60 protein-coding genes (2 of these 60 running past the window's edge) are annotated in these 57,671 nt (G+C 27.9%); 52 read left to right on the forward strand and 8 right to left on the reverse strand.

Annotated elements, in window-relative coordinates:
• From xseA to IC213_RS09350, 8 genes are all read left to right on the forward strand, one after another.
• Positions 1–749, forward strand: the 3' portion of a protein-coding gene (xseA, locus tag IC213_RS09315) for an exodeoxyribonuclease VII large subunit (protein WP_227863026.1). Its footprint begins 457 nt before the window's first position; 749 of the gene's 1,206 nt are visible here — the last part of the coding sequence; its start codon lies off the left edge, out of view; its stop codon occupies positions 747–749.
• Between the two features lies 1 nt (position 750).
• On the forward strand, positions 751–966 hold the full coding sequence (xseB, locus tag IC213_RS09320; protein ID WP_227434125.1) for an exodeoxyribonuclease VII small subunit: 216 nt from the start codon (positions 751–753) through the stop codon (positions 964–966).
• A 2-nt stretch (positions 967–968) separates the two neighbouring features.
• Positions 969–1,856 carry a polyprenyl synthetase family protein gene (locus tag IC213_RS09325; RefSeq protein ID WP_227434126.1) on the forward strand — a complete coding sequence of 296 codons (888 nt, stop codon included), beginning with the start codon at positions 969–971 and terminating at the stop codon, positions 1,854–1,856.
• Positions 1,857–1,885: 29 nt separating this feature from the next.
• Complete coding sequence (locus IC213_RS09330; protein WP_227434127.1) at positions 1,886–2,323, forward strand: divergent PAP2 family protein; 438 nt, start codon at positions 1,886–1,888, stop codon at positions 2,321–2,323.
• A 34-nt stretch (positions 2,324–2,357) separates the two neighbouring features.
• Positions 2,358–4,217 (forward strand): 1-deoxy-D-xylulose-5-phosphate synthase, encoded by a 1,860-nt coding sequence (dxs, locus tag IC213_RS09335; RefSeq protein WP_227434128.1) that lies wholly within the window; start codon positions 2,358–2,360, stop codon positions 4,215–4,217.
• Positions 4,218–4,336: 119 nt separating this feature from the next.
• Positions 4,337–5,149, forward strand: a complete 813-nt coding sequence (locus IC213_RS09340) for a TlyA family RNA methyltransferase (RefSeq protein WP_227434129.1) — start codon at positions 4,337–4,339, stop codon at positions 5,147–5,149.
• A gap of 19 nt (positions 5,150–5,168) precedes the next feature.
• The gene (gene recN / locus IC213_RS09345) at positions 5,169–6,848 is read left to right on the forward strand and encodes a DNA repair protein RecN (RefSeq protein ID WP_227434130.1); all 1,680 of its coding nucleotides are present in this window, start codon (positions 5,169–5,171) and stop codon (positions 6,846–6,848) included.
• Between the two features lie 214 nt (positions 6,849–7,062).
• Positions 7,063–7,929 carry a hypothetical protein gene (locus tag IC213_RS09350; protein ID WP_227482206.1) on the forward strand — a complete coding sequence of 289 codons (867 nt, stop codon included), beginning with the start codon at positions 7,063–7,065 and terminating at the stop codon, positions 7,927–7,929.
• Between the two features lie 79 nt (positions 7,930–8,008).
• Here the strand turns inward: IC213_RS09350 and IC213_RS09355 are convergent, their stop codons facing one another.
• Complete coding sequence (locus IC213_RS09355) at positions 8,009–8,500, reverse strand: GNAT family N-acetyltransferase (RefSeq protein WP_227849778.1); 492 nt, start codon at positions 8,498–8,500, stop codon at positions 8,009–8,011.
• A gap of 60 nt (positions 8,501–8,560) precedes the next feature.
• Complete coding sequence (locus IC213_RS09360; protein WP_227434133.1) at positions 8,561–9,001, reverse strand: GNAT family N-acetyltransferase; 441 nt, start codon at positions 8,999–9,001, stop codon at positions 8,561–8,563.
• A 160-nt stretch (positions 9,002–9,161) separates the two neighbouring features.
• On the opposite strand from IC213_RS09360, the gene IC213_RS09365 reads away from it, so the two are divergent.
• The 17 genes from IC213_RS09365 (at position 9,162) to IC213_RS09445 (ending at position 27,091) form a co-directional block, all read left to right on the forward strand.
• A complete protein-coding gene (locus IC213_RS09365) occupies positions 9,162–10,223 on the forward strand; it encodes a SpoIVB peptidase S55 domain-containing protein (RefSeq protein ID WP_227863027.1) in 1,062 nt (353 codons plus the stop codon).
• A 141-nt stretch (positions 10,224–10,364) separates the two neighbouring features.
• Positions 10,365–11,189, forward strand: coding sequence for a sporulation transcription factor Spo0A (spo0A, locus tag IC213_RS09370; RefSeq protein ID WP_003424711.1), 825 nt, complete (start codon positions 10,365–10,367; stop codon positions 11,187–11,189).
• 408 nt (positions 11,190–11,597) lie between these two features.
• A complete protein-coding gene (gene steA, locus IC213_RS09375; protein ID WP_227434135.1) occupies positions 11,598–12,719 on the forward strand; it encodes a putative cytokinetic ring protein SteA in 1,122 nt (373 codons plus the stop codon).
• A gap of 17 nt (positions 12,720–12,736) precedes the next feature.
• Positions 12,737–13,612, forward strand: a complete 876-nt coding sequence (locus tag IC213_RS09380) for a copper transporter (RefSeq protein WP_227434136.1) — start codon at positions 12,737–12,739, stop codon at positions 13,610–13,612.
• 23 nt (positions 13,613–13,635) lie between these two features.
• Positions 13,636–14,328: a glycosyltransferase family 2 protein gene (locus IC213_RS09385; protein ID WP_227434137.1), complete on the forward strand. Its 693-nt coding sequence runs from the start codon at positions 13,636–13,638 to the stop codon at positions 14,326–14,328.
• A 7-nt stretch (positions 14,329–14,335) separates the two neighbouring features.
• Positions 14,336–15,160, forward strand: a complete 825-nt coding sequence (locus tag IC213_RS09390) for a glycosyl transferase (RefSeq protein WP_227434138.1) — start codon at positions 14,336–14,338, stop codon at positions 15,158–15,160.
• Positions 15,161–15,164: 4 nt separating this feature from the next.
• Positions 15,165–16,232 (forward strand): DUF3866 family protein, encoded by a 1,068-nt coding sequence (locus IC213_RS09395; RefSeq protein ID WP_227434139.1) that lies wholly within the window; start codon positions 15,165–15,167, stop codon positions 16,230–16,232.
• A 1-nt stretch (position 16,233) separates the two neighbouring features.
• Positions 16,234–16,770 carry an NUDIX hydrolase gene (locus IC213_RS09400; RefSeq protein WP_227434140.1) on the forward strand — a complete coding sequence of 179 codons (537 nt, stop codon included), beginning with the start codon at positions 16,234–16,236 and terminating at the stop codon, positions 16,768–16,770.
• 68 nt (positions 16,771–16,838) lie between these two features.
• Complete coding sequence (locus IC213_RS09405; RefSeq protein WP_227434141.1) at positions 16,839–17,444, forward strand: stage II sporulation protein M; 606 nt, start codon at positions 16,839–16,841, stop codon at positions 17,442–17,444.
• Positions 17,445–17,455: 11 nt separating this feature from the next.
• A complete protein-coding gene (locus IC213_RS09410; RefSeq protein WP_227831233.1) occupies positions 17,456–18,370 on the forward strand; it encodes a tyrosine-type recombinase/integrase in 915 nt (304 codons plus the stop codon).
• 41 nt (positions 18,371–18,411) lie between these two features.
• Complete coding sequence (locus tag IC213_RS09415; protein WP_227434143.1) at positions 18,412–19,584, forward strand: phosphopentomutase; 1,173 nt, start codon at positions 18,412–18,414, stop codon at positions 19,582–19,584.
• Positions 19,585–19,652: 68 nt separating this feature from the next.
• Positions 19,653–20,465 carry a purine-nucleoside phosphorylase gene (locus IC213_RS09420; RefSeq protein WP_227434144.1) on the forward strand — a complete coding sequence of 271 codons (813 nt, stop codon included), beginning with the start codon at positions 19,653–19,655 and terminating at the stop codon, positions 20,463–20,465.
• Positions 20,466–20,643: 178 nt separating this feature from the next.
• A complete protein-coding gene (locus tag IC213_RS09425) occupies positions 20,644–21,969 on the forward strand; it encodes a pyrimidine-nucleoside phosphorylase (RefSeq protein WP_227863028.1) in 1,326 nt (441 codons plus the stop codon).
• A 226-nt stretch (positions 21,970–22,195) separates the two neighbouring features.
• On the forward strand, positions 22,196–23,275 hold the full coding sequence (gene mltG / locus IC213_RS09430; protein ID WP_227482211.1) for an endolytic transglycosylase MltG: 1,080 nt from the start codon (positions 22,196–22,198) through the stop codon (positions 23,273–23,275).
• Between the two features lie 171 nt (positions 23,276–23,446).
• Positions 23,447–24,121, forward strand: coding sequence for an O-methyltransferase (locus tag IC213_RS09435; RefSeq protein ID WP_227434147.1), 675 nt, complete (start codon positions 23,447–23,449; stop codon positions 24,119–24,121).
• Positions 24,108–25,355, forward strand: coding sequence for a peptidase U32 family protein (locus IC213_RS09440; protein ID WP_227482212.1), 1,248 nt, complete (start codon positions 24,108–24,110; stop codon positions 25,353–25,355). The genes IC213_RS09435 and IC213_RS09440 overlap by 14 nt, the downstream gene beginning before the upstream one ends.
• Positions 25,356–25,426: 71 nt before the next feature.
• Positions 25,427–27,091, forward strand: coding sequence for a peptidoglycan D,D-transpeptidase FtsI family protein (locus IC213_RS09445; RefSeq protein ID WP_227482213.1), 1,665 nt, complete (start codon positions 25,427–25,429; stop codon positions 27,089–27,091).
• Between the two features lie 99 nt (positions 27,092–27,190).
• Here the strand turns inward: IC213_RS09445 and IC213_RS09450 are convergent, their stop codons facing one another.
• Complete coding sequence (locus tag IC213_RS09450; protein ID WP_413927177.1) at positions 27,191–27,454, reverse strand: sigma-70 family RNA polymerase sigma factor; 264 nt, start codon at positions 27,452–27,454, stop codon at positions 27,191–27,193.
• A gap of 43 nt (positions 27,455–27,497) precedes the next feature.
• Entirely contained in the window at positions 27,498–29,015 is a 1,518-nt protein-coding gene (locus tag IC213_RS09455) for a recombinase family protein (protein ID WP_227437633.1), read from the reverse strand.
• A gap of 180 nt (positions 29,016–29,195) precedes the next feature.
• Between IC213_RS09455 and IC213_RS09460 the strand changes: the two genes are divergently transcribed.
• The 4 genes from IC213_RS09460 to IC213_RS09475 all read left to right on the forward strand — a co-directional run bounded on the left by IC213_RS09460 (position 29,196) and on the right by IC213_RS09475 (position 32,495).
• Entirely contained in the window at positions 29,196–30,008 is an 813-nt protein-coding gene (locus IC213_RS09460; RefSeq protein WP_227863029.1) for an FxLYD domain-containing protein, read from the forward strand.
• A 242-nt stretch (positions 30,009–30,250) separates the two neighbouring features.
• Positions 30,251–31,678 carry a cell wall-binding repeat-containing protein gene (locus tag IC213_RS09465; protein ID WP_227863030.1) on the forward strand — a complete coding sequence of 476 codons (1,428 nt, stop codon included), beginning with the start codon at positions 30,251–30,253 and terminating at the stop codon, positions 31,676–31,678.
• Positions 31,679–31,832: 154 nt separating this feature from the next.
• Entirely contained in the window at positions 31,833–31,991 is a 159-nt protein-coding gene (locus tag IC213_RS09470) for a type I toxin-antitoxin system toxin (protein ID WP_227437628.1), read from the forward strand.
• A 285-nt stretch (positions 31,992–32,276) separates the two neighbouring features.
• Positions 32,277–32,495, forward strand: coding sequence for a hypothetical protein (locus IC213_RS09475; RefSeq protein WP_227437625.1), 219 nt, complete (start codon positions 32,277–32,279; stop codon positions 32,493–32,495).
• 301 nt (positions 32,496–32,796) lie between these two features.
• Here the strand turns inward: IC213_RS09475 and IC213_RS09480 are convergent, their stop codons facing one another.
• Complete coding sequence (locus IC213_RS09480; protein WP_227482217.1) at positions 32,797–33,348, reverse strand: XRE family transcriptional regulator; 552 nt, start codon at positions 33,346–33,348, stop codon at positions 32,797–32,799.
• Between the two features lie 190 nt (positions 33,349–33,538).
• Between IC213_RS09480 and IC213_RS09485 the strand changes: the two genes are divergently transcribed.
• Positions 33,539–34,501 (forward strand): cysteine synthase family protein, encoded by a 963-nt coding sequence (locus tag IC213_RS09485; RefSeq protein ID WP_227836553.1) that lies wholly within the window; start codon positions 33,539–33,541, stop codon positions 34,499–34,501.
• A 449-nt stretch (positions 34,502–34,950) separates the two neighbouring features.
• Here the strand turns inward: IC213_RS09485 and IC213_RS09490 are convergent, their stop codons facing one another.
• Positions 34,951–36,468, reverse strand: a complete 1,518-nt coding sequence (locus tag IC213_RS09490) for a recombinase family protein (RefSeq protein ID WP_227437633.1) — start codon at positions 36,466–36,468, stop codon at positions 34,951–34,953.
• Between the two features lie 180 nt (positions 36,469–36,648).
• Between IC213_RS09490 and IC213_RS09495 the strand changes: the two genes are divergently transcribed.
• The 4 genes from IC213_RS09495 (at position 36,649) to IC213_RS09510 (ending at position 39,948) form a co-directional block, all read left to right on the forward strand.
• Positions 36,649–37,461: an FxLYD domain-containing protein gene (locus IC213_RS09495; RefSeq protein WP_227863029.1), complete on the forward strand. Its 813-nt coding sequence runs from the start codon at positions 36,649–36,651 to the stop codon at positions 37,459–37,461.
• A 242-nt stretch (positions 37,462–37,703) separates the two neighbouring features.
• On the forward strand, positions 37,704–39,131 hold the full coding sequence (locus tag IC213_RS09500; protein WP_227863030.1) for a cell wall-binding repeat-containing protein: 1,428 nt from the start codon (positions 37,704–37,706) through the stop codon (positions 39,129–39,131).
• Positions 39,132–39,285: 154 nt separating this feature from the next.
• The gene (locus IC213_RS09505) at positions 39,286–39,444 is read left to right on the forward strand and encodes a type I toxin-antitoxin system toxin (RefSeq protein WP_227437628.1); all 159 of its coding nucleotides are present in this window, start codon (positions 39,286–39,288) and stop codon (positions 39,442–39,444) included.
• Positions 39,445–39,729: 285 nt separating this feature from the next.
• A complete protein-coding gene (locus IC213_RS09510; RefSeq protein ID WP_227437625.1) occupies positions 39,730–39,948 on the forward strand; it encodes a hypothetical protein in 219 nt (72 codons plus the stop codon).
• Between the two features lie 301 nt (positions 39,949–40,249).
• On the opposite strand, the gene IC213_RS09515 is transcribed toward IC213_RS09510, so the two are convergent.
• Complete coding sequence (locus tag IC213_RS09515; RefSeq protein WP_227482217.1) at positions 40,250–40,801, reverse strand: XRE family transcriptional regulator; 552 nt, start codon at positions 40,799–40,801, stop codon at positions 40,250–40,252.
• A 190-nt stretch (positions 40,802–40,991) separates the two neighbouring features.
• Here IC213_RS09515 and IC213_RS09520 point away from each other — a divergent pair, with 190 nt between their 5' ends.
• The gene (locus IC213_RS09520) at positions 40,992–41,954 is read left to right on the forward strand and encodes a cysteine synthase family protein (protein WP_227836553.1); all 963 of its coding nucleotides are present in this window, start codon (positions 40,992–40,994) and stop codon (positions 41,952–41,954) included.
• Between the two features lie 391 nt (positions 41,955–42,345).
• Here the strand turns inward: IC213_RS09520 and IC213_RS09525 are convergent, their stop codons facing one another.
• Positions 42,346–42,738, reverse strand: coding sequence for a sigma-70 family RNA polymerase sigma factor (locus IC213_RS09525; protein ID WP_227482219.1), 393 nt, complete (start codon positions 42,736–42,738; stop codon positions 42,346–42,348).
• 258 nt (positions 42,739–42,996) lie between these two features.
• Here IC213_RS09525 and aroE point away from each other — a divergent pair, with 258 nt between their 5' ends.
• The 17 genes from aroE to trmD form a co-directional block, all read left to right on the forward strand.
• Complete coding sequence (gene aroE / locus IC213_RS09530) at positions 42,997–43,848, forward strand: shikimate dehydrogenase (RefSeq protein WP_227434151.1); 852 nt, start codon at positions 42,997–42,999, stop codon at positions 43,846–43,848.
• 57 nt (positions 43,849–43,905) lie between these two features.
• Positions 43,906–44,265 (forward strand): hypothetical protein, encoded by a 360-nt coding sequence (locus IC213_RS09535; RefSeq protein WP_227823637.1) that lies wholly within the window; start codon positions 43,906–43,908, stop codon positions 44,263–44,265.
• Positions 44,252–44,944 carry a hypothetical protein gene (locus IC213_RS09540; RefSeq protein WP_227831229.1) on the forward strand — a complete coding sequence of 231 codons (693 nt, stop codon included), beginning with the start codon at positions 44,252–44,254 and terminating at the stop codon, positions 44,942–44,944. Before IC213_RS09535 ends, IC213_RS09540 begins: the two co-directional genes overlap by 14 nt.
• Complete coding sequence (locus IC213_RS09545; RefSeq protein WP_227845269.1) at positions 44,937–45,383, forward strand: hypothetical protein; 447 nt, start codon at positions 44,937–44,939, stop codon at positions 45,381–45,383. The genes IC213_RS09540 and IC213_RS09545 overlap by 8 nt, the downstream gene beginning before the upstream one ends.
• A complete protein-coding gene (locus IC213_RS09550; protein WP_227434155.1) occupies positions 45,373–45,903 on the forward strand; it encodes a hypothetical protein in 531 nt (176 codons plus the stop codon). Before IC213_RS09545 ends, IC213_RS09550 begins: the two co-directional genes overlap by 11 nt.
• Positions 45,904–46,282: 379 nt before the next feature.
• Entirely contained in the window at positions 46,283–46,840 is a 558-nt protein-coding gene (gene efp, locus IC213_RS09555) for an elongation factor P (RefSeq protein WP_227434156.1), read from the forward strand.
• 91 nt (positions 46,841–46,931) lie between these two features.
• Positions 46,932–47,393: a CD1247 N-terminal domain-containing protein gene (locus IC213_RS09560; RefSeq protein ID WP_227434157.1), complete on the forward strand. Its 462-nt coding sequence runs from the start codon at positions 46,932–46,934 to the stop codon at positions 47,391–47,393.
• Positions 47,394–47,555: 162 nt separating this feature from the next.
• Positions 47,556–48,266: a ribonuclease III gene (rnc, locus tag IC213_RS09565; protein ID WP_227863031.1), complete on the forward strand. Its 711-nt coding sequence runs from the start codon at positions 47,556–47,558 to the stop codon at positions 48,264–48,266.
• Between the two features lie 53 nt (positions 48,267–48,319).
• Positions 48,320–49,390, forward strand: a complete 1,071-nt coding sequence (locus IC213_RS09570) for an elongator complex protein 3 (RefSeq protein ID WP_227434159.1) — start codon at positions 48,320–48,322, stop codon at positions 49,388–49,390.
• A gap of 27 nt (positions 49,391–49,417) precedes the next feature.
• Positions 49,418–52,972 carry a chromosome segregation protein SMC gene (gene smc, locus IC213_RS09575; RefSeq protein ID WP_227863032.1) on the forward strand — a complete coding sequence of 1,185 codons (3,555 nt, stop codon included), beginning with the start codon at positions 49,418–49,420 and terminating at the stop codon, positions 52,970–52,972.
• Positions 52,973–52,998: 26 nt separating this feature from the next.
• On the forward strand, positions 52,999–54,291 hold the full coding sequence (gene ftsY, locus IC213_RS09580) for a signal recognition particle-docking protein FtsY (RefSeq protein ID WP_227823642.1): 1,293 nt from the start codon (positions 52,999–53,001) through the stop codon (positions 54,289–54,291).
• A gap of 102 nt (positions 54,292–54,393) precedes the next feature.
• Positions 54,394–54,762: a YlxM family DNA-binding protein gene (ylxM, locus tag IC213_RS09585; protein WP_227482226.1), complete on the forward strand. Its 369-nt coding sequence runs from the start codon at positions 54,394–54,396 to the stop codon at positions 54,760–54,762.
• Positions 54,759–56,111: a signal recognition particle protein gene (gene ffh / locus IC213_RS09590; RefSeq protein ID WP_227434163.1), complete on the forward strand. Its 1,353-nt coding sequence runs from the start codon at positions 54,759–54,761 to the stop codon at positions 56,109–56,111. Before ylxM ends, ffh begins: the two co-directional genes overlap by 4 nt.
• Positions 56,112–56,150: 39 nt before the next feature.
• On the forward strand, positions 56,151–56,423 hold the full coding sequence (gene rpsP / locus IC213_RS09595; RefSeq protein WP_003419338.1) for a 30S ribosomal protein S16: 273 nt from the start codon (positions 56,151–56,153) through the stop codon (positions 56,421–56,423).
• A gap of 64 nt (positions 56,424–56,487) precedes the next feature.
• Positions 56,488–56,715: a KH domain-containing protein gene (locus tag IC213_RS09600; RefSeq protein WP_227434164.1), complete on the forward strand. Its 228-nt coding sequence runs from the start codon at positions 56,488–56,490 to the stop codon at positions 56,713–56,715.
• A gap of 110 nt (positions 56,716–56,825) precedes the next feature.
• The gene (gene rimM, locus IC213_RS09605; RefSeq protein WP_227831227.1) at positions 56,826–57,341 is read left to right on the forward strand and encodes a ribosome maturation factor RimM; all 516 of its coding nucleotides are present in this window, start codon (positions 56,826–56,828) and stop codon (positions 57,339–57,341) included.
• Between the two features lie 8 nt (positions 57,342–57,349).
• Positions 57,350–57,671, forward strand: partial view of a tRNA (guanosine(37)-N1)-methyltransferase TrmD gene (trmD, locus tag IC213_RS09610; RefSeq protein ID WP_227434166.1) — the start only. 374 nt of this gene lie beyond the right edge of the window; only the first 322 of its 696 coding nucleotides appear in the window; the start codon lies at positions 57,350–57,352; its stop codon lies beyond the right edge, outside the window.

The following is a 57,671-nucleotide window of genomic DNA, read 5'->3' on the forward strand; positions in this document are numbered from 1 at the left end:
TAATAAATGTAATAAAAAGAAGATATCCAAAGGTCAATATAAAGCTTTATCCAGTAACTGTTCAAGGAGATAGGTCAGCAGAAGAAATATGTGAAGCAATTAGATTTTTTAATCATATGAAGAATGTGGATACAATTATAGTTGGTAGAGGTGGGGGTTCAATAGAAGAACTTTGGTCTTTTAATGATGAAATGGTAGCAAGAGAAGTTTTTAACTCTCAAATTCCAATAATATCAGCAGTTGGTCATGAAACTGATTTTACTATTTGTGATTTTGTGTCTGATATGAGAGCACCAACACCATCAACAGCAGCTGAGATTGCAACTCCATCATTAGATGACATAAAATATAAACTTGGGAATATAAAAAGCAGACTTAACAAGTCTCTTATAAACCAAGTTGAATTAGACCAATACAAGTTAGAATCAGTGTTTAATAAAATAAATAACTATTTAGATTCTTACATAATAAAAGATAAAGTTATACAATTGGATAAAATATATGATAAAATAATTTTTGGAATAGAAAATAATTTAAAATTAGAAGATGAAAAATTAATAAAGGTTGGAGCATTACTTCATAACCTAAGTCCATTAGCTACTATGGACAGAGGTTATAGTATAGTTCAAAAAAACGGAAAAGTAATAAATAGTATAAAAAGATTGAAAACTGAAGATAACATAGATATAGTATTAAAAGATGGAAATTTAGAATGTATAATAGATAAAATTGAAAATAAAGAGGTATAATATGAACTTAACCTATGAAGAAGCTTACAAAAGATTGGAGAGCATTTTAAATGAGTTAGAATCTAAAAATGCTAGCTTAGATGAATCTTTAAGCTTATATGAAGAAGGAATTAGTCTTTATAAACATTGTAATAAGCTTTTGGATGATGCAAAATTAAAAATAAGTAAATTTAATCAATTAGGAATAGAAGAGGATTTTAGAATAGAGGAGGAATAAAAGTGGAATTTAAACAACATTTAAAAGAAAAAGCAAGTTTTATAGAAGATATACTTAAAGAATATATGCCAAAAGAAGAAGGTTATCAAAAAACTGTTATTGAGGCTATGAACTACAGCTTGAGCGCTGGAGGTAAGAGATTAAGACCAATACTTACACTAGAAGCCTGTAAGGTAGTTGGAGGAAATGAAGAAGAAGCTATACCTTTTGCTATTGCAATTGAAATGATACATACATACTCACTTATACATGATGACTTACCAGCTCTTGACAATGATGATTTAAGAAGAGGAAGACCAACAAACCATAAAGTATATGGAGAGGCAATGGGAATTTTAGCAGGAGATGCTTTACTGAACTATGCTTTTGAAGTTATGCTTGCAGGTTCAATAAATAAAGAAAATCCAGAAAAATATCTAAAAGCTATAAATGAAATTGCTAAAGGTGCTGGAATATATGGAATGATAGGTGGGCAAGTGGTAGATGTAGAAAGTGAAAATAAACAAATTGAAAAAGAAAAATTAGATTATATACATATGAATAAAACTGCTGCAATGATGGTTGGATGTATGAGAGCAGGAGCAACTATAGGTGGAGCAAATTCAGAACAAATGGAAGAAATAACTAAATATGCAAAAAATATCGGATTATCATTCCAGATAGTAGATGATATACTAGATATAGTGGGAGATGAAATAAAATTAGGGAAAAAAGTTGGCAGTGATATAGAGAATCATAAATCAACATATCCATCTCTTTTAGGATTAGATAAATCTAAAGAAATTGCACATAATTTAATAGATGAGGCAAAGAAGAGTATAGAAAAATTATCTGACAATGTAGATTTTTTAAAGGGATTGGCTGAATATATAATAGATAGAGAATATTAAAATATACAGCTAAAATCGAGGAGGGAAAAATGAACTTTTTTTCGGAGATTTTTAACAATGGGGCTTTGGGAATAAGTCTTATTGCTTGTTTCTTAGCACAATTTATAAAGATATTTACTGGGAAGGGAAAGAGAATTGAGTTTTCAAGAATACTCATTTCAGGAGGTATGCCTAGTTCTCATAGTTCTTTTGTTACAAGTTTAGCTACAGTGGTAGGCATTGAAAAAGGGTTTAATTCTACTGATTTTGCTATAATTACTGTGCTTGCACTGATTATAATGTATGATGCAGCAGGTGTTAGACGTGCTGTTGGGAAACAAGCTACTATATTGAATCAGATGGTAGCAGACCTTCAACATGGAAAGCATATAGAGCAGAAGAAATTAAAAGAATTAATAGGTCACACACCACTAGAGGTTTGGTTTGGAGCTTTACTTGGTATAGTAACAGCTTTAATATTGATGTAAATTTAAAATTTACAAAATAAAAGGTGAGGATAATATGTATAAATATTTAGATAAAGTAAATTCTCCAAAAGATATAAAAAATATGAGCATAGAAGAAATGGATTTACTTGCAAAGGATATAAGAAAGTTTTTAGTAAAATCTGTTTCCAAGACAGGAGGACACTTAGCTTCTAACTTAGGTGTAGTTGAGTTAACATTAGCACTTCATAAAGTGTTTGACAGCCCTAAAGATAAATTTGTATGGGATGTAGGACATCAGTCTTATGTTCACAAAATGGTTACTGGAAGAAAAGATTGTTTTGTATCTTTAAGACAATTCAACGGACTAAGTGGTTTTCCAAAGGAGAGTGAAAGTCCTCATGATATTTTCGACACAGGACATAGCAGTACATCTATTTCTGTGGCAACAGGTATTGCCTGTGCTAGAGATATAAAAAAAGAAAGCTATAGTGTTATATCTGTAATTGGAGATGGTTCTATAACTGGAGGTATGGCACTTGAAGCTTTAAATCAATTGGGATATATAAATACTAATATGATAGTAATTCTTAATGATAATGAGATGTCTATAGATAAAAATGTTGGCGGAATGTCTAAATATCTATCAAGTATTATAAGAAATTCAACAGTTGTTAAAATGACAGATGAAGTTGATAAGATTTTAAATGTTACATCAACAGGTGAAATTTTATCTAAGACTGCACATAGATTTAAGGACAAATTAATATATAGTTTTTCTCCTCAAGATTGTTCATTTTTTGATTCATTAGGTATAAAATATTATGGTCCTATAGATGGTCATAATACTAAAGAATTAATAGAAACACTTAGAAAAGCTAAACATAAAAAAGGACCTGTGCTTTTACATGTTATTACAAAAAAAGGAAAAGGATATAAATTTGCAGAGGAACAACCTGATAAATATCATGGAGTATCAAAGTTTGATATAAAGACAGGCGTAACATCTTCTAAAGTTAAGTCTATGTCGGTTAGTGTTGGTGAAAAATTGGTTGAGATGGCTAGCAAAAACGAAGAAATAGTAGCTATAACAGCTGCAATGCCATCTGGAACAGGATTAAACTTATTTGAAAGTGCTTATCCAAAAAGATATTATGATGTTGGTATAGCTGAACAACATGCAACAGGGTTTGCGGCAGGTCTTGCAAAAAATGGTATGAAGCCTTATTTTGCTGTATATTCATCATTTTTACAAAGAGCATATGACCAAGTTATTCATGATGTATGTATAACAAAAAAACCAGTTACTTTTCTTATAGATAGAGCTGGTCTAGTTGGAAATGATGGTGAAACTCATCATGGTATGTTTGATTTAAGTTACTTAAATTCTATTCCAAATATTGTAGTGATGGCTCCAAAAGATACAAGAGAAATGGAACTTATGATGGATTTATCATTAAAATTGGATTCTCCATTGGCAATTAGATATCCAAGAGGAAATAGTTATTACCTAAATAAAGGAGAATACAAAGAAATTAAGTTAGGAAAATATGAGATATTAGATGATGGACAAGATACAGTCATACTTTCTATTGGGAATATGGTGAAACATGCTCTAGAAGCTAAAGAAATATTGTTAGAAGAAGGTATAAATCCAACAATAGTTAATGCTAGATTTTTAAAGCCTATGGATGAAGATATGTTGCATACTTTATTTAAGAATCATAAAAATGTAGTTACAGTAGAAGATAATGTTATTACTGGCGGATTTGGAAGTAGAATAAGTAAATTTATTATAGATAATGGATATAAAGTAAATATACTTAATATAGCAATACCAGAAGAGTTTATAAAACATGGCAATGCAGATGAACTATATAATTTTGTAGGATTATCGCCAAAGTGCATTGCTGATAAAGTAAGAGAGTTAATATAAATAATATGGATTAAATTTAATATAAAATTTAAAATTTGTCACTTAGAATAAATATCGAGTGTGTTACTTCAAGCTACTTTAGTCAATATTAAAGTAGCTTTTAACAGAAAGGTAATTTTATGAAGAAAAGAATAGATTTATTGTTAGTAGAGCAAGGGCATTTTGAAAGTAGAGAAAGAGCTAAAAAAGCAATAATGGCTGGATTAGTTTTTGTTGATAATCAAAGATGTGATAAGGCAGGTACAGAAGTAAAAGAGGATTGTGCTATAGAAGTAAAAGGAAACCCAATACCATATGTTAGTAGGGGTGGATTAAAGCTTGAAAAAGCAATGAAGAACTTCGACTTAACTATTGATGGAAAAGTATGTATGGATATAGGAGCATCTACGGGTGGTTTTACAGACTGTATGCTAAAAAATGGAGCTATAAAAGTATTTTCCATAGATGTTGGTTATGGTCAGCTTGCGTGGAAATTGAGACAAGATGATAGAGTTGTGTGTATGGAAAGAACAAACATAAGGAATGTAACAATAGAAGATACAAAGCAATTTGCAGATTTTGCATCAATTGATGTATCTTTTATATCATTGAAACTAGTACTTCCAAAAGCAAAAGAATTAGTTATTAATAATGGAGAAATTGTAGCCTTGATAAAACCTCAATTTGAAGCAGGAAGAGAAAAGGTAGGTAAAAAAGGTGTAGTTAGAGAAAAATCTACACATATAGAAGTTATAAAAATGATTTCTGATTTTTCAGTACAAAATGGATTTGAAATTTTAGGATTAGATTTTTCTCCAATTAAGGGTCCAGAAGGAAATATAGAATATCTAATTCATTTAAAGAATGGAAATGAAGGATATGAATTTGATAGTGATATGTATGACAAAAAAATAGTGGAAGTCGTTGAGGCTTCTCATAATTTAGATAAATAGAATAAAAGGGGGCTTAGACTTGATCCTCGAATTATATATGAAAAATTGTGCCTTAGTTGAAGAACTAAGGCTGGGTATTGATAAAAACTTAAATATACTTACGGGAGAAACTGGTTCAGGAAAATCTATAATAATAGATGCGCTTGGACTTTGTCTAGGTGAGAAATATGACAGGTCTTTTCTAAGAAAAGGTACAGATAAGGGACTTGTTGAAGCTATATTTTTCTCAGATAACGTGTATCTAAAAAAGATATTAGATGAAAATGATATAAGTATAGAAGATGATAATTTATTGGTTATAACTAGATTGATATATTCAGATGGGAAAAGTACTGCTAGAGTAAATGGAAGGACTGTTAAAGTATCTTTTCTAAAGGAAATTGCATCTACACTTATAGATATACATGGTCAACATCAAAATCAAGCTTTATTCAATAAGGATACACACTTAAAATTTTTAGACTTATTTGGAGAAAATGAACTAGATAAGTTTAAAGATGATTATAGAAAAATTTATTACAAATACAGCGAAGTAAAGAGAGCTTTGAACTCTTTAACAGAAAATAAAGATGATATGCAGATTCAACGAGAAATAGATTTATTAAGGTTTCAAATAAATGAAATTGAGGCTGCAAATTTAAATAAAAATGAATATGAAGATTTATTAAAACAAAGAGATGTCTATAGAAATAGTGAAAAGATATATAATAATTTAAACTTAAGTTACAGTAAATTACATAATGGTGAATATAATGTTATTGACTTGATAGGTATTGCATCTAAAGAGCTTAATGATATATCTAAATATGACAGTGTTTTAAGTGAATATAGTGAAACTATAGAAAGAATAATGTATGAACTACAAGATATATCTAGTGATATAAGAAATTACAAAGATAATATAGATTTTGAACCTTATGAATTAGAACAGATTGAACTTAGAATTGATGAGATTAATAACTTAAGAAGAAAATATGGAGATAGTATAGAAGCTATATTTGAATATTATGAAAAGACAAAAGATAGACTAGATGAGATATTAAATAGAGATGAAAGAGTTGAACAATTAAAAAATCAATTAATAAAAATAGAAGAAGAGCTAAAAGTAAAAGCTAGCAAACTGACTAAAGCAAGAAATAAAGTGGCAATTCAATTAGAGGAAGTACTTCTTGATGAATTAAAGAGTCTAAATATGAAAAATGTAATGTTCAAAGTCAATTTTGAAGAAAGTTCATTTACTTTAAATGGAATAGATGATATTGAATTTATGATATCTTTTAATTTAGGAGAAGATATCAAACCTATATATAAAGTTGCATCAGGTGGTGAAATGTCTAGATTTATGTTGGCATTTAAGACTATATTAGCTGATATAGATGATATAGATACTTTAGTATTTGATGAAATAGATACAGGGATAAGTGGCATAGCTGCACAAATTGTTGGTGAGAAATTGAGTGATATAGCAAAGAAAAAACAAATAATATGTATAACTCATTTACCTCAAATTGCTGCAAATGCAGATACCCATTATTGTATAGAAAAAGATACTTCAAATAATAGAACATTTACAAATGTTAAGAAATTAAATCAATCTCAAAGAAAAAATGAAATTGCAAGACTTATAGCAGGTAATAATATAACAGAAAAAACTATAGAACATGCAAGCGAAATTATTGAAATGGCTAAAAAGTGTTAGTGAAAGAGCTTATTTTAAATAGATGTAGAGAATATTTAATCTAGATACTTTACATCTATTTTTTATGATGAAAATATTTTAAAATATTTTATCTGGATATCAAAAATAAATAAAAATTATAATTTAAATAAATCTTGTATAGACTTGTAACTGTAAAAATTTTAAGTTTTTGAGTATAATATTATGTATTAAAGTAGTAGTGGGGGGGTATTAAATGAATAAAAAAAATACTATGTACTTAATTTTTATAATCATAGTTATTATAGTATTAGGGTATATTTTATTAACTATTAACAGTATCAAGAATAATCTTGACACTTCTAATGATAAATTAGATTATTTATCACAAGAAATTATGAATACTAAGTCAGATATTAGCAATATAATTAATGAAGAAATGTCAAAAAGTTATATAACAAAAAGTATTGATTTAAAAGTTAAAAAATTAGAAAAAGACGAATGTGTAATTGATGTAGATACACAATTGAGCAAACTTGGCAAGGATGGAAAAGTAATCTTTATGTATAAAGCAGATAGTGATAAATGGAATGAGATTGAGATGACAAAGCATGGGGAATTATCATATACTTGTGAAATAAAAATAACTACAGGTAGTGAATATGATTATAAAGTAGTTACAAGTGGTACAATATCTGAAAGTTCAGATGTTCAAAAATTGACTAAGTCTGATTATATGCCTGAACCACCTGTATTTAATTATGGAATAAGGGACAATAAGGAATACTTTATTGAAATATTGGAAAACAGCAATTTATTTAATCATGAAAGTGAAAAATCAAAAAATAAAGTTTATGATGATATAAAGTTAGAAAATGTAGATATTATTGTAAATGAAGGTAAAGGTGATACTGTATATAAAGCTAAGTCTGCTAAATTATCAAATGGTAGTAAAGATGATAATATAGATAGAGAGCAAGTAAATTATGAGGCTAATTTTCCTAAAAAGGATATTAATGATATAATTTATATTAAAGCAAAGCTTACATACAATAATGGAATAGAATATATAAAAGATATAACTGAAGATATAAGTGTTGGTTTGGAAGATTTAGAGAAATAAATATATTTAAAATAATTTAATCAATAAAATAGAGTATAAATAAAACATCTATAATTTTATTTATACTCTATTTTTTTATTTATAATTTTAGCTCCATATATCTAGCCCCTTCAATTGGATTATAAGTATAAGGATTTATATCATAAAAACCAATTTTTTCGTATAAACCTTGAGCGCTTTTCATGCTTGGAAGAGTATCTAGTCTCATATATGTATATCCAATCTTTTTGGCTTCTTTTACGATTTCTTCTAATAATATTTTTCCTATTTTAAGTCCTCTAAATTTATCTCTTACATATAACCTTTTTAATTCACATACATCATCTTCAAGTTTTTTTAATGCAACACAACCTGCTAAATTTTCATCAACAAATGCTAGTATTAATGAGCCTGAAGGTTTTTTATACTTTCCTGGAAGTGTTTTTAATTCATTATTAAAGTCCTGGAAACACAAATCTATATTCAATGAATTTGAGTATTCAGTGAATAAAATCTTTACATTTTCAAGATTTTCTAAATCATTTGCTTCAACAAATTTTAAAATTACATTTTGAGTCATTTTATTTATCATTATATAAATATATTTATATAATGATTTCACCTCCTTGATAGATATATATTTTTATTAATATCAATTAGATTTTAATACCATGACCTTTTCTCCACCATAGTCAAGTTCTCCATTAAACTCAAATCCAAAGCTTTTGTAAAGTCCAATAGCCATTTTGTTGTTATCGAATATACTAAGGTATAACTCATTGCAATTATATTCATTTTTAAGATGATTTATAAGGAAATCTAAGGATGCTTTTCCATATCCTTTACCTTGATACTTTGAGTCAATCATGAATCTATCAAGCCAAACTCTGTCATCTTCTAGGCGACCGTACATAGCAAATCCTATCAGTATATTGTCATCATATATTCCAACAGGTATCCAAGCTGTTATAAACTTAGACTCAGCAATAGAAAGTGCATTGCTTTCTATATAATCTAATTGATTCTTATCTACAGACAAATTAACTAAATCATGCCAATTATTTATATCTGCAATTCTTACATTTAATTTCAAAATATTACCGCCCTTCAAACTTTTTACCACAATATAATACTACCATATTATAGGATAAAAAGCACTTAGTAAGATATACAACGAGGTTTTTAAATGAATAAATTTTTACGAAAAAGGAATTATAAATACATAATAATACAGCATAGGAGTAGATGAATATATGAACAAAATAAATAAGAATTTCAAAAATATTTGGATAATATTAGGAGCTGTATCGATTTTTATGATGGTTATAATTTTTCAAAATAAAAATTGTAATACGAATAAGGAGACCCCAATAGAAACTTTTACAATTAAGAATCATAATAAAAAATATGTATATCCACTTGGAAATATAATTGGAGTGAAAGCAAATACAGATGGTGTATTGGTTTTAGGATATGAGGAAGAGGATGTAGATTATATTGGAGGCATACAGATTGGCGACAATATAGTAAAAATAGATAATAAAAAAATAAAAGATAGTCAGGATGTATCAAAGATTTTAAATGAAGCTAAAAAAAGTAAAGTAGAAGTGACTTTTGAAAGAAAAAATAAATATAAAACAGAGACAATAGAAACTAAAAAAGAAAATGGTAATTATAAACTTGGATTATGGGTGAGAGATAAGATATCTGGAATTGGAACTATGACTTTTTATGACCCTAATATGGAAAAATTTAAAGCAATTGGTCATGCTATAAAAGATTCGGACACTAATGAACTATTAAAGATTAAGCAAGGGTATATATATAAACCAGAAAAACTAAAAATATTAAAAGCTAGTAATGAAAAAGTAGGCAGAATAAAAGGTGATTTTAATGATAGTAATCTGATGGGAAATTTTTCGAATAACTCAAAATTAGGTATAAGTGGTAATATTACAGAAAAACAAAATAAAGAATTTAATTTAGCAAATAAAGAATTACAATTAATCGAAGTTGGAAGACCTCAAGATGTAAAAATAGGGGATGCAATAATTCTTTTTGAAGACAAAAACAAAAATATAACAAGCTATGATATAAAAATAGAAAGTATAGTATATGATAAAGGAAATTATAGAGATATGGTAATAAAAGTTGTAGATGATAAGTTATTGGAATACACAGGGGGGATTGTACAAGGGATGAGTGGGGCTCCAATAATACAAAATAATAAAATTATTGGTGCAATAACTCATGTTTTTAGAGATAATCCGAAAAAAGGATATGGTATTTTTATAGATGAAATGATAAAATTGTAGGTGAGGCATTAAAAAAATTTATTATTTTATCACTTATCTAGGAGGAATATAATTTTGAAGTGTCGAATATGCTTTAGAGTAGATAATTAGGAACAATTTGTGTAAAAAGTTTAGTTTTCTGTAATAAGAAGATGTTTTTTAATGGGGGGATTTTTAGTGGAAAAAATCAAAATAGTTTTAGCAGACGACAATAAGGATTTTTGTCAGGTATTAAAAGAGTATTTGTCTAATGAGGATGATATCGATATATTAGGCATAGCTAAAGATGGGATTGAAGCATTAGATTTAGTAAAAAAGACACAACCAGATTTATTAATATTAGACGTAATAATGCCACATCTGGATGGATTAGGTGTAATTGAAAAATTAAATACTATGGATATACCTAAAATGCCAAAAATAATAGTACTATCAGCAGTAGGTCAAGATAAGATAACTCAAAGCGCAATAAATCTAGGAGCAGATTACTACATAGTAAAGCCGTTTGATTTTGTTGTGTTTATAAACAGAATTAGAGAACTAGTTTCTAATAGAGTTACTCAAGTAGAGCCAAAGCCTAGACCAGTTCAAGAAACTCAAATGACAAGAAGTGATTTCGTTAAAAATGTAGGTAATATAGAAACAGAAATCACAAATATAATACACGAAATAGGAGTACCAGCTCATATAAAAGGGTATTTATATCTAAGAGAAGCTATAAAAATGGTCATTGATAATGTTGAACTTTTAGGTGCAGTAACAAAAGAGTTATATCCAAGTATAGCTAAAAAATTCAATACAACACCAAGTAGAGTTGAGAGAGCAATAAGACATGCCATAGAAGTTGCATGGAGTAGAGGCAAAGTTGACACAATAAATCAATTATTTGGATATACGGTACACAATACTAAAGGAAAACCAACTAATTCAGAATTTATAGCAATGATTGCTGATAAATTAAGATTAGAACATAGTATGGTTAAATAAATAGACAGAAAAAGTAAGACCTTTTAATGAAGGTATTGGCAATAAATATGCATTACAAACAGCAAAACGGTATAACCAATAGGGTTATACCGTTTTGCTGTTTTAATATATAATAAAAGCTTTATTTTTTCTTTATTATTTATTTAATATAATTTTATTATAATATGGCCATATTATGTACCTTTGTCAGTTGTAGATTAATGTTGATTTGTTTTTTAATATAAAAATATACTTTAACAAGTCGAAACATTAATTTTTAAAGTATATTACAAAAAGTATTAAATAAAAAAATCATAAAATATAGTGTTATAATGATTAAAGATGTAAGACCAACTTAAAACATTTATTTTATTCTTAAGTAATGCTATAATATAATGTGATTTTAATAATGATAGTGGAGGTTTAAAAATGAGAGTCGAGGCCCCTATAAAAGTAGATCGAAAAACTAAAAAGCTTGCTAAAAGAGTTGAAAGTGGGGAAATAGCAGTTATAAATCATATAGACATAGATGAAGTTGCTGCAAACTCTTTGGTAGAAGCCAAAATAAAACTTGTCATAAATGCGGCTCCTTCTATAAGTGGTAGATATCCTAATAAAGGTCCAGGAATATTGACTGAGAATAATATCTTGATAATTGATAATATTGGAGAAGAATTATTTGAAGAATTAAAAGAAGGACAGACTATAGAAGTTATAGATGGAAAGATATATAGAGAAGGAGAATTTTTAGGTGCAGGTGAAGTTTTAGATAAGTATGAAGTTTCATATCAAATAAAGGCTGCTTATGAAAACTTAGCCGTAGAATTAGATAGATTTATAGACAATACTATAGATTATGCTAAAAAAGAAAAAGGATTTATACTTGGTGAAGTAGAAATTCCAAAAGTACAAACTAATTATGCAAATAAGCATGTATTAATAGTTGTAAGAGGTCAGGACTATAAAGAGGATTTAAGTACAATGCTTTCATACATAGAAGAGGTAAAACCTGTTCTAGTTGGTGTTGATGGAGGCGCAGATGCTTTAATTGAGTTTGGATATACTCCAGATGTAATTGTGGGAGATATGGATAGTGTAAGCGATGAAGCTTTAAAAAAAGCTAGTGAAATAGTAGTACATGCTTATACAGATGGTAGAGCACCAGGTCTTAAGAGAGTTCAAGAACTAGGTTTGGATGCAGTTGTATTTCCTGCACCAGGAACTAGTGAAGATATAGCTATGCTTATTGCGTATGAGTATAAAGCAGAGTTAATAGTAGCAGTGGGGACACATTCAAATATGATTGATTTCCTTGAAAAAGGAAGAAAGGGAATGGCAAGTACTTTTTTAGTTAGACTAAAGATAGGTTCTAAGCTTATAGATGCTAAAGGAGTTAACTTGTTATATAGAAGTAAGCTAAAGATAAAGTACATATGGGCGTTAATAGCAACAGCATTATTTCCTGTGTTGGTAGTTGCATCATTGTCACCAGGAGTTCAACAATTTATACAGTTAATGCAATTGAAATTTAAGGTATTATTACAGATGTAAATTTTAGGAGGATAAATATGCATATTAATATGAAATATTATATAGTCACTATTGGGGCTATATTTATAGCTTTGGGTATAGGCATGTTAGTAGGATTTAATTTAAATAATAATCAACAATTAAGCGAGCAGCAAGCAAATATAATAAATGACTTGGATGATAAATTTAATATTTTAAAAGAAAAAAATGATAAACTTGATGTAGATTTAGCAAAGGTAAATAAAGATTATGAAGAAGCAATTAATTTTATAAATAAAAATGTGGACAAGGTTTTAATTGGTTCATTAAGTGGAAAAAGTATAGGAATAATATCAGCTAATGAAAATGATGATTATACAAAAAATATAGAAGATATAATAAACAAATCTAATGGTAGTGTTGCATTTAACATAGTGTTAAAAGAAAATATAACAAATCCAGAAAAATTAAAAGAAATCTCAAGTAAATTAGGTACAGAAATTAAAAATACAAATGATGCAGTTAATTATATAATTGATACCTTGAAAAAGGAAGATGCAAGTGACATTTTGACATATCTTCAAGAACTAGATGTAATAAAATTTAACTCTATTGGTGACACATATCTAAAATATGAATCTGTTGTAATAGCTGGTGGAAATGATGCAAAAGATAATACAAAACAATTTGACAAAATAGAAAAATTTGTAGTTTCAAAAATAAAATCAGAAAATAAATATTTAGTAGAAGTTCAAAATACAGGAGTTAAAACTTCTTATGTAGAATTATATTCTAAAAATAAAGTTGCAACTATAGATAATATTGATGAAGGTGTAGGAAGTGTATCTCTAGCTATGCTTTTACAACAAGGTAATATAGTTGGTAATTTTGGTAGATTAGATACTGCAACTTCATTGTTGCCATCTATAAAATAGAAATAATTTTAAGGAGAGAAAAAATGGATTCTTATATAAGTATAATAATACCAGCTTATAATGAAGAAAGTAGAATAAACTATACATTAGAAAGTATAGTTGGAATTAAAGAAATAAATGAAATAGTAGTTGTAGATGATGGTTCAACAGATAATACTGCTAAGGTTGTATCTGAATTAAAGAATGAAAAAATTAAATTTTTTAAGTTAGATAAAAACAGAGGTAAAGGATATGCTTTAAACTATGGGCTTAAAGTATCAATGAAAAGCGCAAATATTATAGGATTTTTGGATGGAGATCTAGGTAGTTCGGCTAAAGAAATTGAAAAATTAATTGTACCAATATTAAATGGTGAAGCTGATGTTACTATAGCAAAGTTTCCTCCTGCAAAGAAAAAAGGAGGTCTGGGATTTGTAAAAGGTTTAGCTAAAAATTCTGTTTTTGAGATGACAGGAGTTGAACTAGATGCAACTCTGTCAGGTCAAAGAATATTTAAAAGAGAAGTTTTAGAAAAATTTGATGAAATACCTTTTGGATATGGTGTTGAAGTTGGAATGACGATTGATATACTAAAGTATGGTTTTAAAATTAAAGAAGTATTAGTAAACATGACTCATAATGAAACTGGCAGAAATTTAAAAGGATTTATTCATAGAGGCAAGCAGTATTATCATATAAAAAAGGTTTTAGGACAAAAAAAGAAAGAATGGAGGTAGTATCTTAGTGAAAGATTATATACTTTATACCATTTTATTATTAACAGGATTATTTGGAACCTATGCTGCAATACCACTATTTAAAAATTTATTGATAAATGGAAATATACTTAGACCAAACTACAAAAAAGATATGATACCAGTAAGTATGGGAATTGTATTTTTACCTATGCTTGTGATTAATGGAATAATACTTGCATTTTTTACTACAGAATATAGAGATTTAGCATATATATTTATGTTTATGTTTGGTATGATATCCATGTTTTTTGCAGGAATACTAGACGATATTATTGGAAATAGAAATGTAAGTGGTCTAAAAGGTCACTTTAAAAGTTTATTTAAAGGAAGTCTTACAACTGGAGGCTTTAAGGCCTTGTTTGGTGGATTTGTAGGACTTATAGTTTCTGTGTCTATATCAAAAGACATAATAGATATAATAGTAAATACATTAATAATAGCTCTATCAACCAATTTAATGAATCTTTTAGATTTAAGACCAGGAAGAGCAATAAAAGCATATTTATTTATAATGGTGATTGTATTTTTAACATTGACAGGATTTGTTCAAGTTCTTCCACTGCTTATAGTTCCAAATGTACTTGCATACTTTAATTATGATTTAAAGGCAAGAGCAATGATGGGAGATACTGGTTCAAATGTTCTTGGAATGTCTATTGGAATTCTAATTTCTTTTGGATATCCATTTAATATCAGACTGGGATGGTTAATATTTGTAGTTATTATGCATATATTTACCGAAAAATACTCATTGACTAAAATAATAGAAAAAAATAAATTATTAAATTTTATAGATAAGTTGGGAAGGTAGCATTATGATAAGCAAAAGAGTGGGGATTGTTGAGTCAATTGTAAGTCAAACTGAAACGTTGGATGATATAAGAGTAAATATAAATGGAGAAATACAAAGAGCATACAATTATCCAAAACTGTCTGGAGTAGTAGATATAGGGGATGAAGTAGTTTTAAATACAACAGCAGTAGAACTAAGTCTAGGAACTGGTGGATACCATTTTGTAATAACTAATTTAAACAATTTGGAATCTAGTTTAATTGAAGGTGGTCATATAATGAAACTTAGATATACACCACTTCAAATAAAGGTAGACGCTGTTGAGGAACAAGAAAGCATTTATCATGATAAATTTGATGATTTTACAGAGTTAGAAGGCCTTCCTGTTGTAGTAGGAACTCTTCATAGTATGTTAACTCCATTTGTAGCTTCATTTAAAAGAAATAACCCGAATAAGAAACTAGTATATATAATGACTGATGGAGCATCTCTTCCAATTTATTTAAGTAAAAATGTAGATACTTTAAAAGAAAAAAAATTAATAGATAGTACAATAACTATAGGAAATGCATTTGGGGGAGACTATGAGTGTATAAATATATACACTGCATTGATTACAGCAAAAGAAATATTAAAAGCCGATGTAGTATTTGTAAGTATGGGACCAGGAATTGCTGGTACAGGTACTAAATATGGATTTACAGGAATTGAACAAGGTCCAATTCTTGATGCTGTAATAAAGCTTGGAGGACAAGCAATAGCAATTCCAAGAATTAGTTTTGCTGACAAACGAGAAAGGCATCAAGGTATTTCACATCACAGTATGACTGTATTTGAAGAAATTGTAAATGTAAATATAGATATACCAATAACTATATATGATGATGAAAAATTAAAATTTATAAAAGAACAAGTTAAAACTAGTGGTTTAGATAAAAAGCATAATATAATTTATATAGATAATAATAAAACGAAAGAGGATTTAGACTATTTTAATCTAAAAGTAAAAAGTATGGGAAGAAATTATGAGCAAGATGAGGCATTTTTCAAAGCTGCAAGTACAGCAGCATATTACTTAATGGAGGTTTAAGATGGTATTAGAAGAAAAAACTATTAGTAGTGATAGAGTTTATACAGGTAAGGTAATTACTTTAAAGGTCGATACTGTTGAAATTCCAGGACAAGGATATCAAAAGAGGGAATTAGTAGAAGTTGGTGGTGCAGTAGGAATAGTTGCAATTACAGATGATAATAAAGTTGTATTAGTGAAGCAATTTAGAAAACCTATAGAAAAACCAATTTTTGAAATTCCAGCTGGTAAGCTAGAAAAAAATGAAAGTCCTAAAGAATGTGCTGAGAGGGAGCTAAAAGAAGAAACTGGTTATAGTGCAAAAAATATTAAGCTAATACATAAATTTTTCACTTCAGCAGGTTTTTCTAATGAGATAATGTTTGTATATTTGGCAACAGGTCTTACTCCAGGAGAAAATAATCTAGATGCAGATGAATTTTTAGATGTTTACGAAGTTGAACTTGAAGAAGCCTATAATATGGTATTAAAAAATGATGTTGAAGATGCAAAAACTTCTATTGGATTATTATTAGTAAAAGATATGTTTAAAAATTAATATTTATAAAAATGAATAACCCCTTGTCCTACAGCATATTATTTTATAAAGGACAAGGGGGAATAAAATTGAGAAAAACATATAGAAAAAATGATTTTAGAGAATTAAATAGACAAATAATTATTATAGGATTGTTGTTTATGATGTCTATTGTTATTGGGTCCTATATAAATAAAATATTACCAGGTTCTAATGATAATATATTAAACAATATAAATCCTGCTGTAGAGTATTATAATCTGAATATAAATGTAAAAGATACCGTTCTACAAAATTTAAAGTCAGATACAATCTTTATGGGCTCGATAGCTCTATTAAGTCTATTTGTAGTAACAATTCCAGCAGTATTAGTAATTTTTGTATTAAAGGGAATGTCAATTGGATATACAATAAATAGTTTTATATTGGCATTAAAATTTAAGAGTGCAAAAATGATTTTGATAATATTATTTAAAAATTTGATTATTATTCCATGTGCAATCATATTAACATTAATTAGTTTAAGCTATTTTAAAGAGATGGTTTATGAATTTAAAAAGAAAAATAGAAGAAATATGCAGTTTTTAATTAAGAGGTACATACTAAATATTATAATTATAATAGCACTATCATTGGGGTTGCAATTAATATTAAATACTGTAAGTATTGGTATTATTAAGTTCCTAGTTAAATAAAGGAGTTTATAATGGATATTATAGAGGGATATATAGATTACATAAAAGATAAAAAAAAATTATCAGAGAACACAGTGGCATCATACTTTATGGATATAAAAAAATATATGGAATATATAAATCAAAAAAGCATTAAACTAGTAGATATAGTAGAAAATGATATTATAAGTTATTTAATAAAGTTGGAAAAAGATAATGTATCAATAGCTACAATAGCAAGGATGATATCATCTATAAAATCTTTTCATGATTATTTATTTTTAAATCATGTATGTACAAATAATCCTGCAAAGGATATAAAAAAACCTAAGGTAAAAAAAGAAAATATAAATATACTTACAGAAGAAGAAATTGAAAGATTATTAAATTTTCCTAAGTTAACAACACCTAAATTAATTAGGGACAAGGCTATTTTTGAAGTATTATATGGTACAGGTATAAAAGTATCAGAGTTAGTAGATATGAATGTAGACGATGTTGACTTGGATATTGACTATATATATTGTAGTTCATGCTGTAAAAGCCAAAGAGTGATACCTCTTTGTGATATTACAAAACTTTATTTAGATAAATATTTAAAAGAAGCAAGACCTAAAATAGCTGTAGAAGGTGAAAAGTCATTATTTGTAAGTTCATTAGGACAAAGATTCACACGACAAGGTCTTTGGAAAGTTATAAAAAAATATTCTAATTTAGCTAATATAGATAAAAACATAAATCCTACAATGCTTAGACATTCATTTGCTATTCATCTTTTGAATGAAGGTGCTAACATTGCTGTTGTAAGTAAAATCTTAGGAAATGTTAATTTGTCTAGTTTACAAGTATATTTAAACCACATAGATAAAAACGTGAGAAGAGAAATAAAAGAAAAACATCCTAGAAATGATATTGATATAGAGTTACAAAAAGTAGAAGCTAAATAGACTATATAGCAAATTTTATAATTTAAAAGGAGCATATTTATATGAGCAGAGTAATTTGGATTGTAATTGATAGTGTTGGAATAGGAGCATTGCCTGATGCTGAAAATTTTGGAGACAGTAAGGATGTAAGTACTCTTGGAAATATATTTAAAGAATATCCAGAAATACAAATTCCTAATATGAGAAAATTAGGTATAGGAAATATAGATGGTGTAGATTTTTTTGAAGATGAAAAAGAGCCAATAGGATGCTTTGGAAAATGTAAGGAAATGTCTCAAGGAAAAGATACTACTACTGGTCACTGGGAAATGACTGGGATAATAGTTGATAAACCTTTTAAAACATTTGAACATGGATTTTCAAAAGAAATTATAGAAGAGTTTGAGAAAAAAACTGGAAGAAAAGTAGTAGGAAATAAGCCAGCTTCAGGGACTGTGATAATTGATGAATATGGAGAACATCAAATAAAAACTGGAGATGTAATAGTATATACTTCAGCTGATAGTGTATTTCAAATAGCAGCTAATGAAGAGGTGATTCCACTAGAAGAGTTGTATAGTATGTGTAAAATAGCTAGAGAAATAATGATGGGTGATAATGCAGTGGCTAGAGTAATTGCCAGACCATTTATAGGTAAAAAAACAGGTGAATTTGTTAGAACTTCAAATAGAAGAGATTATTCACTGGACCCATTTGAACCAACTGTACTTGATAATATAAAAGAATCAGGTCTTGAAGTATTAGCTGTTGGAAAAATAGAAGATATTTTTAATGGTAAAGGAATTACAGAAGCTATTCATACTAAAAGTAATATGGATGGAGTAGATGAAACTTTAAAATATATGAAACAAGATAATAAAGGCTTGATATATTCAAACCTTGTTGATTTTGATTCAAAATATGGTCATAGAAGAGACCCAGAAGGATATAAGAAAGCACTTGAAGAGTTTGATAATAGGCTTCCTGAGATAATGAGCAATATGAGGGAAGATGATATTCTTATAATTAATGCAGACCATGGAAATGACCCAACATATAAAGGTACAGACCATACAAGAGAATATATTCCAGTAATGATTTATGGTAGTAAGATTAAAAAAGGATTTAATTTAGGAATAAAAGATACTTTTGCTGATATTGGAGCAACTGTTGCAGATATATTGGATGTAAAACTGCCTAAACATGGAACGAGTTTTAAAAAAGATTTATTTTAAATATTAAATAGAAGATAAATATATAAGCTAATAAAAATTATCTTAATAGAATGAATGGAGGGATTGGAATGTTTGAAAAGATAGAACAAAGTAGTAAATTTATAAATTCTAAAATTAATATAAAGCCTAAAGTTGGTCTAATATTAGGTTCTGGGCTTGGTGATTTAGCAAATGATATAGAAGATTCTGTCATAATTAAATATAGCGAAATTCCAAATTTCCCTGTTTCAACAGTAGAAGGACATGCTGGGCAACTTGTTATTGGAAAGCTTGCAGGAAAAGAAGTAATTGCTATGCAAGGAAGATTTCATTACTATGAAGGTTATTCTCAAAAAGAAGCCACTTTTCCAGTTAGAGTTATGAAAGCTCTTGGAGTCGAAATTATTGTAGTAACTAATGCTGCTGGTGGTGTAAATAAGCAATTTAAACCAGGGGATTTGATGATTATAAGAGACCATATAAATTTTAGTGGTAGTAATCCATTAGTAGGAAAAAATGATGATAGACTTGGAGATAGATTTCCAGATATGTCAGATGCATATTCATGTAAATATATAGATATAGTTAAAGAGTGTGCTAAAGAATACAATATAGATGTAAAAGAAGGTGTATATATGTTCTTTAGTGGACCCAATTATGAAACACCAGCAGAAGTAAGAATGGCTCAAATATTGGGTGCTGATGCAGTTGGAATGTCAACAGTTCCAGAAGTTATAGTAGCAGCACATTCTAATATTGATGTTATTGGTATATCTTGTATAACTAATATGGCTGCTGGTATCTTAAATCAACCATTAAGTCATGAAGAAGTTATACAAACTACTCAAAAAGTCAAATCAGAGTTTTTGAACTTAGTTAAGAGTACAGTTAAGAATTTATAGAGGATTTAAGTAAATTTATTATAAAATAGATAATGTACAATTTGAAAATAATTAATAAGGAGCTGTCTTGATATAGAAAAGTATTTCTAATAAGAGACAGTTTTTTATAATATTATAATATATAAATATGTTTATAAATTTATTTACATTATTACAGGTTAGAATGGAGATTTCAAGTATGAGAATGTATGATATTATAAAAAAAAAGAGAGATAATTTAGAACTTAGCAAAGAAGAGATAAATTACTTTATAGAAAACTATTCTAAAGGAGATATACCTGACTATCAAGCTTCTGCACTATTAATGTCTATTTATTTAAATAAGATGAATAGACAAGAAACTGTATATCTTACAGAGGCAATGATGCACTCTGGTGATATGATAGAGCTTTCAGATATCGAGGGTATAAAAGTAGATAAACACAGTACAGGTGGTGTCGGAGATAAGACTACAATAGCTCTTATTCCTTTAGTTGCTTCATGTGGAGCACCAGTTGCAAAAATGTCTGGAAGAGGTCTTGGACATACTGGAGGAACTATTGATAAATTGGAAGCTATACCAGGTTTTTCTACAGAAATGGATATAAATAAATTTATTGATTCTGTAAACAAGCATAAAATAGCAGTTTGTGGTCAAAGTGCAAAGGTAGCAATTGCAGATAAAAAAATCTATGCTCTTAGGGATGTTACAGCAACTGTAGACAATATATCATTGATAGCATCTAGTGTAATGTCTAAAAAGCTAGCTTCCGGAGCTGATGCAATCGTATTAGATGTGAAAACTGGAAATGGGGCATTTATGAAGACTTTAGAGGAGTCTTTTGAATTGGCAAAAGCTATGGTTGATATAGGTGTTGGTATGAATAAAGATACCATAGGAATTGTGACAGATATGGATGAACCTCTAGGCTTTGCTGTTGGGAACTCTTTAGAGGTTATAGAAGCAATTGAAACCTTAAAAGGAAATGGACCAAAAGACCTTGTTGAATTATGTGAAGTTTTAGGAGCATATATGCTGATTTTAGCAAAAGTTGCATGTAACTTTAATGATGGTATTGAAAAGATACAAGAATCAATAAAATCTGGTAGAGCTATAGATAAACTTAAAGAGTTCATAGAAAATCAAGGTGGAAATAAAGATATAGTTGATGATTATTCTCTATTTAAAGAATCAAAGTATAAGTATCCAATCAAATCAGATAAATCTGGGTATATAAGTAAGATTAAGGCAGAGGATATAGGCATATCAGCTATGATTCTTGGAGCTGGTAGAGAAACTAAAGATGATATTTTAGATTTATCAGCAGGAATAATTTTAGAAAAAAAAGTTGGAGATTATGTAAAAAAGGGTGAAGTTTTAGCATATATGCACTATGATGATGAGAAAAAACTTACACTAGCAAAGGATAGATTCGTCAATTCATATTCTATTGTAGATGAAGAAATAGAAAAAAATAAATTAGTATATGGTATTGTAACTAAAGATGAAATTAAAAAATTTTAGAAAATTTTAGAAAAAGTGATTATAAAAAGCCTAACATGTTAAAAATAGTGTTAGGTTTTTTATTTTTTTGAAAAGTTTGAGAAGTATTAAATATATAATAATAAAAATATATTTTAAAGTATTTTTTTATAATATAAATAAGTTTATTCGACAAGATGATTGAAAATTACAGTGCTTAGTTTTATAATAGAAAATGGACAAATATACATAAGGAGTAGATTATATTATGAATTTTAAAAAAAATAGATTGAAAATAGTAGCATTAATAGTTGTTATTTTAATTGTTGTGGTAGGTATATTTGTGTCTATGCAAATAGGTCCTTATGACAAAAATAACAAAGAAGATGTAATTATTGACATTCCAAGTGGAGCATCAGTTGGAAAAATATCTGACATACTATATGAAAATAAATTAATAAAAAATGAATTATTGTTTAAATTGATAGTAAAAGTAAGTAATAAGGCACCATCTATAAAATCAGGAACATATTTACTTAATCAATCGTATTCAAATAATGATATAATAAGCCTTTTAGCTTCAGGAAAAATATATCATGATGGTGTAAAAGTAACTATTCCAGAAGGGTCTACATCTAAAGAAATTATATCAATATTAGTAAATAAAAACTTAGGAGATAAAACTACCTTTGAAAATCTAATAAAAAAACCTCAAGAGTTTTATGACAAGTTTACATTCTTAAAAGAAGATGGAATAACTTCTTTAGAGGGATTTTTGTATCCAGAAACATATTATTTTAATTCAAAGAAACAATCAGAGGAAGATATTTTAAATGAAATGTTAAACGTATTTGATAGTAAATATACAGACAAATTTAAAAAGAAACAAAAAGAATCAAAGATGACTCTTCAAGAAGTAATGGAGATGGCTTCAATAATTGAAAAAGAAGCTGTACTTGATAAAGATAGACCAATAATTGCAAGTGTATTTTACAATAGACTTAAAGTAGGTATGCCTCTTCAATCAGATGCAACAATACAATATATATTTGAAGAAAGAAAGAAAATTGTAACTTATAATGATTTAAAAATTGATTCACCATATAATAGTTACAAAAATAAAGGATTACCTCCTACACCAATATCAAATCCTGGTATAAAATCTATTGAGGCAGCACTTTATCCAGATAAAACAGATTACTTGTATTTTGTAGCAAAGATTGATGGAGGAAATAACTATAGTACAAACTATCAAGACCATTTAAAATATGTTAAAGAGTACAAGGAAGCGAGAGATAAACAAGGTAAAGATACAAAAACAACAAATAATGAAAATACCACAAAATAAACAATGATTATAAAAAGTCTAACAGGGTAAGAATAATGTTGGGCTTTTTTATTGAAAATTGTTATTCTTAGATTTATAATAAAGAAAGTGTAAATATACAGAGCAATATGAATTTAAAAAATAATAAATTAAGACAAAATTTTGATGTTTATTATTTTAGGGAGTGTTTTTATGAGTAATATAGTTAATGACTTGGTTGAAGATTATATAAGAGTAACATTAAAAGAAAAAGAAGGACTTTTAAAAGATTTGGAAATTTATGCTGAAGAAAATAGTGTTCCTATAATACACAAAGAAGTTTCAGACTTGTTAAAAGTTTTATTAAAGATTCAAAAGCCGAAAAGAGTTTTAGAAGTAGGATGTGCAATTGGTTATTCTTCTATTTTCTTTGCAACAATCATAGGAAAAGGTGCAGATATAATAACTGTTGAAAGAAGCGAAAAAATGATAGAAAAAGCAAAAGAAAATATAAAATTAGCTGGATTTGAAAATAACATAACTATACTAGAAGGAGATGCAGAAGAAAAATTGAGTCAAATCCAAGGTGAATTTGACCTTATATTTATAGATGCAGCAAAAGGTCAATACAAGCTATTTTTTGATTTAGTTATAGATAAGCTAAAAGATGGTGGACTATTAGTTTCTGATAATATTTTATATAAAGGAATGGTTGCACATGATGATTTTGTTGTAAGAAGAAAGAAAACCATAGTAAAAAGAATGAGAAATTATTTAGATTATATATGTAATTGTGATTATTTGAGTACATCATTGATACCAATCGGAGATGGTGTGGCATTAAGTTATAAAGAAAGTAAAAGAGGTGACGTAGATGGAATTAAATAAAGTTGAACTTTTAGCTCCAGCAGGTGATTTGGAGAGATTAAAAATAGCTATAACATATGGAGCAGACGCTGTCTATATAGGTGGAGAAATCTTTGGAATGAGGTCTGCTGCAAAAAACTTTAGTAAAGAAGATATGGCAGAAGGTGTAGCTTTTGCACATGAGAGAGGGAAGAAAGTCTTTGTAACAGTAAATATAATACCTCACAATGAAGATTTCCTACAATTAGAAGCTTATTTATTGGAGTTAGAAGAGATAGGAATAGATGCAGTTATAATAGCTGACCCAGGTGTTCTTAGTGTAATTAAAAAAGTAATTCCAAATATGGAAATACATTTAAGTACACAAGCAAATACAACTAATTATCTTAGTGCCAATTTTTGGTATGAACATGGAATAAAAAGAGTTGTAGTGGCAAGAGAATTATCATTTGATGAAATATCTGAAATAAGAGCTAAAACACCTTTAGATATGGATATAGAAGCTTTTATGCATGGAGCTATGTGTATCTCTTACTCAGGAAGATGTTTGATAAGTAATTATATGACTGGAAGAGATGCAAACAAAGGTTCTTGTGCTCAATCTTGCAGATGGCAATATCATTTAGTTGAAGAAAAAAGACCTGGTGAATATTTCCCTATATATGAGGATGAAAGAGGTACATTCTTTTTTAACTCAAAAGATTTGTGTATGATAGAATACATACCAGAATTAATTAAATCTGGTATAACAAGCTTAAAAATAGAAGGAAGAATGAAGACATCATATTACGTAGCAACAGTTGTAAGAGCATATAGAATGGCAATAGATGAATTTTATAAGGACCCTGAAAACTGGAAATTTAATCCTATGTGGATGGAAGAGTTGAAGAAAGGGAGCCATAGACATTTCACATCAGGTTTTTACTTGAATAAGCCAACAACAGAAGACCAAAATTATCAATCAGCATCATATGTTAGAAACTATGATTTTATAGGTATAGTTAGAGAGACAGAGGATGAAAATGGGCTTATTGTAGTTGAACAGAGAAATAAAATGTGTGTTGGTGATGAAATAGAAGTTATGGGACCTTATAAAGAAACTATGTTTACTAAAATAGAAGAAATGTACAACGAAGAAGGAGAGCCTATAGAATCAGCTCCTCACCCTAGACAGATAGTTAAGTTAAAACTATCTGTAAAAGTTGAGAAAGATTATATGCTTAGAAAAGTTATAGAAGAAAAAGTTGAAGAGTAATAAAAATTTAATAAAAATAGTATTAGCCCCTTAGAAATTGTCAATAATGAAATTATCTAAGGGGTGATTTCATGTCAAAAAAGAAGACTCCATTTTTTAAAAAAGTGGGAAAGAGAAGCTGGTATATATTTACTATAATTTTAATAATTTATAGTGGTTTAATATATAGGCTAGTTGATATACAGGTATTAAAAGGTGATAAGTACAAAAAAAATGTTGAATCGCAGAGTGTTGAGAAAGTAGAGTTAAATAGTGGACGAGGCATAATTTATGATAGAAATAATAAGAAACTTACAGATACAAGTAAAGTTCAGATTTTAGTTGTTGAGAAAGAAAAATTAAATAACAACTATAAAATACTGGAACTTGTTAAGAAGGCTACGAAGATGGATGATTTGGAAATATATAAAATTATACAAGAACAATTGGCACATCCTATAATACAAATTCAGACCGAAAATATTGATAATAGCATGAAAAAACAACTTGAGAAGAATGGTATAATGTTAGAAGAAAAGACTATGCGATATTCACAGGATGGTTTATTATCACATACAATAGGTTATATAAAAGATGATGATAAATCAGGTCAATTGGGGATAGAAAAAAGTATGGATAGTGTGCTTAGAAACTCAAATGAAAAATATATAAGTGCCTTTAAAGCAGGAGATGCGGGAAACGAAAAATCTCTAAATATTTTAAAGGGAAGTGTAAAAACAATTGATGAAAAAGATAAAGATAAACATTTAAAAACTACTATTGATTATGATATTCAAAAAAATTTAGAGCAAATACTAAATAAAGAAGAAAATCCAACAGCAGCAGTGATTTCAGACGTATCTACAGGTGAAATTCTTGCTATGTGTTCTAGACCTAATTTTGACCAAAATAACATAGCAAAGAGTTTAAAGAGTAAAAATGGAGAATTTGAGAATAGAGTCATAAAATCGACATATCCGCCAGGTTCTGTGTTTAAGATGGTAGTGCTATTTTCTGCGCTTGAAAATGGAGTTGTAGATGAGAATTATACCTATAATTGCAAAGGTAAAACTAAAGTTGGAAATAGTAATGAAATATTGCGATGCAATAAACTAGATGGACATGGTCTTCAATCCTTACAGCAAACTTTTTCTAATTCATGTAATCCAGCATTTTTAGATATAGCAATGAAAGTTGGTAAAGAGAAGATATTAAAATCTGCTGAAAAATTACATTTATTTGAAAAGGTTGATATTGGTCTTGATGAAGAACGAATTAGAGAAGCTCCAAAAAATATATCAATACGTAATTTAGCTATAGGTCAAGAAAATATAGAATTTACACCACTCCAAATAAATCAAATGACCCAGATAATAGCTAATAATGGAACATTTGAACCATTATATTTATATAAAAGTCTTGTAAATAATGATATGGAGACAGTAAAAACCTATAAGTCTTCAAAAAAAGAAGAAATTATTTCTCCTTATGTATGCACACAAGTAAAAGAAATTATGAAATCTGTTTCTAAAGTTGGAACAGCTAAAGTCCTAAAGGATTTAGAAGGAGGATGTGGGGTAAAAACTGGTACAGCTCAAAGTAGTCTGAATAAAAAGCCAATAGATCATGGTTGGATAACTGGATTTTATCCAGAGAAAAGACCTAAGTATGTAATAACTGTGCTAGTAGAAGGAACTCAAAAGGAAAGTAAATCAGCAATACCTATATTTAAAGAAATATGTGAAAGTATAAAATAAAGTCATGTATTATAAAATTTAAGGATATATCGTAATTTTAATTTTTAGGCAAGTTGTTTTGTCTAATGTTATACGATATATCCTTCTAAAAATATAATATTAATTTTCTTGAACAAGCTCTTTTTCTAGTTTTTTAAGAGCTTTTTTTTCGATTCTGGACACATATGATCTAGAGATATCAAGTCTTTGTGCTATTTCTCTTTGAGTTTTATACCCATAAGGAGTTAACCCGTATCTTAACTGGACAATTTCTCTTTCTCTAGGAGTAAGGATTTTGTTAAGTTGTTCATATAGTTTTCCAACTTGAACTTTTAACTCAACTTCGTCAAGAACATAGTTGACATCTGTACCAAGTATATCCAAAAGACTTATTTCATTACATACTACTCTTTATATGTTATTGGTATTACTGGTCTTCATGTAATTTCAAATGAACCATTAATTCAAAAGAATCTAGTTTTTGTTCTTTAGATTTGTAATAAACTGCTTTATCAATTACAGATTTTAGGAGTTTATTTTTTCCAAGTAAATCTGAATCGTGGTAAAGTGATAGTACAGTTTTAATATCTTCTATCATTTTAGCATTATCTTTTTTAACAGTATTTAATTTATTTTTTACTGTCTTGATTGAATCTTTAATTTCCTCAGTTCTTGAACTTATATTATTAGACCTTTCAATAAATGTATCTTCATCATATATTCCTCGCTCCAATAAATCATATAACTTATTTTTTTGCTTACTCAATTCTTTTAATTCAGTTTCTAAGCTTTTTAATACTCGCTTTTGAAATTCTATATTGCTGTCTTTATTATTTTTATCTAAGTCTATATCAGATGCTTTTAATTGATATTTTTTTACAGTGTCTTCCAAAGATTTTAAAATGGCAGCTTCAATAAATTCAAAGCGAGAACTTTTATTACAACCAGGATGATAACAAATTATATAGTCGTGGTCTGCATATGGTCTATGTACTAATGGTCTACCACAGTTTTTGCAAATTATTATTCCTGCAAGTGGATTTTTTATTTGATTACCATAGCTGATGTGACCATTTTTTTTGAGTATAGTTTGAGCCTTTTTCCATGTTAATTCACTTATTAAAGGTTCATGCTTTCCTTTTGCCTCAATCCATTCATCTTTAGGTCTTAGCTTAACTGTTTTTATTTTGTTTGGATTTTTAGATTTTTTATAGTCCTTTTTTTGCCATTGAATATATCCACAATAAACTTTATTTTTTATTATATTTGTGATTGCAGAGTTATACCAGTTAGCACCTGTAGCAGTTTTAATGCCCAAGTTATTTAGATATTTTGATATTTTACTACAACCCATATCCTCATTAATATATAAGTCAAAGATAGTCCTAACTACATCAGCATCATTATTTGGTATAAGTATTCTTTCTTTTCTGCCTGTTGTTACAGCATCATATCCAAATGGAGCAGAAGTTCCTATGAAATTACCTTCTTCAACTGATTTTATTCTTCCTCTTTGCATACGTCTAGATATAAGTTTTAGCTCTTTTCTTGCCATAAAGGCTTCAAATTCTGAATATTCTTCATCAAATTCATCTGTTAGGTCATATGTTTTTCTAGGTGTTATAATTTTGGTTTTACTTTCTTTAAAAGTTTCTAATATTATACCTTGGTCTTTCATATCCCCACGACCAAGTCTGTCTAAGTCCATAACTAAGACGGAATCGTATTTATTTTCTTCAACTTCCTTTAGGAGTTCAATCATTTTAGGTCTATGTATTATACTTTCACCAGAAACTAGCTCTTCTTTTATCTCAGATACATCCAAGTTTTGTTCTTTTGCTAGTTTTAGTAGGGTTGATTTATGTCTACTTAAAGTTTCAAATTCTCCTTGTTTTTCTGCCTCTTCATCAGCACGAGATTTTCTTAAGTATATAGCAACACTCATATAAATAATCACACTCCTTGAATATATTATATATTATATTAAGTATATAAGGGTATAATTTATGATAATTAAAACTTGATATAATTGTAAAAATAGTATGAAAATTTCGCATGAATCGACAGCATTCAGTAGGTAAATATAGTATAATTCAATTGAAAACAATTTTTAAGGGGGAATTATATGTGTAATTTCAAAAAAATACTAGGTTTGTTTATGATAATTATGTTATCAGTTTCTGTGGGAGCATGCTCTAGTGGGGGAGATTCAAAAGATGAAAGCAAAGGTAAGGACAAGCAATTTATCGAGGATTTAGGAAAAGGTTTAAAAAAAAGATGGGATTTGGCATCTAAAGAAGAAGCTGGAACATTAAACTTAGAGCAGAATGAAGCTTATGAAAAATTTGTAGAAGCAGAAATGGATGCTGTATCAAAATATAAAGATGCTGAGTTTGAGAGCCCAGAACTTGGTAAATTGGCAAAAGATTATATAAAAGCTCTTGAAGATTCAAAGGAAGCCATAAAATATTATTCAAATGACCCATTGAAGTTTTCAGAACTTTGGGAAAAGCCTTATAATGAGAGAAGTACAATATTGTTGACTTTAGTTGACAAGTTTGGTTTGAAAGTAGATGAAAAAGAGTTTAAGGTATTAAAAGACAATGCACAAGTTATAAATGAAGAAAATGATTCAAAAGAAAAAATTGATGCTATGGTAAAAGGTATAAAATTTGAAAAAGTAAAAGATGAATATGATTGGAAGACTTATCAAGCTACTGTAGAAAATACAGGTGATTTAGATCTTCAAGACTTTTACTTAGATATAAATTTAATAGACAAAGATGGTGTAATAATTGAGACACAAACATCAACATCAGTAAATGGAACTTGGAAGAAAGGTCAAAAAGTTAGACTTGAGTTTAATACAGATAAGGATTTTGAAAAAATAGAGTGGACGCCTCATTATTCTGCAAACAATTATAGTATAACTGAATAGATAATTTATATCTAAAAATATATAGAAAGTATTAGCTAATTTAAGAGGATAGATTTTTAGTCTATTTTTAGTAAGACTATATAACTATTTTATATTAATTCAGCTACATGAAAAGGATGTATAATAATCAATGTTAATTTAGTTAATATTTATATTAAGTAATAATTTTCCTAATTTATGACAACTTTTTTCTATAAAGTGTTATATAATTTAAGTGAAAATATTTAGGAGGGGAAGATATTATGAAAATTAAAAAATTATTAACAATAGGGTTATCTTTATCTATGTTTATTGCTAGTTGCCCTATATCTGCAAATGCACTTGATAAGATTGATACAATTAAAGGTGTAGATAAATATGAAACTGCTGGACTTATCGCAGATAAGCAAAACTATACAACAGCTATACTGATTAATGCAGATAGTACAATGGCAGATGGATTATCTGCAAGTGGGCTTGCAGGTAGTACAAATGCACCTATTCTTTTAACTAAGAAAAATAGTATACCAAATGCTACACTTAAAAGAGTAGAAAAGGCAAAAAAAGTATATATAATTGGAGGAGAAAACTCTATTGATAAAGCAACAGAAACAGTTCTAAAAGATAAAGGGATAGAGATTAAAAGACTTCAAGGTAGTGATAGAATTAAGACAAGCTATGATGTTGCAAAAGAAATAAATTCAATTAACAAAGTAAATAAAGTGATATTGACTAATGCTTTTAAAGGAGAACCTGATGCAATGAGTGCTGCACCTGTAGCTGTTAGAGATAAAGCAGCTATAGTATTAACTGATGGAAAAAGTGTATCATTTAATACAACTGGTGTGGAAAGTTATGTAATAGGTGGCACTTCATCAATGAATGACAAACTAGTTAATGATACTAATTCAACTAGATTGGGCGGGACTGATAGATATGATACTAATGAAAAAATAATAAATAGATTTTATAGTGGAGTAAAAGAATTTTATATAGCAAGTGGTACTGATTTAGTGTATGCGCTTGTTGGCTCTACTATTGCTAAAAATAATGCTATTGTGTTAGTTGATAATGATAGTAATAAAAGTGTATTGAAAAGTACAACTAAATTAACTGCTATAGGAAATTTGAGTGATAGTATATTACAACAGTGTTTAAATGTGACAAAAAATATAGGAGATTCTAATACTGGAAGACAATATAAAGTAGAAGATGCTGCTAATGCAGTAAAAAAATTGCTAGGTGTAAATAAGTTTTACTATGAACCTAATTATTCAGAAGATGAAGATTTAATATTTATACTAGATAAAAACTTTGCTTTTTCAGGAAAAGAGTACTATGCATTTGCTTATATCAAACAAGGCGCAGAGGGTGATGTTAGATATTGTGTAGAAAAAAATGATATGAGTAAAGTTTATACATATGATGTTAATGGTAATATGAAAGTATGTAATCCTGATGATTATAAAAATAAAGAAAGTATAACAGAGGAACAAGCAAAACAGATAGCATTAAAAGAATGTGCGAAGAGACATAAAATCAATATCAATAACTTAATAGTTGATATGATAGATTTTAGAGATGATATATATAGTGGTAATGTTTATGCTGTTAAAATCAATTCAAAAAATAGCAATGGAACTTTTGGCTGGTTTTTTATAGATATAAAAACTGGAAAAATTTATAACTAAAATTAGAATATCTAAGTGTACATTTTTTATTAGATAGATTACCAAATTATGTTATAATCTTTTTAGCAAGAAGATGTAATCTACAATTTATAGAGTGGAGTTCATACAAACAAAAGATTATCCTCCCAACAAAAATGGAGGGAGGTGATTATGTATGGATAATTTTTTACTGAGCATATTAGCTAGTATTCTAGCTAGCTATATAGTTTACTTAATAAGTAAGTTATTTAGAAAATGTAAAAAACCACTCAAAGCTGGCACTAAGAGTGGTTGGGAGTTTGATTTAAAAATCAAATTCCATAAATTCAAATAATATCATTTATGATGAACTCCACTCTACTGCTAAATAGATTGTAGTTCTTCTTGCTTTTATTATATCACAAGTTGGTATAAATATTCAAAAATAATAATTTTATATTGATTAATTAGAGAAGGATAGAGTAGGTTAAACTACTCTATTTTTATTTATGAACTACACTTTACATTGATTTTATTATACTCAATTTTTTAATATAGAATTTTAAAATTAAATACATCTTAAAAATATTAAGTATAAGACAAGTTTATAGCCTCATATTTTATAATAAGGGGTGATATTGTGAAAATACTACAACAATTTAAACCATTTAAATATGATGCTGAAAAAGATATAGAATATGATGAGAAAATCATAGCTAATCAAAATACAGAAGTTTATATAATATATCCACGTATCTCTGATGAAGAAAACAAAAGAAGATGGAATGAACTTGATGCTGTAGCTAAAGAAATAGCTATTAATATAGCAATGAAAAAAGCTGAGACAGTTGAAAGTTAAAAAAATAGAGAAGTTGCTAATACTTAGCACTTCGCTGTAAAGAAATTGGACAAGTATTTTCATAGAGTTTTGATAACATTTTTGTAAAGTATATAATACCTAATAATTAGAGCCTTAGTTATTCAGTTAAAAAATAGTTCATTGGAGTTCAAGGTTTTAGAAGTTAGGTAGCAATAATATTTATGTAACATCATCAATAAATTATGAAAAAGAGTGTAAGAAAACAAAAAAGATAAATCATATCTATGAAGATTCACCTTTTTATATGAGAAAATCATCATCCTATTTTGAATCAATATCTTTAAACTGGATAGTAATTTATTATCACTGTTTTCAATGTTTTTTTTCCTTGATTATGGTATGTATGTGTTGATTCGGCTGAAAAACAGATAGAGTCATTTTCTTTAAGTTGATAAACAGAATCATTTACTTCTAATCCTAACTGACCTTCTAGAATCATAATATATTCTTGAGATTTTTCAGAATGACCAATAGATGTATAACTATGACCTTCCTCTAGTTCCATTTGAAATAATTCAAAATTTCTAGTTGGTGTATTAGGATAATAACAATAAAGACGATAGTCTTCATTTTCTGAAATTTGAACATCTATGTCAGATTTTGAAACAATAAAAGTTTTATCTTGTGGTTGGTCAAGTATTGCAGTGTATGGTACATTTAGTCCATTTGCAATCTTCCAAATTGTGTTTACTGTAGGATTAGAATCACCCTTTTCAATTTGTGATAGCATTACTTTACTTACACCAGATAATTCAGCAAGTTGACCTAAACTTAAATTACGTTCATTACGTAATCGATTTAAATTTTTTGCAATAATAGTATTAATACTCATATGTACTCCTTAAATTGTAAATTATTGACAAATATAATTTACGAATGTATAATTTATTTAACATTATTTCTAATTTATGAATGCATAATATATTAAATGTTAAATATACTGTACATCCGTAATATACATTATAATGTATAAATAATTGTTTTTCAACAGATGATAGTTAATCGATTAAGGGGGAATTGTGATGCATGTACTTAATAATGTTACAGAAGCAATAGGAAATACTCCAATGTTACACTTATCTAAAATAGTGAAGGAATTTGGAGTAGATGGTAATATTTATGCAAAGATGGAGTATTTAAATCCAGGATTTAGTAAAAAGGACCGTGTAGCATTACAAATGATTACAGAAGCAGAAAATGCAGGGCTATTAGTTCCTGGACAAGCAGTTGTAGAATTGACAAGTGGAAATACAGGTACAGGATTGGCAATAGCTTGTGCATGTAAGGGCTATAAGTTTATTGCATGCATGTCAAAAGGAAATTCTATGGAAAGAGCAAGAATGATGAAAGCTTTAGGAGCAGAAGTAGTTCTTGTAGACCAAATGCCTAATTCAGTTCATGGACAAGTTTCTGGAGCAGATTTAGCACTTGTAGAAGTTGAGGCTCAAAAAATTGCAAAAGAAAGAAATGCATTTAGAGCAGATCAATTTAATTTAGAAGCTTGTAATCATGCACATGAATATTATACAGCAGAAGAAATGTGGAAACAATTAGATGGGAATATTGATGTATTTGTAGATTTCCTTGGAAGTGGTAGTACTTTTGCTGGTTGTTCGAAAACACTTAAAAAGCACAATTCTTCTATTAAATGCTATGTGGTTGAACCTTCAACAGCAGCAATTTATTCAGGCAAAGAAATAACTGATCAAGGGCATAAAATACAAGGTGGAGGTTATTCTATGGATTTACCATTAGTAGATAAAAAGTTTATTGATGGTTATATTCAGGTAACAGATGATGAAGCAACTAATGTAGCTAGAAAATTGGCTAAATTAGAAGGCGTATTTGCAGGTTTTTCTTCTGGAGCAAATGTATGCGCAGCAATTAAATTATTAGAGAGTTCAGAAAAAGGTAAAAATATAGTTCTTACTCTTAATGATAGTGGCTTAAAATACTTGAGTACTGATTTATATGAAGAATTATAATGACATTAAAATATTAATGTACCAACTTTTAAATTAAAAATATATATTAAAATTCATCAGTTATGTTTTTAAAAAAATCATAATTTAACTACAAAAAAGTATCTCTTTAAACCTGAGATACTTTTTTCATATTTTTTATATCTATAATACTTATTTATCAATAACTTGTATCTAGATAACAGATCTTAATTCATACACTTAGTTTTTTAAAAAGCTTTATACTAATTTTTTAATAATTCTTTATTTATATGATATTTTATGGATTTATTGTAGAATCTAAAATTCTCATGTGCATAGTTTAGAACCATATTTGACATTCAAAAGAGATGAAAATACTACTTTGCAACCAAAGCCTAAGATAGGTAAAAACAAAATAATAGATAATAAAAAATTACATATAAAGAGTAGTGTTTATTTCATTACATACTACTCTTTATATGTTATTGGTATTACTGGTCTTCATGTAATTTCAAATGAACCATTAATTCAAAAGAATCTAGTTTTTGTTCTTTAGATTTGTAATAAACTGCTTTATCAATTACAGATTTTAGGAGTTTATTTTTTCCAAGTAAATCTGAATCGTGGTAAAGTGATAGTACAGTTTTAATATCTTCTATCATTTTAGCATTATCTTTTTTAACAGTATTTAATTTATTTTTTACTGTCTTGATTGAATCTTTAATTTCCTCAGTTCTTGAACTTATATTATTAGACCTTTCAATAAATGTATCTTCATCATATATTCCTCGCTCCAATAAATCATATAACTTATTTTTTTGCTTACTCAATTCTTTTAATTCAGTTTCTAAGCTTTTTAATACTCGCTTTTGAAATTCTATATTGCTGTCTTTATTATTTTTATCTAAGTCTATATCAGATGCTTTTAATTGATATTTTTTTACAGTGTCTTCCAAAGATTTTAAAATGGCAGCTTCAATAAATTCAAAGCGAGAACTTTTATTACAACCAGGATGATAACAAATTATATAGTCGTGGTCTGCATATGGTCTATGTACTAATGGTCTACCACAGTTTTTGCAAATTATTATTCCTGCAAGTGGATTTTTTATTTGATTACCATAGCTGATGTGACCATTTTTTTTGAGTATAGTTTGAGCCTTTTTCCATGTTAATTCACTTATTAAAGGTTCATGCTTTCCTTTTGCCTCAATCCATTCATCTTTAGGTCTTAGCTTAACTGTTTTTATTTTGTTTGGATTTTTAGATTTTTTATAGTCCTTTTTTTGCCATTGAATATATCCACAATAAACTTTATTTTTTATTATATTTGTGATTGCAGAGTTATACCAGTTAGCACCTGTAGCAGTTTTAATGCCCAAGTTATTTAGATATTTTGATATTTTACTACAACCCATATCCTCATTAATATATAAGTCAAAGATAGTCCTAACTACATCAGCATCATTATTTGGTATAAGTATTCTTTCTTTTCTGCCTGTTGTTACAGCATCATATCCAAATGGAGCAGAAGTTCCTATGAAATTACCTTCTTCAACTGATTTTATTCTTCCTCTTTGCATACGTCTAGATATAAGTTTTAGCTCTTTTCTTGCCATAAAGGCTTCAAATTCTGAATATTCTTCATCAAATTCATCTGTTAGGTCATATGTTTTTCTAGGTGTTATAATTTTGGTTTTACTTTCTTTAAAAGTTTCTAATATTATACCTTGGTCTTTCATATCCCCACGACCAAGTCTGTCTAAGTCCATAACTAAGACGGAATCGTATTTATTTTCTTCAACTTCCTTTAGGAGTTCAATCATTTTAGGTCTATGTATTATACTTTCACCAGAAACTAGCTCTTCTTTTATCTCAGATACATCCAAGTTTTGTTCTTTTGCTAGTTTTAGTAGGGTTGATTTATGTCTACTTAAAGTTTCAAATTCTCCTTGTTTTTCTGCCTCTTCATCAGCACGAGATTTTCTTAAGTATATAGCAACACTCATATAAATAATCACACTCCTTGAATATATTATATATTATATTAAGTATATAAGGGTATAATTTATGATAATTAAAACTTGATATAATTGTAAAAATAGTATGAAAATTTCGCATGAATCGACAGCATTCAGTAGGTAAATATAGTATAATTCAATTGAAAACAATTTTTAAGGGGGAATTATATGTGTAATTTCAAAAAAATACTAGGTTTGTTTATGATAATTATGTTATCAGTTTCTGTGGGAGCATGCTCTAGTGGGGGAGATTCAAAAGATGAAAGCAAAGGTAAGGACAAGCAATTTATCGAGGATTTAGGAAAAGGTTTAAAAAAAAGATGGGATTTGGCATCTAAAGAAGAAGCTGGAACATTAAACTTAGAGCAGAATGAAGCTTATGAAAAATTTGTAGAAGCAGAAATGGATGCTGTATCAAAATATAAAGATGCTGAGTTTGAGAGCCCAGAACTTGGTAAATTGGCAAAAGATTATATAAAAGCTCTTGAAGATTCAAAGGAAGCCATAAAATATTATTCAAATGACCCATTGAAGTTTTCAGAACTTTGGGAAAAGCCTTATAATGAGAGAAGTACAATATTGTTGACTTTAGTTGACAAGTTTGGTTTGAAAGTAGATGAAAAAGAGTTTAAGGTATTAAAAGACAATGCACAAGTTATAAATGAAGAAAATGATTCAAAAGAAAAAATTGATGCTATGGTAAAAGGTATAAAATTTGAAAAAGTAAAAGATGAATATGATTGGAAGACTTATCAAGCTACTGTAGAAAATACAGGTGATTTAGATCTTCAAGACTTTTACTTAGATATAAATTTAATAGACAAAGATGGTGTAATAATTGAGACACAAACATCAACATCAGTAAATGGAACTTGGAAGAAAGGTCAAAAAGTTAGACTTGAGTTTAATACAGATAAGGATTTTGAAAAAATAGAGTGGACGCCTCATTATTCTGCAAACAATTATAGTATAACTGAATAGATAATTTATATCTAAAAATATATAGAAAGTATTAGCTAATTTAAGAGGATAGATTTTTAGTCTATTTTTAGTAAGACTATATAACTATTTTATATTAATTCAGCTACATGAAAAGGATGTATAATAATCAATGTTAATTTAGTTAATATTTATATTAAGTAATAATTTTCCTAATTTATGACAACTTTTTTCTATAAAGTGTTATATAATTTAAGTGAAAATATTTAGGAGGGGAAGATATTATGAAAATTAAAAAATTATTAACAATAGGGTTATCTTTATCTATGTTTATTGCTAGTTGCCCTATATCTGCAAATGCACTTGATAAGATTGATACAATTAAAGGTGTAGATAAATATGAAACTGCTGGACTTATCGCAGATAAGCAAAACTATACAACAGCTATACTGATTAATGCAGATAGTACAATGGCAGATGGATTATCTGCAAGTGGGCTTGCAGGTAGTACAAATGCACCTATTCTTTTAACTAAGAAAAATAGTATACCAAATGCTACACTTAAAAGAGTAGAAAAGGCAAAAAAAGTATATATAATTGGAGGAGAAAACTCTATTGATAAAGCAACAGAAACAGTTCTAAAAGATAAAGGGATAGAGATTAAAAGACTTCAAGGTAGTGATAGAATTAAGACAAGCTATGATGTTGCAAAAGAAATAAATTCAATTAACAAAGTAAATAAAGTGATATTGACTAATGCTTTTAAAGGAGAACCTGATGCAATGAGTGCTGCACCTGTAGCTGTTAGAGATAAAGCAGCTATAGTATTAACTGATGGAAAAAGTGTATCATTTAATACAACTGGTGTGGAAAGTTATGTAATAGGTGGCACTTCATCAATGAATGACAAACTAGTTAATGATACTAATTCAACTAGATTGGGCGGGACTGATAGATATGATACTAATGAAAAAATAATAAATAGATTTTATAGTGGAGTAAAAGAATTTTATATAGCAAGTGGTACTGATTTAGTGTATGCGCTTGTTGGCTCTACTATTGCTAAAAATAATGCTATTGTGTTAGTTGATAATGATAGTAATAAAAGTGTATTGAAAAGTACAACTAAATTAACTGCTATAGGAAATTTGAGTGATAGTATATTACAACAGTGTTTAAATGTGACAAAAAATATAGGAGATTCTAATACTGGAAGACAATATAAAGTAGAAGATGCTGCTAATGCAGTAAAAAAATTGCTAGGTGTAAATAAGTTTTACTATGAACCTAATTATTCAGAAGATGAAGATTTAATATTTATACTAGATAAAAACTTTGCTTTTTCAGGAAAAGAGTACTATGCATTTGCTTATATCAAACAAGGCGCAGAGGGTGATGTTAGATATTGTGTAGAAAAAAATGATATGAGTAAAGTTTATACATATGATGTTAATGGTAATATGAAAGTATGTAATCCTGATGATTATAAAAATAAAGAAAGTATAACAGAGGAACAAGCAAAACAGATAGCATTAAAAGAATGTGCGAAGAGACATAAAATCAATATCAATAACTTAATAGTTGATATGATAGATTTTAGAGATGATATATATAGTGGTAATGTTTATGCTGTTAAAATCAATTCAAAAAATAGCAATGGAACTTTTGGCTGGTTTTTTATAGATATAAAAACTGGAAAAATTTATAACTAAAATTAGAATATCTAAGTGTACATTTTTTATTAGATAGATTACCAAATTATGTTATAATCTTTTTAGCAAGAAGATGTAATCTACAATTTATAGAGTGGAGTTCATACAAACAAAAGATTATCCTCCCAACAAAAATGGAGGGAGGTGATTATGTATGGATAATTTTTTACTGAGCATATTAGCTAGTATTCTAGCTAGCTATATAGTTTACTTAATAAGTAAGTTATTTAGAAAATGTAAAAAACCACTCAAAGCTGGCACTAAGAGTGGTTGGGAGTTTGATTTAAAAATCAAATTCCATAAATTCAAATAATATCATTTATGATGAACTCCACTCTACTGCTAAATAGATTGTAGTTCTTCTTGCTTTTATTATATCACAAGTTGGTATAAATATTCAAAAATAATAATTTTATATTGATTAATTAGAGAAGGATAGAGTAGGTTAAACTACTCTATTTTTATTTATGAACTACACTTTACATTGATTTTATTATACTCAATTTTTTAATATAGAATTTTAAAATTAAATACATCTTAAAAATATTAAGTATAAGACAAGTTTATAGCCTCATATTTTATAATAAGGGGTGATATTGTGAAAATACTACAACAATTTAAACCATTTAAATATGATGCTGAAAAAGATATAGAATATGATGAGAAAATCATAGCTAATCAAAATACAGAAGTTTATATAATATATCCACGTATCTCTGATGAAGAAAACAAAAGAAGATGGAATGAACTTGATGCTGTAGCTAAAGAAATAGCTATTAATATAGCAATGAAAAAAGCTGAGACAGTTGAAAGTTAAAAAAATAGAGAAGTTGCTAATACTTAGCACTTCGCTGTAAAGAAATTGGACAAGTATTTTCATAGAGTTTTGATAACATTTTTGTAAAGTATATAATACCTAATAATTAGAGCCTTAGTTATTCAGTTAAAAAATAGTTCATTGGAGTTCAAGGTTTTAGAAGTTAGGTAGCAATAATATTTATGTAACATCATCAATAAATTATGAAAAAGAGTGTAAGAAAACAAAAAAGATAAATCATATCTATGAAGATTCACCTTTTTATATGAGAAAATCATCATCCTATTTTGAATCAATATCTTTAAACTGGATAGTAATTTATTATCACTGTTTTCAATGTTTTTTTTCCTTGATTATGGTATGTATGTGTTGATTCGGCTGAAAAACAGATAGAGTCATTTTCTTTAAGTTGATAAACAGAATCATTTACTTCTAATCCTAACTGACCTTCTAGAATCATAATATATTCTTGAGATTTTTCAGAATGACCAATAGATGTATAACTATGACCTTCCTCTAGTTCCATTTGAAATAATTCAAAATTTCTAGTTGGTGTATTAGGATAATAACAATAAAGACGATAGTCTTCATTTTCTGAAATTTGAACATCTATGTCAGATTTTGAAACAATAAAAGTTTTATCTTGTGGTTGGTCAAGTATTGCAGTGTATGGTACATTTAGTCCATTTGCAATCTTCCAAATTGTGTTTACTGTAGGATTAGAATCACCCTTTTCAATTTGTGATAGCATTACTTTACTTACACCAGATAATTCAGCAAGTTGACCTAAACTTAAATTACGTTCATTACGTAATCGATTTAAATTTTTTGCAATAATAGTATTAATACTCATATGTACTCCTTAAATTGTAAATTATTGACAAATATAATTTACGAATGTATAATTTATTTAACATTATTTCTAATTTATGAATGCATAATATATTAAATGTTAAATATACTGTACATCCGTAATATACATTATAATGTATAAATAATTGTTTTTCAACAGATGATAGTTAATCGATTAAGGGGGAATTGTGATGCATGTACTTAATAATGTTACAGAAGCAATAGGAAATACTCCAATGTTACACTTATCTAAAATAGTGAAGGAATTTGGAGTAGATGGTAATATTTATGCAAAGATGGAGTATTTAAATCCAGGATTTAGTAAAAAGGACCGTGTAGCATTACAAATGATTACAGAAGCAGAAAATGCAGGGCTATTAGTTCCTGGACAAGCAGTTGTAGAATTGACAAGTGGAAATACAGGTACAGGATTGGCAATAGCTTGTGCATGTAAGGGCTATAAGTTTATTGCATGCATGTCAAAAGGAAATTCTATGGAAAGAGCAAGAATGATGAAAGCTTTAGGAGCAGAAGTAGTTCTTGTAGACCAAATGCCTAATTCAGTTCATGGACAAGTTTCTGGAGCAGATTTAGCACTTGTAGAAGTTGAGGCTCAAAAAATTGCAAAAGAAAGAAATGCATTTAGAGCAGATCAATTTAATTTAGAAGCTTGTAATCATGCACATGAATATTATACAGCAGAAGAAATGTGGAAACAATTAGATGGGAATATTGATGTATTTGTAGATTTCCTTGGAAGTGGTAGTACTTTTGCTGGTTGTTCGAAAACACTTAAAAAGCACAATTCTTCTATTAAATGCTATGTGGTTGAACCTTCAACAGCAGCAATTTATTCAGGCAAAGAAATAACTGATCAAGGGCATAAAATACAAGGTGGAGGTTATTCTATGGATTTACCATTAGTAGATAAAAAGTTTATTGATGGTTATATTCAGGTAACAGATGATGAAGCAACTAATGTAGCTAGAAAATTGGCTAAATTAGAAGGCGTATTTGCAGGTTTTTCTTCTGGAGCAAATGTATGCGCAGCAATTAAATTATTAGAGAGTTCAGAAAAAGGTAAAAATATAGTTCTTACTCTTAATGATAGTGGCTTAAAATACTTGAGTACTGATTTATATGAAGAATTATAATGACATTAAAATATTAATGTACCAACTTTTAAATTAAAAATATATATTAAAATTCATCAGTTATGTTTTTAAAAAAATCATAATTTAACTACAAAAAAGTATCTCTTTAAACCTGAGATACTTTTTTCATATTTTTTATATCTATAATACTTATTTATCAATAACTTGTATCTAGATAACAGATCTTAATTCATACACTTAGTTTTTTAAAAAGCTTTATACTAATTTTTTAATAATTCTTTATTTATATGATATTTTATGGATTTATTGTAGAATCTAAAATTCTCATGTGCATAGTTTAGAACCATATTTGACATTCAAAAGAGATGAAAATACTACTTTGCAACCAAAGCCTAAGATAGGTAAAAACAAAATAATAGATAATAAAAAATTACATATAAAGAGTAGTGTTTATTTCATTACCTTCTTTATCTGTTCCGATAGGGTCTTGTAGAGATACTTGTGATTTGTTTTTTTTGTTAGATCTGATATTCATTAAAATTTCATTTTCAATACATCTAGAAGCGTATGTTGCCAATCGAGTTCCTTTATCTATATTATAAGTTTCTATAGCTTTTATTAATCCTATTGTACCTATAGATATTAAATCATCTTGATCTTCTGTCGAATTGTTATATTTTTTTGCGATATAAGCTACTAATCTCATGTTTCTTTCAATCAATATATCTTTTGCACTTTTATCATTTTCTATTTTAAATTTAGTTAAATACTCAATCTCTTCTTCAGGGGTTAAGGGTTTTTCAAAAGATTTAAGCGCTGCCAATAAGTCACCCCCCTTTTTAACGGTCACTTTAAATTATATGAAGGAGACTTATCCAAGTTGACTGTTATTCAATAAAATAATATGTATACTGTTAGAATTTAAAACATATATTTACAAACTTTTGGCTGTAATATAACATTAAAAAGAAGAATTTAAGTTTGATTTTTTGTTGAATATATAAAAAATAAGACGGATAAATTATTAGTTTATTTGGTATAAATTGAATTTTAGATGTCAATAAATAAAAGGGAGAAAGATATGATTATAAATAGCGAAACAAAGCTTATATGTCTTTTAGGACATCCAGTGAAACAAAGTTTTTCACCAATCATGCATAATTACTTATTTGAAAAATACAAACAAAATAATGTTTATGTATGCTTTGATGTAGAGTCAAAAGACTTATGGAAAACAGTAGAGTCCATAAAAAGTATGGGTGTAGAGGGTTGTAATGTGACAATACCTCATAAGGTAAATATAATTAAATACTTGGATTATATTGATTACAAAGCAAAATTAGTTGGAGCAGTTAATACGATTAAGAATGAAGGAGGTAGATTAAAAGGATATAATACTGATGGAGTTGGATTTGTAAAAGCTGTAATTGAAAATGGGTTTGACCTAAAAGACAAAAAGGTCATGATATTAGGTTGTGGAGGTTCGTGTAGAAGTATTGCTATTGAACTTGCATTTAACAATGTAAAATCTATAGAAATAAGAAATAGAAGTATAGATAAAGCAAGGGAAATATCAAATATAATAAAATCCAGTTTTAAATTAGATGTAGTCTATAGCACTAAAGAAGTTGATAAAAATGATTTAAGCAAAATTGATATACTTATAAATACTACACCAATAGGTATGGGGAATAACTTATGTCCAATAGATGAATCATTGATTCCAAGCAAAAAAATACTAGTATGTGATATAGTATACAAGCCTCATGAAACAAGCCTTATAAAATGGGCGAGAAAATACAATTTAGATGTTATATTTGGAATTGATATGTTAATAAATCAAGGTCTAAGTGCATTTTGTATATGGACTGGAATAAAGTTAGATAGTAATGAAAATAGTTGTATAAAAGAGCTTTATGAAAAGAATTTATAACTAAATCCTTAAGATTTAATCTATAGAATAAAAATATTAATGAGAGGTTTTTTATTATTGAAAACGAAAAAGAGTGGTTTTATATCAATTGAATGTATAATGAGTATCGCCATATTATATGTAGCTGTGTATTTGGTATCTACATCTTTATATAACTGCTATAGTTTTATTAGTAAAAATGTATCCAATAGAGAAATGTTAAATATTGCAAAGAAATACTTGGAAGATGAGAAATATAAAATAAAAAATAATGAATATCAATTGACTGAGGATGAAATAAATAAAAACTACATAAAAGGTTATGAGATAAATAGCACAGTGAAACAAATTTTAAACTATTATCAATGTTATGAGATAAATATGGAAATTAAGAGTGATTTAAAACAATTAAGATTTAAGAGTTATGTTACGAAATAATAAAGGTTCTATATTAATAATAACATTGATAATATTTTCTATTATAAGCACTGTATGTATTATGTGTATAGGTTTAATTTATAGTAATGATAACTTATTTGAATTAGAATATAAAGATGCTAAGTTAAGGGAAGTTTCTTTAAGTGGTATAGAAATATCAATAAGTAATGTTCTTTGCTGTGTGGAAGAAGCTATTAATATATCTAATAATGAAGAAGAATTTAGAGACTATTTCTTAGGAAATAATATGATTGATTGTATAAAAAAAATAAAAGATATATCTTATAGTAATTTAGAAGAAGTTCATTTAAAAATAGAAAACAATACTATATATGACAAAGGAGATTTTTTTGAATTTGACATAACAAGTACAGCTAGAGAGAAAGACTTTTTAAAAGTAATAAAAGTGAGCGTGAAAATTAAAAATCCATGGGTAGGAGTTGATATTAAAGATTATACAGAGGCTGATTATAGTGATAAAGATTCTATTGAAACATCTGATGAGTCTAAATCGTTTGACCAAATAGAACTTTCAACTATATTTGAGACTGACAGTAAAGATTTTGATAATCAAAACACTAATGGAGAAGAAGAAATCGACCAAGAGATAATAGAAAATATAAAAAAGAACTTTGATGAAAAAAACTTAGTATATATATATAAGTATAGGGGTGTATAACTTTGAAAAAAGAAGGAATGTGACTGTAATAGAATTAGTAGTATCCATAAGTATAATACTATTGATAACTACAATATGTTTTCCAAAAGATAATCTTGAAAATCATAAAATAAATTTATTTGCACGTCAACTTTGTTCAGATATAAGGTATGTTAGACGAATTAATATGTTTAGCAACTACAATACATATATATACTATATAAAGCAAAAGGAACAAGAAGGATATGTATTGAGAAAAGATGGCAAAGATGTTAAATCCATAGTACTGCCTAGAAATGTAAGAATCGCAAGAAGTATTGAAACTATAAAATTTAAATCTGATGGCTCACCTCAAAGAGCAACTACAATAGAGATATATAATGGTAGATTAAATAAAACTATAACAATAACACCTGTAAGTGGAAGAGTACTTTTGAAAGAGGGAAAATATGAAACGTAAATGTGGATATTTACTTTTAGAAAGTGCAGTATCTTTAACTGTAATTGTAGTACTGGTGATAACTTTATATTCTATATTTATACTTACAATGAATTTAAAAGTTAAAATAGAAGATAAAATGGAGTTACAACAACAAAGTATTGAAATTACAAAATCTATAGAAGGAATCATTGGTAATTCTAAGGGTATAATAAACTTATCTTCTAATGATGAAGGTTTAAAAAAAATGACATCCATAAAATGTAGATATATAGATGAAAATACAACTTATAATGAAGCATATACAAGCAACAAAGAAATTATATTAAATGAGAGACGAAATAAGTTGTTTGTAAATTCTTTAAATGGTGAAAGTAGTCAAGCTGGTGGATATGAAATTGGTGATTATGTAGATGAAATGTATGTCTCAATGTCTAATAATGGAGAATATATTAATATAATCTTGAAATTATCAAAACGTAATCAAAGATATGAAACTGAGTTTAAAGTAAAAATATGGAATTTTATTAAAAATGTATAATTTTAAGTAACAGTATTATTAATGAAGAAAAATGTTTTAAATTTTCATAAAAGTTATTCTATAAAAATCTAAAAAATTATGTTTATCCATTGTTTTTAAATAAAAAGTAATGAGTAATAGTGGAAAGTATAGTTGTAGAGATAAATAATATCAACATATAAAATGTATAAAGTGTGATTATAGATGTAAATAATAAAAATATAGGATAAGTAATCTGCCAAATACTTGTTTATATTGTATAACTTATGATATTATGATATTAGTAAAAATTTGTAATCCTGACTTGACAGAATTCAAGTAAGAGATATAATTTTAAAGGCATAGTAATGTAAAATTTACTAAAAAATAAGAAATTTATTTTAATATGGAGGAACAAAAAATGGTATCAGCAGGTGATTTTAGAAAAGGTGTTACATTTGAAAAAGATGGACAACCATGTTTAGTAGTTGATTTTCAACACGTTAAGCCAGGTAAAGGAGCTGCTTTCGTTAGAACTAAATACAGAAATTTAAAAACAGGAGCTATAAGAGAAGAAAGTTTTAATCCAAGTGAAAAATTCCCTAAAGCTGTAATAGATACAAGACAAATGCAATATCTATACAATGATGGTGAGTTATATTATTTTATGGACCAAGAAAATTTTGAACAAATACCATTAAACTATGATCAAGTTGAAGATGCAATTAAATTCTTAAAAGAAAATGAAGTTGCTACAATAAGATTTTATCAAGGACAACCATTCCAAGTGGAAGCTCCAAACTTTGCAGAGCTAGAAGTTGTGGATACAGAGCCAGGAATAAAGGGTGATACAGCAAGTAATGTAACTAAAGCAGCTACAGTTGAAACTGGTGCAGTTGTTCAAGTTCCATTATTTATAAATACTGGAGATAAAGTAAAGATAGATACTAGAACAGGTGAATATTTATCAAGAGTATAAAAATTTATGTATATAAAAGCTTATATGTCTTAATAATATAAGATATATGAGCTTTTAGTTTATATATTAAAAAGAAAGCGAGGGGTGTTACATGAAACATTTATATGAAGAAGTTGCATACTTAAAAGGTTTAGCAGAAGGTTTAGAAATAAGCACTGAAAGTAAAGAAGGGAAAATGATACATAAAATAGTTGATGCATTAGAAGTATTTGCAGAAGCTATTGTAACATTGGATGAAGAACAGGAAGAACTTCAAGATTTTGTTGAATCTATAGACGAAGATTTAGCAGATTTAGAAGAAGATATTGCTGACATGGAAGATGACCTTTACGAAGAAGATGAAGAAAATGATGACGATGAGGACTTCAGCTATATAGAAATGGAATGCCCAAATTGTGGAGAATTAGTAGAAATAGACGAAGATTTATTATATGATGATGACGTAGATGTTGTTTGTCCTGATTGTAAGGCTGTAATATTATCATCAGAAGATGATTATGATGATGATGATTGTACATGTGGTGGTTGTTCGAATTGTGATGATAGAGAATAAAAATTCATAAGAAATAAAACTGCCTATGATGCCTATGAGATATTTTGTTTCATAGGTAGTTTTATTTTTATGAGGACAAGTATTTTAGATTTTGGTTTTGCAATAGTTGCACAAAAATAGTACACTAGAATTTATAGAATAGGATTTTGGAGGGATGTAATAATGAAGATAAGTAAAAAATTACTAGATAATATACAAAGATTTGAAGATGTTATAAATTATAAATTTAAAAATAAAGAATATATACTAGAAGCTCTTACACATAGTTCATATTCTAATGAAAATAAGAGATATAATTTTAATGAAAGATTAGAATTTTTAGGAGATTCAGTTTTAGGCATAGTAATAAGTGATTATTTATTTAATGAAGAATCTAATCTGCCCGAAGGGGAATTGACTAAGCTTAGAGCAAATATAGTTTGTGAGGATTCATTAAGTGAAGTTGCAAATGATATAAATTTAGGGGTTCATATGTTACTGGGTAGAGGTGAAGAAGCTACTGGAGGTAGACATAGAACTTCAATATTAGCAGATGCATTTGAGGCTGTAATAGCAGCAATATATCTTGATGGAGGATTTGAAAGTGCAAGACAATTTATATTAAACCATATGGAAAATATAATTTACGATTCAAGAAAGGGAAATATATTTAGAGACTATAAAACACATCTTCAAGAAGTATTACAAGGAAATGGAGAAAATAATATTTGGTATAGGCTTATAGAAGAAAAAGGACCAGACCATAATAAAAGGTTTGTTATGGAAGTGGGAATTAATGAAGGTGTTTTGGGGATAGGAGAAGGTAAAAGTAAAAAAGAAGCAGAACAATTGGCTGCTAAAGTAGCTTTAAAGAAAAAATTATGGGAAAAATAAATATAATATGTAAAAATATAAAAAGAAATATTTAGATTAGAAGGATGTTGTAGATGAAAAAGAGAATTATACCTATATTTGTTCCTCACAAAGGTTGTCCTCATGATTGTATATTTTGTAATCAAAAAAAAATAACAGGTGTGAGTACTGATGTTACTAGTGAAGATGCAAGAAATATAATTGAAGAATGTCTAAAGACTATAGATAAGGATGCTGATGTAGAAATAGCATTTTTTGGTGGAAGTTTTACTGCTATAGATGTAGATATACAAAAAAGTTTATTAGCTGTTGCCAAAGAATATGTAGAAAAAGGTTTTATAAAAGATATTAGAATGTCCACAAGGCCAGATTGTATTAGTGAAGAAATATTGGAAATGTTAAAAGAATATAAGACAAGTATAATAGAGCTTGGAGTACAATCCTTAGATGAAAAAGTATTGTTAGATAGTATTAGAGGTCATCAGTCAGAAATTGTATATAAGAGTTCAAAGTTGATAAAAAATAGTGGAATTAAACTTGGTTTACAAATGATGGTTGGGCTTCCAGCTGATACAGAAGAAAAATGCATATTTACAGCCAAAAAATTTGTAGAGCTTAGACCAGATTGTGTAAGAATTTATCCAACTTTAGTGGTAAAAGAGACTGGTCTGGAAAAATTGATGGAGCAAAACGAATATAAGCCATTTACACTTGACGAGAGTATAAGAATAGTAAAAAAAGTACTTGTATTATTTTATGTTAATGATATAAATGTAATAAGAGTCGGGCTTCAAGCTACTGATGATATACAAATGGGAAAAGCTGTCTTAGCGGGTCCATATCACCCTGCTTTTAGAGAATTAGTAGAAGCTGAGATGATAAAAGATTATTTAGAATTTCTTATTTTACAAAATAAAAATATAAATAACGTGTTGGTGAAGTCTAATAAAAAGAATATTTCTAAAATAATAGGAAATAAAAAAACAAATATTAAATATATGAAAGAAAATTTTGGTGTGATTTTAAAAACACAAGAATCAGATTTAGATATAAATCAATTAGAAATTGTGTTAGATGGGAAAAGTTTAATTATTGCTAATATGAGAGACATCCATAGAAAATTGTATGACATTTATAACCTTTAGTTTTAACAATGAAGGGAGAGAAACGATTTGTATTTAAAGAGACTAGAGTTAAAGGGATTTAAATCCTTTCCAGTAAAGACAGATATTATTTTTAAAGAAGGAATAACAGCGATAGTAGGACCAAATGGAAGTGGAAAAAGTAACATATCTGATGCCGTAAGATGGGTATTAGGAGAACAAAGTATCAAAAGTCTTAGAGGAGACAAACTTGAAGATGTAATATTTGCAGGTACAGATACAAAAAAACCCATGAATTACTGTGAAGTAGCTCTTACTATTGACAATTCTGAGAATCAATTAGAATTAGACTTTACAGAAGTGACTATAAGAAGAAGAGCCTATAGAAATGGAGAAAGTGAATTTTTTCTAAATAATAAGAGTTGCAGATTAAAGGATATAAAAGAAGTCTTTTTAGATACTGGTATTGGAAAAGATGGTTATTCAATCATAGAGCAAGGAAAAGTAGATGAAATATTGAGTAATAATCCTTTAAGTAGAAGAAAAGTTTTTGATGAAGCTTGTGGTATATCAAAATATAGATATAAAAAACAGGAAGCAGAAAGAAATTTAAGTAATACAAAAGAAAATTTAGAAAGAATAGATGATATATATATAGAAATTGAAAATCAATTAAAACCTCTTTTTAATCAACAAACAAAAGCAAAAAAGTATTTAGAAATAAGTGAAAAATTAAAAATATTAGAAGTCAATAATTTTATAAGAGAAATTGAAGGAATAGAAAAAGAACTGAGTGAAGTTGATGAGCATAGTAAAGTTCTTGAAAAAGAACTTAAAGAAAAAGAAGAACAAAAAAATGTTGTAGAGAAAAAACAAGAAGATGTTGATAAGGAGATAGAGGTACTACAAGATGTAATTGAAAAATCTGTAGATTATATAAATTCAATTAAAGGTGTTATATCAAAAAAAGAGTCACAGATAAATTTAATTAAAGAAAGAATAAAAAACTTTACAAATGAAATTCATAGAAAAAATTCTGAAATAAACAATATAAAAGAAAAGCTAAATGAAAATAAGGTATACATAAAAGAATTAGAAAGTAATAAGTCTTCAAATAGCGAAGAGTTATCGATATTACAAGAGAATATAAAAAAGTTAGAATCTAGTAAAGAAAATCAAAGGATGAAGTTGGAATCTTTAAATAATGATATAGAATTATTTAAAGAAAATATAATAGATATATTAAATAAGAAGCAAGAATTTAGTAATAAGTTATCTGCTTTAAATGCAAATAAAGAAAATATGAATATCAGAGATGAAAACATAAACTCAGAAATAGCAGAGTTAAACCAAAATGTCCAAACAAAATCTTCTGAATTAGATAGTATAAATAAAGACTTTAATATGAAAAAAGAAACTTTAAACAATGTGAATAACAGAAATAAAAAATTAACTGCTGATTTACAACATTCTATTAATGAACTCAATAAGGTAGAAGATGAAATACAGAAAAGTAAATACAATCTAAATGGATATAACTCAAAGTTAAATGTTTATATAGATATGGAAAATCATTATGAGGGATTTAATAGAGGTGTAAAAGATGTATTAAAAAATAAGGATTTAAGAGGTATTCATGGAGCGCTAGGACAGATTATAAATGTTCCTGAAAAATATGAGAAATCCGTAGAAGCAGCACTTGGTGCTTATATGCAAAATATAATAACTGACGATGAGTTTAGTGCTAAATCTGCAATAAACTATTTAAAGAAGAATAATTTAGGAAGAGTAACATTTCTGCCATTAAATATAATTAAATCAAATAAAATAAGTTTGGGAAATTTAAAAGCAAATACTAAATTTATAGGAATAGCAAGTGATTTAATTACGTTTGATGAAAAATATAGAAATATAATTGAAAATATACTTGGAAGAACGATATTTATAAATAATATAGATGAAGGGATAAAATTTGCAAAAGAAACTGGTCATAGATTTAAAATAGTAACTTTAGATGGTGAAATCTTAAATCCAGGAGGTTCTTTAACAGGAGGTAGTTTAAAAACTAACGGAAATATATTATCAAGAAAAAGATTTATTAACGAATATACAGAAAAAATAAATGATGTTAAGGTTGAGATTTCAGGTCTAGAAATTACAAAAGAATCTCTAAATAAAAATATAAAAAATATAAAAAGTGAAATTGACTTAGTTGAAAATGAAGTAAAAGATTTAGAAAAAAGCATTATAATAAAGAGTACAAGTATAGAAAATATCGAATCTGAGATTGAATCTTTAAAATCTAGTATTACTAGACTAGATAATGAGAAAAGTGATTTGGGTTCTAACTTGAATTATACTCTCGAAAAAAGTGACATTGTTAAAAAAGAGATGGAAGCATTAGAAAATACATACAATCAAAATAAAGAAAAAATTGACATATTAAGTAATGAAATAAAAAAATATAATGATTTGTATGATAAAGAAAAATCTGAATTTGATGAATTAAACCTAACTTTAGTAAAGAAAACAGAAGCTTATAATAGTATAGTTAGAGATATAAAAAGAATATCTGGTGAAAATTGTGAGTTAGAAGAAAAAACCAAACAATTAGATGAATCATTAAATTATGAAGAACAAGAAATAGTTAAGTTACAAGACTCTATATCTATTGAAGAAAAAGAAAAAGAAAACTTAATTAAGCAATTAGGGGACAGCAATAGAAATCTTGAAACTAGAAAAATAGCTAAAGATGACTTGAAAAATAACTTTGATGAAATTGGTAAAGAGTTAAAAATTATAGATAGACAACATATAGAACTTAAAGAAAGTTTATTTAAGGTTGGTGGAAGATTAGAAAGATTAAAAACTAGTCAAGACACATATATAAATAAGTTATTTGAACAATATGAAATGACTTTAGTACAAGCATTGGAAATCAAAGATGAAAATCTAGAGATAGATAGAAAATTCTTAGAAAATTTAAAGAGAGAAATAAGAAGTCTTGGGAATATAAATATAGATTCTATCAAAGAATATGAAGAAATAAAAGAAAGATATGATTTTTATAGTGAACAAAAACAAGATTTAGAAGAATCTATGGAGGAAATAGAAAAACTTATACATACATTAGAAGAAAATATGAAATCTGAATTTGAGGTTAAATTTGAAGAAATAAGTAAAAACTTTAAGTATGTGTACAAAAGACTTTTTGGTGGTGGATGTGGAGAATTAACTATTTTAGATAAAGAAAATTTATTAGAAAGTGATATACTAATAACAGCTCAACCACCTGGTAAAAAAATGAAGAATTTAAATCTACTGTCTGGTGGAGAAAAAGCTCTAACTGCAATAAGTATATTATTTGCAATATTAATTACAAAACCAACACCATTTTGCATATTAGATGAAATTGAGGCTCCACTTGATGATGCAAATATATTCAGATTTGGAGAATTTTTAAAAGATTTATCTAAAGAGACACAATTTATATCAGTAACTCATAGGAGAGGAACTATGGAAGCTGCTGATTATATATATGGGGTTACAATGCAAGAAAAAGCTATTTCAAAAGTTATTAGTTTAAAACTAAAAGAAGCTCAAGAGATAACTGATATTATATAACTTAGATTGACATAGGAGGAAGAATAGTGTTAAAAAAATTATTTGGTTTTGGCAAAGACAAGGATAAGGAATTAGAAAAAAAAGATGTTGGCTCAGAAGAAGAAATAGAAACTGGTGCTGACAACTTAGAAAATGTAGAAGAAACAATTTTTTCAGGGTTTGAGGAGGAAGTTGTAGATAAAGTAGAAGATATTCCAGAAAAAACTGAAGAAGAAGTTGTTGATGAAAGTGCTGAAGAAGATAGAGAGATAGAAGATAAGATAGATACTAATGAACAAGATGTAGAAGAGATAATAAATAATGATTCTCTAGATAGTGAAATAGAAGCATTAAACAATGATAATAATGATGAAGAAACTGAACATGAAGATTATGAAAATAAAGAAGAGAAATATGAAGAAAAGAAAGTTAATTTGTTTGAAAGATTAAAACAAGGATTAACAAAGGCAAAACAAGGAATAACTGATAGAATAGATGAGGTTTTAAAATCATATACAAAAATAGATGAAGAATTGCTTGAGGATTTAGAGGAAATTTTAATAACAGCAGATGTTGGTGTAAATACAACTATGGACATAATTGAGAAACTAAGAGATAAGATAAAGCAAAAGGGAATTACTGAACCAATAAAGGTAAGAGAAGAACTTAAATCTATAGTTGAAGATATCCTTACAAATGAAAACTCTACATTAGACATAGAACCAGCTCCATGTATAATTCTAATGGTAGGTGTAAATGGAGTGGGCAAAACTACTACAATAGGAAAATTGGCAAATAGATATAAAAAAGATGGGAAAAAAGTTTTATTAGCAGCAGCAGATACATTTAGAGCAGCAGCAACAGAGCAATTAGAAATCTGGGCAAATAGAACTAATGTAGACATAATAAAGCATCAAGAAGGAGCAGATCCAGGAGCAGTAGTGTTTGATGCCATAAAGGCAGCAAAAGCTAGAAAGACAGATTTATTGATATGTGATACAGCTGGAAGGTTACACAACAAAGCTAATCTTATGAATGAACTTGGAAAAGTATTTAAAATAGTAGATAGAGAATTTCCAGAAGCAAAGCGTGAGGTACTTCTTGTGGTAGATGCCACAACAGGTCAAAATGCAGTTGTTCAAGCTAAAACATTTAAAGAAGTTGCAGATATAACAGGTATAGTACTTACAAAACTTGATGGAACAGCAAAAGGTGGAGTAGTGCTTGCAGTAAAGTCAGAAGTAGATGTACCTGTAAAACTTATTGGAGTTGGAGAAAGAGTAGAAGACTTACAGGATTTTGATGCAAAATCATTTTCAGATGCATTATTTGGTAACTAGCATTCTTTTAAAAATAATGGTTGACAAGAGTGTTTATATGATATAAAATACAATAGTGTAAAGTAAATAACCTTTACAGTATACTGCTAGGAAGTGTAAGATATGAATATAGAAAAAATGGTCGAAATTGGATTGTTATTTGAACAGTATAAAGAATTACTAACTGATAAGCAAAAAGAGATAGTAGCTCTATACTATGAAGAGGATTACTCTTTAGGTGAAATCAGTGAGAATTTAAGTGTATCAAGACAAGGTGTATATGATACATTGAAACGTTCAGAAAAGATACTAAGAGATTATGAAGAAAAGCTACATTTAGTATCTAAGCTTCAAGAACAGGAAAAAAATATTAAATTTATAAGAAATAAAATTATTGACATTAAAGAAGATTTATTGCACAATAGAGATTGTGCTAATTTAATCCCTAAGCTAGAAAATATAGAAGATGTATGTAGGGAGATGATAAAATGATATTTGAAGGATTGTCGGATAAACTACAAGGGGCATTCAGTAAGTTAAAGTCAAAAGGAAAACTTACAGAAGCAGATGTAAAAAATGCTATGAGAGAAGTTAAACTTGCTCTTCTTGAAGCAGATGTTAACTTTAAAGTAGTTAAAGATTTTATAAAAAAAGTTCAAGAGAGATGTGTTGGACAAGAGGTTATGCAAAGTTTGACACCAGCTCAACATGTAATAAAAATTGTAAATGAAGAACTTACAAGTTTAATGGGGGATGTACAAAGTAAAGTAATGATTTCCTCAAAACCTCCTACAATCTTAATGATGGTTGGATTGCAAGGTGCAGGTAAAACTACGACAGCAGGAAAACTTGGAGGATATTTTAAAAAGCAAGGCAAGAAGCCTCTATTGGTGGCTTGTGATATTTATAGACCAGCAGCTATAAAGCAACTTCAAGTTGTTGGTGAAAAATTGGATATACCTGTATTCAATATGGGAGATAAAGAAAGTCCAGTAAATATTGCCAAGGCAGGTTTAAGTCATGCAATTAAAAATGCTAACGATTTGGTTATTATAGATACTGCTGGTAGACTTCATATAGATGAAGTGCTTATGGATGAGTTAAAGTCAATTAAGTCAGAAGTTAAGCCACATGAAATACTTTTAGTTGTAGACTCTATGACAGGGCAAGATGCAGTAAATGTTGCAGAAAGCTTCAATGAAGCACTTGGTGTTGATGGAGTAGTATTAACTAAATTAGATGGAGATACTAGAGGTGGAGCTGCACTTTCAATAAGAGCAGTAACACAAAAACCTATAAAGTTTATGGGTATGGGAGAGAAACTAGATGATATAGAACCTTTCCACCCAGACAGAATGGCATCAAGGATATTAGGTATGGGAGATGTATTAAGCCTAATAGAAAAAGCACAAGAAAGTATGGACTTAGAAAAAGCTAAGGAATTAGAACAAAAAATCAAAAAACAAGAACTAGATTTTGAAGATTTTTTACAACAAATGGAACAAATACAAAATATGGGACCTCTAGACAAGATACTTGGTATGATGCCTGGTATGGGAAATATAAAAGACCAACTTGGAGATGTAGACTTGAATGGTAAAGAAATGAATAGAACTAAAGCCATAATTCAGTCAATGACTACATATGAGAGACGTAACCCAGGAATATTAAATGCTTCTAGGAAAAAAAGAATAGCTAGAGGTAGTGGAACTACTGTTCAAGATGTAAATAGACTTATAAAACAACTTAATGAAATGAAAAAAATGATGAAGATGTTTGCTGGTTCACAAAAAAGTATGAAGAAAAGGGGCGGCTTAGGCGGTTTACCTTTTTTTAAATAAAATATAAAAAATAGTAAAAATTATTCGGAGGTGACTGTAATGGCAGTTAAAATAAGATTAAAAAGAATGGGAGCTAATAAAAAACCTTTCTACAGAATAGTAGTAGCTGATTCAAGAGCTCCAAGAGATGGAAAATTCATAGAAGAAATAGGATACTATAATCCAATTTCTGAACCTAAACAAGTAAGAATAAATGATGAAAAAGCAATAAAATGGTTAGCTACTGGTGCTCAACCAACAGAAGTAGTTAAAAAATTACTTGTAAAAAATGGAGTAATAGAAAAATTCGAAGCTTCTAAACAAGCAAAATAATTTTCTCTTAGCAATTAGTATAAGTAAATACTTATTGTTGAGGTTACTTTAGGAGATGAAATATATGAAAGAGCTAGTTGTAGATATAGCTAAGGCTCTAGTTGATAATCCTGACTCAGTTGTTGTTGAGGAATTTAAAGACAATGACGGTATCGTCTTAAAGCTTACAGTTGCTCAAGATGACATGGGTAAGGTTATTGGGAAGCAGGGAAGAATAGCTAAAGCTATAAGAACTGTCGTAAGATCTGTTGCAAATAGAGAAAACATAAAAGTTTCTCTTGAGATAGTGTAAAGAGGAGGATTAGGTATAGTGCCTAGTCCTTTTTGTATAACTGTGTACAGTTTTGAGAATTTATGATGATATGGTAACATAAGATTAAATTTTTTTGAGAAGGTGATAACATGAAAGAAAAATTAACTCATTTTAAGGTAGGGCAAATAGTAAACACACAAGGTCTAAAAGGTGAGGTAAGAGTTTATCCACTTACTGATGATATAGATAGATTTGATGAATTGAAAGATTTTTATTTAGGAAAAGATTTAAACAACAAGTGGACTGTAGAAAATGTAAGATATAAAGGTTCTATGGTTATAATGAAGATAAAAGATATAGACACTATAGAAAAAGCAGAAAAGCTAAAAAATAAATTTATGTATGTGTCTAGAGAAGAGAGTAGAGACCTTGAAGAAGGCGAGTTTTTTATAGCAGACATGATTGGTTTGGTAGTTTTAACTATAGAAGGAAAGTATGTAGGAGTCTTAGAGGATGTACTTCAATATTCTGCAAATGATGTCTATGTAATAAAAGGTGAAGAAGATAAAGAATTTATGATACCAGCTATAAAAAAATTTGTACCTACTATAGATATGGATGAAAGAAAAATGATTATAGACCCTATTAAGGGTATGATAGATTAGGTGGTAATATGAGATTTCATATAATGACGCTTTTTCCAGAAATATTTAATTCATACATGAATGAAAGTATAATGAAAAGAGCAGTTGAAAAAGGCATAATTGATGTGCATATATATAATATAAGAGATTTTTCTAATAATAAACATAAAAAAGTAGATGATTATCCATTTGGAGGAGGAGCTGGTATGGTGATGACTCCTCAACCTATATATGACACATATAAGCATATAATAAAAACTCATAATATAAACAATCCAAGAGTAATTTATTTAACTCCCAAAGGTAAAGTATACAATCAATCTATAGTCAAAGAGATGTCTATCCAAGAGG

The organism is Clostridioides sp. ES-S-0049-02 (genome assembly GCF_020658465.1).
Lineage (GTDB): Bacteria > Bacillota > Clostridia > Peptostreptococcales > Peptostreptococcaceae > Clostridioides.

Bases quoted from the DNA above. Each gene is read 5' to 3' on its own strand.
- xseB (WP_227434125.1), top strand. From the start codon at position 751: ATGAACTTAACCTATGAAGAAGCTTACAAAAGATTGGAGAGCATTTTA.
- IC213_RS09330 (WP_227434127.1), top strand. From the start codon at position 1,886: ATGAACTTTTTTTCGGAGATTTTTAACAATGGGGCTTTGGGAATAAGT.
- dxs (WP_227434128.1), top strand. From the start codon at position 2,358: ATGTATAAATATTTAGATAAAGTAAATTCTCCAAAAGATATAAAAAAT.
- IC213_RS09340 (WP_227434129.1), top strand. From the start codon at position 4,337: ATGAAGAAAAGAATAGATTTATTGTTAGTAGAGCAAGGGCATTTTGAA.
- IC213_RS09350 (WP_227482206.1), top strand. From the start codon at position 7,063: ATGAATAAAAAAAATACTATGTACTTAATTTTTATAATCATAGTTATT.
- IC213_RS09355 (WP_227849778.1), bottom strand. From the start codon at position 8,500: ATGATAAATAAAATGACTCAAAATGTAATTTTAAAATTTGTTGAAGCA.
- IC213_RS09365 (WP_227863027.1), top strand. From the start codon at position 9,162: ATGAACAAAATAAATAAGAATTTCAAAAATATTTGGATAATATTAGGA.
- spo0A (WP_003424711.1), top strand. From the start codon at position 10,365: ATGGGGGGATTTTTAGTGGAAAAAATCAAAATAGTTTTAGCAGACGAC.
- steA (WP_227434135.1), top strand. From the start codon at position 11,598: ATGAGAGTCGAGGCCCCTATAAAAGTAGATCGAAAAACTAAAAAGCTT.
- IC213_RS09380 (WP_227434136.1), top strand. From the start codon at position 12,737: ATGCATATTAATATGAAATATTATATAGTCACTATTGGGGCTATATTT.
- IC213_RS09385 (WP_227434137.1), top strand. From the start codon at position 13,636: ATGGATTCTTATATAAGTATAATAATACCAGCTTATAATGAAGAAAGT.
- IC213_RS09395 (WP_227434139.1), top strand. From the start codon at position 15,165: ATGATAAGCAAAAGAGTGGGGATTGTTGAGTCAATTGTAAGTCAAACT.
- IC213_RS09400 (WP_227434140.1), top strand. From the start codon at position 16,234: ATGGTATTAGAAGAAAAAACTATTAGTAGTGATAGAGTTTATACAGGT.
- IC213_RS09410 (WP_227831233.1), top strand. From the start codon at position 17,456: ATGGATATTATAGAGGGATATATAGATTACATAAAAGATAAAAAAAAA.
- IC213_RS09415 (WP_227434143.1), top strand. From the start codon at position 18,412: ATGAGCAGAGTAATTTGGATTGTAATTGATAGTGTTGGAATAGGAGCA.
- IC213_RS09420 (WP_227434144.1), top strand. From the start codon at position 19,653: ATGTTTGAAAAGATAGAACAAAGTAGTAAATTTATAAATTCTAAAATT.
- IC213_RS09425 (WP_227863028.1), top strand. From the start codon at position 20,644: ATGAGAATGTATGATATTATAAAAAAAAAGAGAGATAATTTAGAACTT.
- mltG (WP_227482211.1), top strand. From the start codon at position 22,196: ATGAATTTTAAAAAAAATAGATTGAAAATAGTAGCATTAATAGTTGTT.
- IC213_RS09435 (WP_227434147.1), top strand. From the start codon at position 23,447: ATGAGTAATATAGTTAATGACTTGGTTGAAGATTATATAAGAGTAACA.
- IC213_RS09440 (WP_227482212.1), top strand. From the start codon at position 24,108: ATGGAATTAAATAAAGTTGAACTTTTAGCTCCAGCAGGTGATTTGGAG.
- IC213_RS09445 (WP_227482213.1), top strand. From the start codon at position 25,427: ATGTCAAAAAAGAAGACTCCATTTTTTAAAAAAGTGGGAAAGAGAAGC.
- IC213_RS09455 (WP_227437633.1), bottom strand. From the start codon at position 29,015: ATGAGTGTTGCTATATACTTAAGAAAATCTCGTGCTGATGAAGAGGCA.
- IC213_RS09460 (WP_227863029.1), top strand. From the start codon at position 29,196: ATGTGTAATTTCAAAAAAATACTAGGTTTGTTTATGATAATTATGTTA.
- IC213_RS09465 (WP_227863030.1), top strand. From the start codon at position 30,251: ATGAAAATTAAAAAATTATTAACAATAGGGTTATCTTTATCTATGTTT.
- IC213_RS09470 (WP_227437628.1), top strand. From the start codon at position 31,833: ATGGATAATTTTTTACTGAGCATATTAGCTAGTATTCTAGCTAGCTAT.
- IC213_RS09480 (WP_227482217.1), bottom strand. From the start codon at position 33,348: ATGAGTATTAATACTATTATTGCAAAAAATTTAAATCGATTACGTAAT.
- IC213_RS09485 (WP_227836553.1), top strand. From the start codon at position 33,539: ATGCATGTACTTAATAATGTTACAGAAGCAATAGGAAATACTCCAATG.
- IC213_RS09490 (WP_227437633.1), bottom strand. From the start codon at position 36,468: ATGAGTGTTGCTATATACTTAAGAAAATCTCGTGCTGATGAAGAGGCA.
- IC213_RS09495 (WP_227863029.1), top strand. From the start codon at position 36,649: ATGTGTAATTTCAAAAAAATACTAGGTTTGTTTATGATAATTATGTTA.
- IC213_RS09500 (WP_227863030.1), top strand. From the start codon at position 37,704: ATGAAAATTAAAAAATTATTAACAATAGGGTTATCTTTATCTATGTTT.
- IC213_RS09505 (WP_227437628.1), top strand. From the start codon at position 39,286: ATGGATAATTTTTTACTGAGCATATTAGCTAGTATTCTAGCTAGCTAT.
- IC213_RS09515 (WP_227482217.1), bottom strand. From the start codon at position 40,801: ATGAGTATTAATACTATTATTGCAAAAAATTTAAATCGATTACGTAAT.
- IC213_RS09520 (WP_227836553.1), top strand. From the start codon at position 40,992: ATGCATGTACTTAATAATGTTACAGAAGCAATAGGAAATACTCCAATG.
- aroE (WP_227434151.1), top strand. From the start codon at position 42,997: ATGATTATAAATAGCGAAACAAAGCTTATATGTCTTTTAGGACATCCA.
- IC213_RS09540 (WP_227831229.1), top strand. From the start codon at position 44,252: ATGTTACGAAATAATAAAGGTTCTATATTAATAATAACATTGATAATA.
- IC213_RS09550 (WP_227434155.1), top strand. From the start codon at position 45,373: ATGAAACGTAAATGTGGATATTTACTTTTAGAAAGTGCAGTATCTTTA.
- efp (WP_227434156.1), top strand. From the start codon at position 46,283: ATGGTATCAGCAGGTGATTTTAGAAAAGGTGTTACATTTGAAAAAGAT.
- IC213_RS09560 (WP_227434157.1), top strand. From the start codon at position 46,932: ATGAAACATTTATATGAAGAAGTTGCATACTTAAAAGGTTTAGCAGAA.
- rnc (WP_227863031.1), top strand. From the start codon at position 47,556: ATGAAGATAAGTAAAAAATTACTAGATAATATACAAAGATTTGAAGAT.
- IC213_RS09570 (WP_227434159.1), top strand. From the start codon at position 48,320: ATGAAAAAGAGAATTATACCTATATTTGTTCCTCACAAAGGTTGTCCT.
- ylxM (WP_227482226.1), top strand. From the start codon at position 54,394: ATGAATATAGAAAAAATGGTCGAAATTGGATTGTTATTTGAACAGTAT.
- ffh (WP_227434163.1), top strand. From the start codon at position 54,759: ATGATATTTGAAGGATTGTCGGATAAACTACAAGGGGCATTCAGTAAG.
- rpsP (WP_003419338.1), top strand. From the start codon at position 56,151: ATGGCAGTTAAAATAAGATTAAAAAGAATGGGAGCTAATAAAAAACCT.
- IC213_RS09600 (WP_227434164.1), top strand. From the start codon at position 56,488: ATGAAAGAGCTAGTTGTAGATATAGCTAAGGCTCTAGTTGATAATCCT.
- rimM (WP_227831227.1), top strand. From the start codon at position 56,826: ATGAAAGAAAAATTAACTCATTTTAAGGTAGGGCAAATAGTAAACACA.